Genomic DNA, 52,118 nt, shown 5'->3' with positions numbered 1-52,118 from the left:
TGAAAATTTAAGGTTCATTGAGCCTAAACTCAATTTTCTGGCTGCCAGAAAAATCTCCATCCTGATCAAACCCACCAACCAGCCCACTGGGAGCAAAGTACCAGGAAGGAACCGCACCGATGAAGATATCCTCAGCAATGGGAATCCGGGCTGTTACTGGTGTTATCGTATTGGAAAGCGGAATAACCACACGCATCTCAACCTGAATGTCTAAATAAAGGCGGTGAATAGTCTGGTTGATGCCGGCTGAAGTGAAACTGCTGACAGGAGCTGCAGATACCGCGCCTACCGGAACAACTTTTAGGGGAATCCCGGGACCATATCCGGAAAGAAAATCCGGGCCTAAGATCTGACCAAGAGGAATAGTGATCTGCTCAGAGCTCAGAACTCTTAAATGCTCAAGCATCTTTTTGGCTGCAGTAGCTGAAACACGGTTAATTTCTGCTGTATTATATTTCACAGCCTGAATACGACCGCTATCATCCATAATTATTTCTGCCAGATCCGCGACAGCAGCTTCCTCAATCATGGTTTCCTCAACTGCACTGTAGATTGCCTCGGTCGCTAGGTTTACTGCTTTTGTTTCTGCCCATGCCCTAAGCACAGGTGTAACTCGTTTTTCGATGATCATTGCAGCAATAACAGCTGAAAGTGTAATCAGCAGCAGTACTAAAAGAAGATAACGGGACCAAGGCCATTTGGTCGGCTGAGCAAATTTGGTCATAATTCTGACCTCCAAAACGAAAGATAAAGATATAATATACCTGCCTCTCCTTGTATTTATATATTACTTATGGTAAATTATATCTGTTCATTGTGAAAATTAAGTGTGATATAATTTTAACAGAGATGGAGGTGAGATCGTTGCCCAAAAAATCGAAAAAATCCTCATCGTCCCCTAATAAACGGTCGCGAGTGAAACTGTGGGTTTGTGTTATAATTTTTTCTATCTTATTTGGTGGATCTCTAGGTTTTCTTACCGCGTATCTAGGCAGCGCACCACCATTGGATCAGGTAAATTTGACTCAGCAGTATTCCACTCATATTTATGACATTAATGGTCAGCTGATAACAGACTTATATCGGGAAAACCGCGTTCCGGTAGCCATCGAATCGCTTCCGGAGCACTTATACCAAGCGGTTGTGGCCATTGAAGATGACAAATTTTTTGACCACCATGGGATCAACTTTATTGCCTTCGGCAGAGCAATCTTGGTAAATCTGCGCGAAGGTCGTTTTGCGCAGGGCGGCGGTACAATCACAATGCAGGTTGCCCGCAATCTGTTTCTAACTCAGGAGAAATTGGTTTCCCGCAAACTGCAGGAGTTTCTCTGGGCAGTGCAGATAGAACGCAAATATTCAAAACAGGAAATCTTAGAGACCTATTTAAACATGGTTCATCTCGGCCATGGGGCCAACGGGGTTGAAGCAGGAGCACAGGTGTATTTCGGCAAATCAGCCCGAGATTTGGATTTGGCTGAATCTGCGCTGCTGGCAGGTATTATTCGCTGGCCGACAAGGTACTCGCCCCACAACAACCCAGATATTGCTAAGGACCGAAGAAACTTTGTTTTAAAGCGGATGCTGGAACTGGAGTTTATCACGGAAGAACAGTTTGAAGCAGCCAGAAATCAACCTATAGTGGTTGCCGAGCGCAAACCACGCAATGTTAATGCCCCCTATTTCGTGGACTATATTCTGGACGACTTGATTGAGCGCTACGGAGAAGAAAGGGTTTTTGGCGGTGGACTGCGGATCTACACTACCCTAGATCTTAATATGCAGAAAGCAGCTGAAAACGCACTTAACAACGGCCTTCCGACCGGATATGTTGACAGCGGTGGATTAACTCAACCGCAGGGCGCATTGGTTGCACTTGATCCGCGCACAGGTCATATCCGGGCAATGGTTGGCGGTCGTGGCGAAGATAAGTTTAACCGAGCAGTGCAGGCATACCGCTCACCTGGTTCTGCAATCAAGATCTTCCCGTACACGGCAGCAATTGATAAAGGTGTTACTGCCGCAGATATCTATGTGGACGAACCGATTGAATATGTTTTAGCTAACGGTGAAACATGGAGCCCGCGCAACTATTATCCTGTATTTGATGGTGAAATGACTGTGCGGGAGGCGTTGGAGCGGTCCATTAATACAATCGCAGTGCAGATTGTGAATCAGCTGGGATTCAATACAGTAATCGAATATGGTAAAAAGATGGGAATAACATCCTTTGTTGAAGCTGGACGGGCAAACGACTTAGGCTTATCACCGCTGGCATTAGGTGGTTTGACCAAAGGTGTTTCACCACTGGAAATGGCTTCCGCCTATGGTGTGCTTGCCAACAACGGCATCCGCGTTGAACCGATTGCGATTTTGAAAGTAACCGATTACCACGGCAATATTCTGGAGGAAAATGCATCCCGCCAAGAGGTAGTACTCAGCGAAGAAACCTCTTATATCATGAATGATCTGCTCCGCGGTGTAATCGAACGAGGAACTGCCCGCAGCGCGAACATTAACCGGCCGGCAGCTGGGAAAACCGGTACCCACCAGGATAACCGCGATGCTTGGTTTGTAGGCTATACACCAGATCTGGTAGCCGCAGTCTGGTTCGGAGAAGATATTCCAAAAGCGATGGTTTATAAAGGAGTACAATATGGCTCCTGGAACGCTACGCCTATCTGGCGGGACTTTATGGTTGAGGCGCTGAGGAATACGCCTATATCTGATTTCAAGCGGCCAAATGCTATTGTTGAAGTTGCTATTGATATCAAGACAGGCCTGCTGGTTCCGGAAAACTGCTCACTTCCTAAAGATGAGATTCGAACCGAAATATTCATCAAAGGTACAGAGCCGACCGAATACACACCTCGGTGTTCCGGTTCACTGTGGGATCTTCTCCCTTTCTTCAATTGACAGCAGTAAAGCCAGGAGAGTATCTCCTGGCTTCTTTTAATGGTTTAGTTCAACTACAGTCACACCTGATCCGCCTTGATTGGGATCGGCTAAACGAAAACTCTTAACATGAGGATGACTGCGCAGCTGATCCTGCACAGCGTCGCGGAGAGCTCCTGTACCCTTACCGTGAATAATCCGCACTTGATTCAGAGATGACAGAAAAGCGTCATCCAAATACTTATCTACCGCTGGAAGCGCTTCATCAATTGTAAAGCCCCGCAGATCAATCTCTGGTTTTATTGCACTGCTCTTACCCAATCCCCTGCTGCGAATGCGGTGAGTGACTTTGGATTGCGGCTGGTGGTTTGCCCGTTCTAGATCAGTTAGACTTACCGACACCTTCATAATGCCAACCTGTACCTGAGCTTCATTATCAGAAAGTTCAACAACATGCCCAGTCTGATTCAAGCTGCGCACTCTTACCTGTTCTCCAACTTTTAGGTGCTTAACAGGTTCAGCCGCCGGTTTTTGAGGTCTGGTGGTTTTCAGTTTCTTCTGCTGTTCCATTAGTTCCTGCCGCTTGGCTGCAACAATCTTTTCTAAATCAATATTCTGCTGACGTCTTAGTTCACCTACAAGCAGATCTAATTCTTCCCTGGTTTTTTTCACCAGTTCAGCAGCTTCCTCTTGAGCTTGAATAAGCAGCTCTCCTCTGCGCTCGGACAAGTCTCTATAGAGAAGATCATATTTCTGCTTTAAGGCATTATACTCTGCGCGCAAGGATTCCGCTTCTTCTCTGGCTTTTCGTGACTCTTGACGATCCGCCTCAATTTCACCGATGATCTCATCGATCCGAATTCGTTCCTCATTAAGTAAACTGCGGGCTGCAGCTACTATTTCATCTGATAGTCCTAGCCCCCTTGCAATGGCAAAAGCGTTGCTCTGCCCCGGAATACCGATAGCTAAACGGTAGGTGGGCTTAAGTGTAACCGGATCGAATTCAACCGAAGCGTTTTCCACCTCCGGATTGGCATAGGCAAAATTTTTAAGTTCTGAGTAGTGAGTTGTGGCGATAGTGGTTACCCGCTTCAACCTCAGGTGTTCCAAAAGTGCTGTTGCCAGCGCAGCGCCCTCGGTCGGATCTGTTCCAGCGCCAAGCTCATCAAGGAGAACCAGACTGTTCGAAGTAGACTGTTCTAAAATCTTAACGATATTACTCATATGTGACGAGAATGTGCTGAGGCTCTGCTCAATGCTCTGCTCATCTCCAATATCGGCAAATATGTTGTCAAAAACAGCCATGTGCGAACCGGCTTCAGCGGGAATGTGCAGTCCAGCTTGAGTCATTACTGCAAATAGACCAACTGTTTTGAGAGTAACAGTTTTTCCGCCTGTATTCGGGCCGGTGATTACCAAAATAAAGGCTTTGTCGCCAAGCCAAAGATCAATCGGTACCACAGTGCCGGTGAGCAGCGGATGCCGGCCCTGCTTGATATTAACATATCCATTTTGATTGAGTTTAGGGGCTGTGCCCTGAATCTTGCGGCTGTATTTACCTTTGGCGAAAATCAAATCCAGCTCAGCCAAGGTCTCAAGTGTTAATTTCAGCTCTTCGACGTGGGGCACAACTTCACTACTGAACTCCCTCAAAATCCTCTCAATTTCGCGATGCTCTTCTTGATGGGCAATGCGCAGTTCATTATTGATCTCAACAACCGCTGCTGGCTCCACAAACACAGTTGCGCCGCTCGCTGACTGGTCATGGACAATACCCGGGAAGAATGAGCGATACTCCTGCTTCACCGGCACCACGAAGCGGCCGCTGCGGATAGTAACAATGCTGTCCTGCAGCAGCTTTTGATTGCTGGACGAATGAATTATGTTATCCAGTTTATCCCGGACTCGATTCTCCAGATTCTTGATCTTCCGGCGTATGGAGGCTAACTGGGGAGAAGCATTGTCTTTTATACTGCCCTCATCGTCAAAACAGCGAAAGATCTCCGAGCGCAGCTCCGGGAGTGTGCTCAACTGCTCTCTGAAAGCAGCAAAATGATCTGAGTCAGACAGGTACCGCTTTATATTCGCGGCGCACTCTAACACCGCAGCCAGCCGAATCAGTTCTTCTCCTTCTAAAATACCGCCAACCTGTGCCCGCCGCAGAATGGGAGCAATATCCGCTGCTCCGCCAAAGGGAGGGACACCGTGTTTCCACAGCAGTGCTAGTGCCTGAGTAGTCTGTTCCAGATTCCGTTCAACTTCATCAAAATTTGCGCTTGGCTCCAAAGCTAAAATCAACTGCTTGCCTAAGGAAAAACTGGCAAACTCTGCAACCTGCTGCTTTATTTTGTCCCATTCTAAGATTCGTAAGCTTCTTTCGTCCATAAAATCACCTACTTAACTCCACGATGAAAATGCCCTTTTGTATAGGTTCCGGCACTGCTGTATGGTAATAATTCATTTTCACTTGACGACCCGCCGTTAAGCTTTGCAAAATAGGAGCTGACAACAGCGCTGATCCAGTGGGGATCTCTACCTTTTGCTTCAATTCGAAATAGCTTAATACCAACCTCAACCAGCTGTTCTAGCTGGTCAATTAAACATAAATCGATAGGATTAAATAAATGCATGCGGCAGCGGCGGTCTACTTCAACCGGCAGGATGTAACCCTTGCGGTCCCTAAGACCGTATTTCCGCTTCATGCAGGGGAATGCCTCCCTGCCTCCATCCTTTATGCAATCCATACAGGCCCCAATCGGACAGTATTTGCTGACCATTAAAGGCAGCTGTCCATGAACCACCACACCCAATGGATGCTTGGTTTTGACGCTAATAGCTTTGATCTGACTATAATTCAGCTCAGTAGACAGATAAAATGCACTCAAGTCCTTACTGCCCAAATAGGATGCAGTAATACTGTTGAATATATTCAGGGACCAATCTCCGTGTACTTTGAGAGATTCATGCTGTTGTCGGCGGTTCAGCATCATCTTAAGGGCACCAATATTGCCAACAAGCACCCCGTCATACTGGTGCTGATCCAGCAAATTGCTAAAATGTTCCAGTTCATCATCATCAGTTACCCTCTCAACCGCAGCGAAGCATTGAGCTCCCAGCCTGCGAGCTGCTGCGGTCACCTGAGAAAGATCACGAAGAAAATCCTTATGATGGGTGTAGATTGTGCCGTAATAGTAAATCAAGTCAGCGCCCGCATCAAGTGCGGCCTGCGCAGCCTCAAAATCAGTGACGGATACCGCCAAAATTGGTTCAATACTACCAGACTTGAGCTGCGGTGGCTCAGCAGTAAACGCCAGCTGCTTTTCAGCAACAAATTGTTCTTTAGTCACCGTGCGCATCGGATAAGTACTAAGTCTAGCCTGCTCCCATTTCTCAACTAATAATCTCCGTGTGCGGTTAACCTCACTGAGGGGAAGAATCACATTCTCTCCCAGCTCAATCTCCAGACTGTCGATCTTAATCGGATCATTGCCAAATCGAAGCAGTTGTTTCTTAAGCGTTTCTTTTGTCAAAGGACGCTTTTCTGCAGCTTCTCCCACAAGCTCACTTTCTTGATAGGCTGTAGTTCCATGGTTATCGATTAGGGTAAGCTTGAGAGGCTCGTCAACTGCAAGACTGGCGAACAAAGCTGCCGGAATCTTGCGGAATGCTTTCGGAGACCGATAGCTATCCTGAGCACTTCTGATTATATCATCATTTTGCTCATGAGGCAGTGGATTCCAGCGAATCAGATTCCGTCCCTGCTTATCAAATAAATGATGAGTAGTAAACTCTCGGTTGAACACTGAAGTCAATGCCTTGTGGTCAAATCTTCTCCGGTCAATCGCGTCTCTATAGGTCCTGGTTACAACCGCTGTGTACTCTGGTCCCTTCATTCTTCCTTCAATTTTTAGGCTTTTAACCCCTATCTTCTCCAACAGGTCGAGATGCTCAATCAGTCTTAGATCCTTTGGCGATATTAAATAATCCCCAGGTTGCTCCACCACTTCTGCTTGAGAGACTCTGTCCACCAACTGATACGACAAACGGCACGGTTGAGCACATTGCCCCCTGTTGCCACTGCGGCCTCCCAACAAGCTGCTGAACAAGCACTGCCCGGAATAAGCAACACAGAGAGCTCCATGCACAAACACTTCCAGGTCAAGACCCGACTCAGCAAGCTCCGCTATCTCGTCCAAACTCAACTCCCGCGCCAAGATTGCTCGTTTAATCCCCAGCTTTTCGGCAAATTTTATCCCGAAGCGGTTGTGCAGAAACATCTGGGTGCTGGCGTGCAGTTCAAAATCAGGCAGAATGCTGTGAATCAAGTGAGCTAAACCCAAATCCTGAACAATTACAGCATCTACACCTAAATTGTACAGCGAAAAAATGTAATCTACTACAGGCTCCAATTCGTGTTCATGGATCAGAGTATTGACTGTAACGTAGACTTTCACACCACGGACATGGCAGTATTTTACCGCCCAGCATAATTCTTCTTCATTAAAATTGGCAGCAAACCTACGTGCATTAAACAGTTTGCCGCCAAGATAAACAGCATCGGCACCATTTTCTACCGCTGCAATCAAACTTTCTTTTGTTCCAGCTGGAGCAAGTAACTCCATTCAGGTTCCTCCTTAAATAATTCCTGCTTGTCGATAATAATCTACTATGCCATAAAAAATGCCTTCAGCTGCGGCTGTCCGATACCAGGATTGCGCCAGCAGCTGCGCTTCCCTCTGGTTGCTGAGAAAACCAACCTCTACCAGAACTGCAGGCACATTAGTATTGCGGAGCACATAAAAATTGCCGCGTTTAACCCCTACATCGCGGCTGCCTAGGTTTCCAACAAGATACTTTTGCACCGAGTCAGCCAGCAGCCAGTCATGGGAATGATAATAATACGAAGTTGTACCGCTGATATTGCTGTTGCCGTTCCAGTCATTATGAATGCTGACAAAAATCTCCGCATTGCTGTTGTTAGCCACTGCGGTTCGGGCGGCTAACTGGCCATTTGTAGAATTGGCGTAACGAGTTCCCTGAGCTGGGTTAACGTTTGTTTGTCTCGTCATAATCACTGTAGCACCAGCGTCTTCCAGCATCCCTTTTAAATCCCAAGCAATAGCCAGCACATTTTCTGCTTCCGTAGAATAGCCCAAACCAACAGTACCGGGGTCAGCGCCGCCATGCCCTGGATCGACAACGATCACCCTTCCCTGCAGAATTTTATCTGAACTCTGGTAAGGGGGAATGTGATCAGGAAGATTTACAGCTGAGGGCTGGCCCGAAAGCCCCGAAACAAAAAAGAAGACCAGCATAAGTACTGTAGTCCAGATATTAGTATAGAGAGTAATAATGTGTTTACCTGTGTTTTTGGCTGCCAATTCTAGCTCCCCCTTAACATACTTGCTCCGTTAAGGGATTCATTATTAACTGTCAACATCCTGCAAGTAAGATCAGGTGCTGTTACCTGAAGCCACCAAACATGGGAAATCCCGCCGCAGTTGGCGGGATTATCATGAAAACGATAAATCATCAAAATTAGGCTGGGGAAACAACCAGCCAGGCTTTGCCCAAGTTTCTGGCCAAGCCTGCTCCAAACTCAATCTTAAATGCGGCCACAGTGTATCGATCTGCTGCACCACGCTGGATTCAGCCAGCATATCTTCAACCGATTCCACATTGAGGGAGTGGAGCATCAACACCAGCGCTATAACAATCGCTAACACTTTAATTGTACCAAAAGTTGCTCCGAGGATTCCGTCAAGCACGGCAAATGGAGTGAATTTGACGACTTTCCCCCACAAATAACCTATGAACTTCGCCACCAGACTGATTCCGATCACCAAAATCAAGAATGCGATTAACAGAGCCGCTCCCTGCCCCAATGGAAACCTCGCCATCAAGTGTAGTGACAATTCCTCATGGCGGTAGAATCCGATGGCAACAGCGAGCAATACTCCAAATAGGCTGAATATCTCACGAATAATCCCGCGGCGAAATCCCCGCCAGATGGCAATGGCGAAGGCTATAATTATAAAAAGGTCAATCCATTTGCCTGCCATCATAACCCCTCTTTCTGTACTAATTAGCTTCCTCCATAATCTTGAGAAGCTCTTGATACTCGGCTTTCACCGTTAACAGCTCATCGGCAAGATTTATCGCAGCTAAAATCGCCATGCGGTGCCGAGTGAGATTTGGACTGGTTTTCTGCACTTCCCGAATTTTTTCATCAACTACTTTTCCCAACTCCCGAATATACTGCTCCGAAGCATGACCTCTGACGGCATATTCCTCGCCGCCGATGCGCACCTTAACGACATTGCTCTTTGACTCTGTCACAAATCTCACCCTTTCCGCCTGTTCCATTGCTAATTCATATCTTCGCTTTATGCAAACATTTTCCTGCTACCGCATTACGGCTGCAAACTTCTCCTGAATTGCGTTATACATCTGCTTAAGCTGCTGGTTAACCTCATCATCAGTCAAAGTGCGTTCCCCCTGGAAAACAAAGGAAAAGGCGATACTCTTCTTGCCTGCTTCTACCTGCTTTCCTTGATAAACGTCAAAAATATTGACTGCCTTTAATAAACTACCCCCAGCGCTCTGTAATTCCTCTACAATTGCACCTACGGGAATCTCTTCATCCACCAAAACAGCTAAGTCACGTTCAACCGCTGGGTACCTAGGCAGCAACTCAAATCTAGGCACAGGCTTGCGGTGTTTGATCAGCTTATTTAAATGAATCTCAGCCAAATAAATCCGGTCTGGGATGCGGTAATTCTTCTGCACTTCGGGATGGACTTCGCCAAAATAAGCAATCAATTCACCATCGACAGTTATCTGACACTGACGTCCCGGATGGAAGATAGGCAGCGCTGAGCGCTCCCAGTCAAAATCCGCAGCAAAGTTATCTAATATCAGTTCTACCAGACCCTTCAAATCATAGAAATCATAATAATCCGGCTTAAGCTGCCAGTGCTCAGCATCCCGTTTCCCATACAGCAGGAGTCCCAGCCTCCGTTCTTCTGACGGCAGCTTAGTTAACGGCAGCTCATCTGCAAGATACACTGCACTGATTTCAAACATGCTGAGATCCTGCTGCTGGCGGCTGATATTGTAAGCCGCGCACTCAAGCAAGCTAGGCATCAGCGATGTGCGCATTACTGCGTGTTCCTCGGTGAGGGGATTTGCCAGCTCAATCAGGCGAGCAAGTTCTGGTACCTGATCAAGCTGCGACTGAGCTAAACTTGCTGCGTTAACGAAAGAAAAAGTCTGAATTTCATTTAAACCGGCACCTGCCAGCTGTGTTTTCAACTGATCGACTACTCTCAGCTCTTCACTTTCTCCGCCAGAATCGCTCATGCCTTTCGGCAGAGTAATCGGGATATTCTCATAACCCCAGAACCGCGCGATCTCTTCAATCAAATCGCATTCCAGTTCCAAGTCCCGGCGGAAGCTGGGAACTGTAACTTTCCAGGGTGAGGTTTCATGATCTACCGCGAACTCAAGTCGAGTTAAAATATCGATCATTGACTGCTCATCTATTTCTGTTCCCAACAGGCGGTTTACCTGCTGTGGGCGAAGTTCAATGACTTTATTGCTGGTATCAGCGTTGTTTACATCAATAATTCCTGATGCCACTTCCCCACCAGCCAGCTCAGCCAGGAGTTGGGCAGCGCGGTTTAAGGCAAAGATTGTAGCGGTAGGATCAATGCCTTTTTCAAAACGGGCTGCAGCCTCAGAATTGATTGCCAAACTGCGGGATGTGCGTCGGATGTTGGCAGCTGCAAAATTGGCTGACTCCAAAAGAATTGTCTTCGTCTCCTCGGTGACTTCAGAATTCTCTCCGCCCATAACACCGCCGACACATACAGGTGAGTCTGCATCGCAGATCATCAGCATCTCATCGGTCAGTTCCCGTTCTACTCCGTCCAAGGTTACAAATACAGTTTCACTGCATTTTGGAGTGCGAACAACAATCCGGTTCTCGCTTAGGCGATCATAGTCAAAAGCATGGAGAGGCTGGCCGGTTTCCAGCATCACAAAGTTAGTAATGTCAACAACGTTATTTATCGGCCGCATTCCTGCTGCAATTAAACGCTGCTGCATCCAGAGAGGAGATGGTTTGAGTGTAACATTCTTGATTACCCGCACTGTATAACGGGGGCACTTCTCAGGATCCTCTACCGTTACTGAAGTTAGCTCCTCGATCCTGAGATCGGATTCGTTAAGTTTAATCTCTGGGTAGCGAAGTTCTTGCCCGGCCAGGGCTGCAACTTCTCTAGCTATTCCCAGCATACTCATGCAATCCGGACGATTGGCATAAATCGATACATCTAAGATTTGATCATCCAGACCCAGGGCTTCGGTTAGATCCAGACCAACTTCCACATCTTCAGGCAGTTCTAATAAACCTGAGTGATCATCACCAAGGCCCAGTTCCTTTTCTGAGCAGGCCATGCCGTAGGACATGACGCCTCTGAGTTCAGCCACCTTTATTTCCATTCCATTCGGGAGCACCGCGCCTTCTAAGGCAACGGGAACTTTAATCCCAACCCGCGCATTGGGTGCACCACAGACAATATTTAAAACCTGATCCCCAACATTGATTGCACAAACTTTTAAGTCTGCGTTGGGATGAGGCTCTACTTTTTCAATTAGGCCGACACGGACATTAGGCAGCTCGGGCGCTAAACGCTCAATCGATTCGACTTCGATTCCCGCCATTGTCAGTCGATCGGCCAATTCCTGCGGACTCCATGGCACTACAGTATATTCCTGCAGCCAACGGTAAGATACCTTCACCTTTTATTCCTCCCTTGCAATCTGCATTACTTAAATTGATCTAAAAACCGCTGATCATTATTGAAGAAAAGTCTAATGTCATTAATTCCATATTTTAACATGGCTATGCGTTCAATACCCATTCCGAAAGCAAAGCCTGTATATTTATCTGGATCATAACCAACTTGTTCAAGCACACGCGGATCGACCATGCCAGAACCTAGGATTTCCAACCAGCCAGTATCTGAGCAGACCCGACATCCTTCCCCATGACACATAATGCAGGAAACATCAACTTCTGCGCTCGGTTCAGTGAAGGGGAAATAGCTGGGACGAAATCTAGTCTTAGTATCAGGACCAAACATGGTCTTGGCAAAAGTTTGCAGAGTGCCTTTTAGATCAGCAAAGGTAATGCCTTCATCAATCAAAAGTCCTTCGACCTGATGAAACATGGGTGAATGAGTAACATCCGCATCTGAGCGGTAAACTTTACCCGGAGCAATTATTCTTACCGGAGGATCCTGCTTCTCCATAACCCGAATCTGAACAGGCGAGGTTTGACTGCGGAGCAGAAAATCCCCGGTGATGTAGAAGGTATCCTGCATATCCCTTGCTGGGTGATCCTTAGGTATGTTGAGTGCCTCAAAATTGTAGTAATCAGTTTCTATTTCCGGACCTTCTACCACTTTGTAGCCCATTGAAATAAAAATGTCTTTAATTTCATTTAGGACAAGCGTTAAGGGATGGAGGCTGCCAGCTTTCGGTTTTCGACCCGGCAGGGTAACATCCAATGCTTCTGATGCTAATCGAGCCTGCTGGATTTGTGCTTCCAGCTCAGCCTGTTTCTGGTCCAAGACGGAGCCCAGTTCATTCTTAAGCTGATTGACCATTTGACCCATTTTGGGACGTTCTTCAGCTGGAAGCTGCCCCATCGTGCGCAGCAGCTGGGTAACTTCACCTTTCTTACCGAGATATTTGACCCGAAGCTGCTGAAGAGCTTCAAGAGTATCAGCTTGATTAAACTCTTCGACTGCTTTGGCTTTCAGGGATTGAATTTGTGTATCCATACTGCACCTCCAAAGATAATAATGATATAAAAAAAACTTTTTACATCCGAGTTAGGGACGTAAAAAGTTACCGCGGTACCACCCTAGTTGGTTATGGTAAATGGTAAAACCACAACCCACCTTGAATCCGATAACGGCGGATGACCGGCATAGCCTACTAATTTCAACCAGCGGCTCCAGAGTGAATTTCAATCAAGTTATCACCCGACAGGCTCTCAGTCCACGACCCATCGTTCCTGTGGCTTCCCTTGATTTACTTGTCTCCTTCACTGCCTTTGTCTATAAGTTATTTTCATATTAATCAATGAAAAGTATGAATTCGCAAAGCTGACAGCTGCTTATACAGCAGATAAGCTGTTATGGAACCGGTAGCTAAAAAAATTTTCCACACGACCTCGGGTGTTAAGTTCATTAACTACCACCTCTTCTCCAAATGATAATAACATTATAACATACGCAGAAGAGGCTTACAACTAAATAAACTGCCGCTGTCTGACGGATTCATAAATCAATACAGCAGCTGCCACAGAAGCATTCAGTGATTCTACATCATTTGCTAAAGGGATGAATATCCTCTCGGTGCAGTGTTTTAGCAGCTCCAGCTGAATCCCGCTGCCTTCATTTCCGATCACAATAGCGCAGGGCTGAGCTAAATCTGTGTCATAATATGGATCAGCGTTTTCTAGGTCCGCTGCAATTAGCTTTAACCCGAACCGGGAACTTAATTCAGCGCATTCTCGAGCAGTCATGCTCGCAAGAGGCAGTTTTTGCACCGCTCCCATTGATGAACGAACAACCTTGGGATTAAATGGATCAACCGTTCCTTTAATCATCCAAATCCCATCTACTCCCGCAGCTAAAGCGGTGCGCATGATGGTACCGAGATTGCCCGGATCCTGAATTTGGTCTACAACAAGCACTAGACCTTGCTTAAGTTTGTGTTCCCAGTTAACAACCAATTCAGGCTGGTGCACTATGGCGAGAATGCCTTGGGTATTGTCCGTGTCAGCGATATCGCCGAAAGCTTCTTCGCTGCATAAATACACATTGACACCGCTTTCCTGCAGTTGTTCCAGGAGTTCTTGTCCCCGCGGACTTGAAACTAACCTATCGGTGTAGTAGACTTCTTGAATCATGTCGGTGCTACTTAAATCCTCAACCAAACGCAGTCCCTCAGCGATATAGAGTCTGGACTGGTCGCGGTAGCGGCGGCGGTGCAGCTTTTTCACAAACTTGATTCGTTCATTTTGTCTGCTTGAAATCTTCACCCAAACAGTCTCCTTAATAAGTAAATATCCGGATAAACAGTTTACCCGGATAATACATTCCTTATGTTAATTAAGCTTCAACGCCCTTTTTGGCAACAGCAACCAACTCGCTGAATGCTTCGGCATCGTTAACAGCCAGATCCGCCAGTACTTTGCGGTTAATCTCAACACCGCTGGCTTTTAATCCGGAAATAAAGCGGCTGTAAGACATCCCATTTTGTCTTGCGGCGGCATTAATCCGGGCAATCCAAAGCTTGCGGAAATCACGCTTTTTCCGCCGACGATCGCGGTAAGCGTATGATAATGATTTCAGAACTTGTTCGTTTGCAGGGCGAAAGAGTTTGCTCTTACCACCATAATATCCTCTCGCCAGTTTTAAGATCTTTTTACGACGATGACGTGTTGCAGGTCCGCGTTTAACTCTTGGCATGATATAAACCCCCTATCTTCTATTAACCATATGGTAGCATGCGTTTTACGCGTTTTGCATCAGATTCGCTGACCAAACTGCTATGCCGCAGATTGCGCTTTCTTTTTGCAGATTTTTTCTCTAGAATATGACTCTTATATGCTCGATTTCTCTTCACCTTACCTGAACCGGTTAACTTAAAACGCTTAGCAGCCCCTCTGTGGGACTTCATTTTAGGCATTATAAATCCCCCTTAACTAGGACATTAAACTACTGCGAGTTCTCGTCCGCATTTTTTTTGTCAGTTTTGGCGTTGTCAGTTTTTGGAGCTAAAACCATAATCATATTTCGTCCTTCTAATTTAGGGACACGCTCAACAACACCTATTTCTTTTAAACTGTCAGCCATTTCTTGAAGTTTTTCTTTAGCCAGTGCGGTATGGACAATCTCCCTGCCTCGAAAGCGAATTGTAACTTTGACCTTGTCACCCGCCTTGAGAAATTTCTCCGCACTGCGAGTCTTAACATTGAAATCGTGCTCATCAATTTTTGGGCTCATGCGAACTTCTTTTACATTAATAACCCGCTGCTTTTTCCTGGCAGCTTTATCTCGTTTGCTCTGTTCATACTTATGCTTGCCGTAATCCATAATCCGGCAAACAACGGGTTTGGCATTCGGTGCAACCTCAACCAAATCTAAACCGCGCTCTTGTGCAATCCGGATTCCTTCGCGTACTGGCAGGATACCTAACTGATTGCCCTGTTCATCTACAACCCTTACTTCCCGAGCACGGATCCCCTCATTAATTCTCAATTCACTGCTAATGAACATCACCCCTTAAAAATATTAAAAGCGGACAGCATCAGCCACCCGCTTATTCACACAAAAAACTGCACTGGATACCCCCGTGCAAATTTAATCTGTTTAACCTTGTGAACTCGACGTTACAAGGTGAGAAGCGGTGACTTCTACTTACATCGGAATCAGTATACCACATAGAATACAGCACGTCAAGCAAATTTACGTGCAGTTACACAGATCACTGCAAAGAGAGCAGCCATCGCAGATATACACTCTGCTGCCAAAGATATTCACAATAGTCTTTTCTACCCGATCTCCACGGCAGACGTGGAGAATGATCTTAGCTGGAGCAATCGTAATCAAAGCACTGATTAAAAAATCTTCAAAATCAAGTTCGCTCGAACTAACCTCGAGGATTACATCTTCCAAATGATCAGTTTCGATCACATTGCCGTTGTGATCCAATATCTGAAAACCGTTGGGCTGATCCACGATTACATTAATCAGCTCAGTCTTCGGCTCCTGCAGTTCAACGAAATAGTGGAGCAGCTTTACGAATTCCTGGTACTCCTGCTCCTCTAAAAACTCGTCGACTGCTTTGTCCACCAGTTCCTGCAGAAACAGCCAAAACTCTTTGACCCGAAACCGAATAAAACCTTCCAAATTGATTTGATTGTTGCTGATCAAATAATCTGCTAAAGCGGAATAAACCTGTTGGTAAAGCTGTCCTGAGTTGATTCCCATTTTTTTGTAGGCATTCTGCAGAATCGTCCGCTGCTCATCCTCATCAAAATAAGCATAGTTCAGCCGCAGCAGACGCTTGAGCCACAGCCGTGACAGCTGTCCAAAAATAATCGCTGCCAGCGTATTCGTGATTTTCAGATCTGAACGAAACTCCGGGCCTCTCGGCAAATCTATGAAAGTATAACGTCCTTCGCTGCGCCAGGACGCCGACATAAATTCAGCATCGATTGTAGATCTAACTGATTCCATCAATGAGTTCGAAGCACTAATTGTCAGAACTGACACCGCTTCCTCACCTCTTCCTGTTCTAGTATATGGCTTGCCATAGTTCGATATTCTCTGCTGTTATTTATCTGAAAAAAACTTAAGCAGATGATCGATAGACTGCAGATCCGACAAAACCGGTTCGAAAAGATCACCCTGCTGCTCGATCCGAAGCGGAACCGTCTCCACCGTGAAATTTTCCGGTTTAATCTCATCTAGTTCTTCCCAACGTACTGGGGTCGAGACCGGCGCCTGCGGCAGCGGTCTGGGGCTGTAGACTCCGACAATTGTTTTACCTGCCAGATTCTGGAGATGATCGATATATACACCATGGCGATTTTTAATCAGCCGCTCATTGGTAACAGTTTCCGGATAAAATTGAACTAAAATCTTACCAATAAATTCAACCAGCCGGCTGGTCTGCTTAAAAGTATATCTAGGTTTAAGAGGAATATAGATATGAATGCCCGTCGCCCCAGATGTCTTGGGATACCCTCGCAGTCCCAGTTCATCCAGGACTAGCTTAACTTTCTTAGCTGTATCCCTCGCTTCAGTAAACCCCGCAGGAGCTGTCGGGTCTAGATCAATAACAGCAAAACTGGGCGCCGGATAAAAATCTAGATGATAGAGGGCAGGATGAATCTCCAGCATGCCTTGATTTCCCAACCAGACCAGAGTAGCTAAATCGTTACAGATAATATATTCGGTAGTTTTATTATCGGTGACTAGAGGAACCCGCGTTATCCACTCAGGAGCGTAATCAGGACAGTTCTTCTGATAAAAACCATCACCTTCAATGCCGTTAGGATAACGTGTTATCGTCAGGGGACGACCGCTCCAGTGCTTAAGTGCAGTTGGCGCCACCGCAAGATAATACTTGATTAAATCTGCCTTGGTAATGACAGGAGCTGGCCATAGTATTTTATCAAGATTAGTCAGAGCAACCTGCCTGTCAGAAATGCTTACATCTTGGAGGGTTCTCATGGCACAGCACACTCCTCAACCGCTTTATCAACCCTCAAGCCGAGGAAGCTGGGCTGCCGCAGTCTGCCATCTGCTGTGTACTCTAAATAACCAACCCTAGCGATCAAGACAGGCTTTACCCATAATGCACCAGGAACTTGTGGGTCTTGAGCTAACCCACTTTGCTCAGCCGAAATCCGGGCTAAGCCCGCTCTCAGAATCTTCTTGTCCTGATCAGAAAAGCCGGTTCCAACATTACCTACATAGACCAACTGTTCCTGGTCATATTGGGCCAACAATAATGATTTAAACCCGGTATGATCTGGAATATAACCAATAATCACAGCATCAGTCTCCAGACGCACTTTAATTTTCCGCCACGCTCTGCTTCTTTTTCCCGGCAGATAAACACTGTATTTATCCTTGGCAACCATTCCCTCCAAGTTTTGCTCCTTAACAGCAGCGAAGAATCTAACCCCGTGCTGTTCTACCCCCCGTGACATCAGCACAGTACTGAATGAACGCCCCTCGATCAAAGCGCTGAGATGCTCGCGCCTGCGGACAAGTGGCTCTTGGATCAGATCCTCACCATTTAGGTGAAGGATATCAAAGACAACATAGGTACCGATATCTCCCGGTTTTTTTCGCTGCAGCTGCGAAAAGTTTGGTTTATGATCATCACCCAGCATGATCAGTTCTCCATCTAATATGCAGGACGAGCCAACTTTTTTAAGGTCCTGCGCTATTTCAGGAAAATAAGGTGTCAGATCCCGGTGGCTGCGGCTGTACAGTGTTATCTCTGTCCCGCAGTAGGCAAGGCAGCGGTATCCATCCCACTTGATCTCAAACAAATAATCTGAAGAATCAAAAGCGCTGGGGTAATCTACAGCTAACATAGGCTTGATTAACTCAGCCGAAAACATGCTCTTTTTCTTCCTTCGCTTGGTTTTCAGCCACCCTAAGTGATGCCTCCAGCGCAGCCATGAGGTCGAAGATTTCCTCCTTGGCTTGGGGCTCTGCTGCGATTATGCCTTCATCTCCCGCAATTTTTGCATCAATCAAATCAACGAGGGCCTTGCGGTATTCATTCTCATATTTGGCAGGTTCAAAAGATACTGACTGGCTTTCAATCAGACTGACAGCCATGTCCAGCTCCCGCTCGCTGGGCTCAACTACTTCACGGATAATAAGCTCCTCAGAAGACCTGATCTCTGCTGGGTAAAACATCGTTTCTAAGGCCATGACATCCTGATAAAGGCGTATTGCCGCCAGCACCTGTTTGGTGCGAATCACCACTCTTGCCAGAGCAATCTTGCCTGTCTGCATCATTGCCTGCCGCAGCAGTTGATACGCTTTGATTCCAGGTTTTACTGCTTCCAAAAAGTACGTCTTATCAAAATAAATCGGATCAATTTCTGCTAAATCTACGAAGTTAAGGATATCAATCGTCTTAGTAGCTTCAATGGCCACTCCGGCAAAATCAGCTTCCGTCAGCACCACATACTGCCCTTTGGCAAATTCAAAACCCCGCACAATCTCATCCTGACCCACTTCCACCTGACAGGTTGGGCACATTTTCTGGTAGCGAATCGGTGTGTGGCATTTGCTGTGCAGGTAATTAAACTTCAAGTCTTGGCGCTCTGTGGCAGCGTACATTTTTACGGGAATATTTACCAAACCAAAACTAATAGCGCCGCTCCAAAGGCTGCGCATAGCAGATCCCTCCCTTGTGAGCTTAGTCTCTGCCCACGCAGGACGCTTTAACCGTAGGGATCCGTACCTATTTTGGCAAATAAAAAAAGGATAGCTGTTTCTATCCTTAATTTGAACAATATGGAGGCGGCACCCAGATTCGAACTGGGGAATGGAGCTTTTGCAGAGCTCTGCCTTACCACTTGGCTATGCCGCCATACTTAAATCGCATCAGCATTTATTATTTTACCACTCATCCAAAACCATGTCAAGAGCCTACCAGGAAAATATCTGTAAAAAAACCAGCTGCTGGATTTAACAACCTTTAGTGGAGGTTCTGCCCCATCCGGGACAGAACCTCTCTTATATTTTACTGGTTAAATAAGTCGTCGAGAAAAGCTTGAGCTTCAGGGGCAACCTCATCCAGTGCGGCAGCTGCACCCTTCTCCCCTCTAACCACTTCGCCGATTGGTCCCTCTAAGACATCCCAAAAACCACTGTATTGGAAAGCATCGCCTTCCCCGTCCCAGGCTTCAATGGCTGCCATGTATACTTCTAGATGATCTCTCGAGGCCATGTAGTTGTTGATGTAGAAATCCAGATACTCTTCAGTATCTTCTTCTCTAAACAAGAAATCGACTAAAGCGATTAACCCCTCCGGATCGGCGGAATTTATCGGCAGGAAATTGCTGGAAAAGTCAAATGCCGGATAGAAGTAGCGATCTGCATCTGGTCCGATTGGATGCGGAACGATGCCAAAATTGATATCTCCGGCTTGAATGCGGTGCCGCAGTCCTGCTAAGTGGCTGCCGCCGAACACGCCGGGATTACCCAATACACCCAGCTCGTTCTGCCAGCGCTGGACTAAATTCAGTCCGTTGATAATCTCTTGGCGGTTGAGGGCAAATACCCATTTACCGTTTTCATCCTGCTGAGCAAACTCCACACCATTGTAACCCGGAATGAATCTGACCGCAGCTACAGCGTTGGCAACATCCCACGCGCCATATTGGTCAATCACTCCATCACCATCGGTGTCTTTAGTCAGAGCAATGAGATACTCCTCATATGTCTTGTAATCCCAGCGCCCTTCCAACCACAGTTGATACGGATCCTCCAAGCCAGCCTCCTCTATGACCTCCCGATCATAGTTGAGGATGTTCATGGTAGCATTAAAAATTCCATGCATTACCCCAAATCCGTAATATTCTCCCTCATAAGCCAATTTCTTAATAGATACTTGATCTGCTCTTGGCAGCGATTCGTAATATTCATCAGGTAAAATTGAGCCTACCGGATAAAGCATTCCGGCTGAAACAAGCGGAAAGTATCCGGACCGATGATTAAACCTAAATATGTCATAAGTACTGTCGCCAGCCATAATTCTAGCCATAACCTGGTCAAACCATCCGAAAGTGGCTGTTTCTATCTTCACATTAAACAGCTCTTCCGCTTCACGAACTCTTTCATCGAGTGGTTTTCCACCGTTGTGGATAACCCAGTCTACATCGCGAATCATAATTGTAACAGTTTCACCGCCAAAATCAACTTCCTCTGGACTAAGCACACCCGGCCGAGGAGTGTAAGCGCTGACAGCGCTGCTGATCATGAGTACTGCGCAAATCACCATAACCAAACTCAGTTTCGTCCTCATTAAACTACTCCTTTCGTTTTTTTTATTATATCGCAATGCACCGATCATTTTACAATATTTTCTGGAAACCGTCAAGTTTTTACATGGGAATAACTTCCAGGAAAATGTAAATGAATAAAACCATCTATGCCGGGGCAAGATATAGATGCGGTGATAAGCAGTGTTGCATCAGCTTATATTCGAATCAATGCCTGCTTGCTTAAGATCTCTGTACTTAGACCGCAGGAAGGTTCAGCTTATCGCCGAGCATTGATTCGATTTAAGCGCGGAAACGAAACAGTAAATGTGCACCAGCTGCACCAGCGTATCCAGTCAAATGATGAAACAAGTAAAGACCAAGAATTTCTGTGGTTTAGTCAGCTGATCTTAAGCTTAAAGGAGGAGCCAAGTCCGGCTCCTCTTTTTCCATGCATTTACTCTGGCCTGCCCATAATGTAGACACTGTCTTCACCGTCAATTTCCTTTAAGCATACTGATATCAGTTCTTGCTTAGAAGTTGGTACATTCTTACCAACAAAATCTGCGCGGATTGGCAGTTCCCTGTGTCCTCTGTCGACAAGGACTGCCAGCTGAATCGCTTTTGGACGGCCTAGATCGATGATACCATCCAGAGCTGCGCGCACTGTCCGCCCAGTATAGATTACATCGTCCACTAAAATAATCGTTTTGTTTACAACCGAAAAAGAAATCTCCGTCTTGTTAATAGTTGGCTGATCTGCTACAGCAGATAAATCATCACGATACAGGGAAATATCCAAAATACCCACTGGTACCTGTGCTCCTTCGATCTCCTCAATCTTGTCAGCAATCCGTTTTGCCAGCGGTACTCCGCGGGTGCGGATTCCGACCACTGCCAGATCAGCTATTCCCTTGTTTTTTTCAATAATCTCATGGGAGATGCGGGTCAGTGCCCGCCTAATCCCGTCAGTTTCCATAATCTGTGCTTTCTTGATCAATCCCATTAACTCCTACCTCCCCAAAACCTGCCCTACCAAACCACTGTTAACTTAATCTAGCTTTTATCAGAATCTGCTCAAAATCCCTAGGCAGTTTTGTCTTATACTCAACCCACTCGCCTCTAGGATGCTTAAAACCCAAATAATAGGCGTGAAGCAGCTGACGCTGCGCTCCCAGGTTGCCCTGCTTTCTCCCATATTCTGGATCGCCTACAATCGGATGATTGATTGCCGCCAGATGAACGCGGATTTGATGAGTTCTTCCCGTGACAAGCCGGCATTCGACCAATGAATATTTAGAATTAACCTGTTCCAAGACTTCAAATTCAGTAACAGCAGGACGGCCTTGTTCACTCACCGCCATCTTTTTGCGGTCTACCGGATGGCGCCCAATCGGCGCTTCAATTCTGCCTTTATCGTCCTTGATGATGCCGTGAACCAGAGCTAAATAGTGGCGCTTAACGGTGCGCGCTTTCAGCTGGGCTGCCAAGTTCTGATGCACAAAATCATTTTTGGCGATCACCATCAGTCCGCTCGTATCTTTGTCGAGACGGTGGACAATCCCAGGACGGAGCTTGCCCCCAATCCCGGACAAATCGGTAATATGATATAAGAGTGCATTGACAAGGGTATGGCGCGTATTGCCCGCTCCCGGATGAACGACCAACCCGGGCGGTTTATTAACCACTGCCAAATCTTGATCCTGGTAGATTACTTCCAACTCCAAATTTTCCGGCTCAAGCTCCAGCGGTTCCGGCTCGGGAATTGATACCGAAATCCGATCTCCAGGTTTTAAACGATACCCGGCTTTAACAGCCGTTCCATTGACTGCTATTAAACCATCAGCGAGCAAACGCTTAACTTGCGAGCGGGTTTGTCCAATCCGATCCGCGAGAAAAACATCTAAGCGGCTGCCTGCATCTTCCTCGCTGCCGATCAACTCCAGATTTTCAGCTATTCGCTTTCCGCTCATTAATCAAAACCTCCAGAAACAATAACGCAACCCCTGCCACAATGCTCATATCAGCAATATTAAAGATGGGAAAAATAGTTATATCGATAAAGTCTATAACTGCTCCAATGCGGATTCGATCGATTAGATTACCAATTGTTCCCGCAATTGCCAAGGCTATACCCCATTGGAACAGCTTGTTCTGCTTTTTGATCTCTTTACGATAGTACCAAGTTAAAAATAAAACGACTAGTCCTAAACCAATAAAAAGCCAACGGTAGTTGGCAAACAAACCGAAGGCGGCACCCACGTTTTCAACGTAGGTTAAGTAAACATACGGCAGCAGTCTAATCCGCTCACCGATAACGAAGTTCGTGCTGATGAGCAGCTTGCTCAGCTGATCAAGCACAATAATTGCTGCGATCGCGATCTTGTATAACAACTGGATCCCTCTTTCAATTATTGCTAATAGTGAACTTCGTTTCTTGCCATGATTTTCCTGCCAACTACCCTACTTTCTTATTGGTCCCGATATAGATCTTCAAGATCATCAGCAGTGCTGAAGCCTTCATCATCGTCTAAATAGGTGTCCTCATAATCAATCGCATTCAGAACATCCTGGGGGCTGTTGGCCGTTCCAAACCGGGCAACCGCCTGCCATGTATCTTCCCCGTCAAACCCGACAAAGTCACCGGCATCACGGAAAGAACGCCTGAATGATAGTTTCCGCGCACCCTCATCTGCACCAGCCTTGGCCTCCTCTTCTCGCTTACAATTCACACAGAACTGAGCGTAGGGCAGCACATTTAAGCGTGCATCACTGATTTTCTGCTGACATCTTTCGCAAATCCCATAGCTGCCTTCATCGATCTTCTGCAGCGCTTGGTCAACAAGCTGAAGCTGGTATTCCAAGTTTTTAAACAGCCCAATATCTTTTTCGCGCTCAAACATCTGCGAACCATAGTCAGCCGGATGCTGGTCATAGGCAGACAGTTCCCCACTAACCTCATTCATATTTTCATGGATGCCCTGATCTTCAAAGGATTTGATTGTACTGAGCAGCTGCTGGCGTTCGGTCTTTAACAGTTTACGATAATGCTTTAGTTTATTCCGACGCATTGATCCCCCTCCTAATATGCTCGCCTGGACAATTCTTCCTGTACAATTCTGGCAATCTCAGCAATAAATTCTCCAACAATAGGCAAGTTCAAGGCCGCAAGCCTGCCCAGTAAATACAGGAAAAGGGCACCAACAATTGTAAACCCAACCGCCAAACCAAAACCTCTAGCGATACCGCTGATGAAATTCAAATACACAAGCCGGCGCGGCTTGCGGTACAGCTCAATATACTCGGCAACACTAGCTTTATCCATCGCCGATGCTAGCTTTTCCAATTTACCGATCAGGGTTTTGATTAAGCCCGGGTCTACTTCTTTCATCCCTTTTCCTCCTCAGGAATATCGTATGAAAAAAACTCCCCTGCTATTCTGCAGAGGAGTTTGCGATCACTGTATAACATCTGTTGCAGACATGGTGCTGTTCGTGCTCACCGACACTGGAGTCATGGCGCCAGCAGCGGTCACATTTTTCAGCATCTGCTAGATTAACATCAACCTGTATTCCAGCCTCGTCAGATTTAACCAATTCAACTTTCGAAACGATAAACAGCATTGCCAGCGACTCTGAAATCTGCTGCAGCTGCTCAACCATACTGCTAGCAGCTGTAACAGTAAGCACTGCTTCATTCGAGCTGCCTAACTTCTTCTCTGCCCGGGCATCTTCCAAAGCCTTGGTTACATGGCGTCTCACTTCCAGCAGTTTACTCCACCGATTGCGAAGAGTCTCGTCGCGATACTGATCAGGCAGTTCCTCCCAGCGAGCCAAATGCACGCTTTCTGGTGCAGACTGTGGTTTGGGCAGATGCTGCCAAATTTCGTCAGCAGTAAAGACAGTAATCGGTGCTAACAGTTTCACCAGCTCTAAAAGAATAGTGTACATTGCTGTTTGAGCAGATCGCCGCTTCTTTCCGTTCGGCTGATCGCAGTAAAGCCGATCTTTTAAAACATCCAGATAGAATCCACCAAGATCAACTGCACAGAAGTGATGAATGTTGTGGTACACCACATGAAACTCATAATCCCGATAAGCCTTTTTAACCTTACCACTGAGAACAACCAATTGATCCAGTGCCCACCGGTCGATTTCTTCCAATTCCTGATAAGGCACTTGATCTGTCTCAGGTGAAAAGTCATTGAGATTTCCTAAGATGAACCGGGCAGTATTACGAATTCTCCGGTAAGCATCGGAAAGCTGCCGCAGGATCTCTGGGGAAACTCGAATATCGCCGCGGTAATCAGCTGAGGCAACCCACATCCGCAGAATATCTGCCCCGTACTGTTTGATGACTTCAGCCGGACCAACAACGTTGCCTAGGGATTTGGACATTTTCTTGCCCTCACCATCGACAACAAATCCGTGGGTAAGGACGCTCTTGTAAGGAGCTTCATTAAATACCGCAACCGATGTTGACAGCGAAGACTGGAACCAGCCGCGATGCTGGTCACTGCCTTCAAGATACAGATCAGCAGGCCATCTCAGATCATCCCGCTGCTGCAGCACAGCTGCATGGGACGAACCGGAGTCAAACCAGACATCCATGATATCTGTTTCCTTAGTAAATTCATCGCTGCCGCAGTGCGGGCACTTAAAGCCTGCTGGCAGCAGTTCCGCTGCTTCCCTAGTCCACCACGCATCGCTGCCTTCGCTGCGGAAAATATCAGCAACATGATCGGTGATTTCTTCACTGATCAGTGCTTCATCGCACTTGTCACAGTAAAACAGCGGAATCGGCACACCCCAGGTCCTCTGTCTTGAGATACACCAATCTCCCCGCTCGGCTACCATGTTGGTAATCCGATCAACACCCCACTCAGGAATCCATTCTACCTGTTTTATTGCATCAAGCATGGCTTCTCTAAATCCACTGATTGAGGCAAACCACTGCTCTGTAGCCCTAAAGATAACCGGATCTTTACAGCGCCAGCAGTGCGGATAAGAGTGAGAAACAAAGTCAAGCTTAAGCAGCGCGCCCACTGCCTCTAGATCTTCAACGATCTTTTTATTGCCATCGGTAATCTTTATACCGGCATACTGCTCTGCTTCCTCGGTAAAGACTCCATGCTCATCAACAGGTGTAAGAATCGGCAGTTTGTAATTCAAGCCAACCAAATAGTCCTCATGACCATGACCGGGTGCAGTGTGAACGCAGCCAGTTCCAGCTTCTAAGGTTGCGTGATCTCCCAGAATAACTATGGAATCCCGATCCATTAATGGGTGCTGGCAGGCAATCCCTTCCAATTCTGATCCAACAAATTCCTGAACGATTTCATACTGTTCCAGTTCAACTGCCTTAACAAAGTCCTCCAGCAATCCTTTGGCTACAATCAGATTACCCTTTTCAGTGCTGACATTGACATACGTCAAGTTTGGGTTTAAGCAGATTGCTAAGTTAGCCGGTATTGTCCAGGGTGTTGTTGTCCAGATTACAAAATAAGTATCTTCTTCCGAAACAATCCCTTTTCCGTCAGTTACAGCAAAGCGAACGTAAATACTGGGTGAACGGTTGTCACTGTATTCAATTTCTGCTTCAGCTAGCGCTGTTTCACAGTCCATGCACCAGTAAACCGGCTTCAAAGCTTTATAGATAAAACCTTTGCTGGCCATCTTTCCGAATATCTCGATCTGCTTGGCTTCAAACTCCGGGCTGAGGGTCAGGTAAGGATTTTCCCAGTCACCCCAAACTCCCAGGCGCTTAAACTCTTCCCGCTGAACATCCACATATTTGAGGGCATATTCCCGGCACTTCTGCCGCAGTTCGAGCTGTGTCACCTTATCGCGGTCTACTCCCAAATCCTTGATCGCCCGCAGTTCAATCGGCAGGCCATGTGTATCCCAACCAGGAACGTAGGGAGCAAGATAACCATCCATCGAATAGGTGCGGATTACAAAATCTTTGAGAATTTTATTCAATGCTGTCCCTATGTGAATATTTCCGTTCGCATATGGCGGTCCATCATGCAGAACAAAGAGGGGCAGTTCCTTCTCTTTCCCATCTGCCTGCAGCTTTTGGTAAAACTGGTTTTCCTCCCAATGCTTGAGCATTTCCGGCTCGCGCTTTGGTAGATTTGCTCGCATTGGAAAATCAGTTTTAGGCAGCTGTAATGTTTTTTGGTAATCATTTTTCTCCATTGTTTTCTGCCTCCTTATCAGTCTAAAATAAAAAAACTCCCATCCCAATCAGGGACGAGAGTAACCCGCGGTACCACCCTAGTTAAGGCTGCAGAAAAATTCAACAGCCTTCCCTCAACAGTTATAACGGAACTACCGATCAGCCTACTGCTATTTCAGCTGATAACTCCGAGGTGATCTTCAAAGAAGCGTTGGTGTCGGGCTCGCACCTAATCCCGACTCTCTGGAACCTGAAACTTCTCCTACTCTCCTCTTCATCGTCAATACATATCGCACTTTAATATCATCAATTATACTGAATAAAATGACCGGAGTCAAGGCAGCGGCTTTTGCCGCTGCCCCCCCGAGTTATTCACCAATCTGAAAGAGACTGACAACATCAGATAACTTGCCAGCAATCGTCTTTAACTGCTCACTTGTATTGGAAATTTCTTCTAGAGTAGCACTCTGCTCTTCGGTAGCACTAGCAATATTTTGAGATCCGGAGCTGATTTCGGTAGTTGCTGCAGTGATCTCTTGAATCTGGTCGATTAGTTCTAAAATCAGCTGCTCCATTTCCTGGATATTGCTTTGAGCTACATTTAACTGCTGGGTACCGTCCTGGAGCTGTTTAGCACCCGATGCAGTTCGCACAACAGCTAGATTAGTATCCTGCTGGATGCCGGTAATCAATTCAGCAATTTCTACAGTTGCACGCCCTGTCTGCTCAGCGAGCTTGCGGACTTCATCTGCTACCACAGCAAAGCCCCGTCCGTGCTCGCCAGCCCGAGCCGCTTCTATGGCTGCGTTGAGAGCCAAAAGATTTGTTTGGTCTGCAACCTCATTGATCATGTCTAAGATTCTGCTGATTTCTGACGAGCGCACTCCCAGCTGCTCCACGGTTTTGGTCAGCTCCACAACCACTGCTTCAGTCTCAGAAATCTGGCTGACTGCCTTCTCTAAGAAATCAATACTGGAAGAAGCTTTTGTAGAAACCTCATTAGCAAAACTCGACATCTGATTGGCTCTTCCGCTGATTTCTTCAGTGGTGCTGGCAAACTGATTGGTAGTGCTGGCAACCTCTTCAATAGAAGCGCTAACCTCATTGGACGAGGCTGCTAGCTCTTCACTGTATATTTCCACGTCTTTAGTTGTATTAATAATTGCACCGATTACCCTGGTTAATTCAGTCTTCATTTTGCTTAGAGACAGGCCGAGTTTGCCGAGCTCATCATTACCCAGTGTCAGGTCCTTAACAGTTAGATTACCGCTGGCAATCTCATCGCTAAAGCGGACCATACCTTCTAAAGGTTTCGCGATCGCAGAGGAAATGAGAGTTGCCAAAACTATTCCCAAGATGGCAGACACGATCAGTAATACGAAATTGGTATACTGAGTCGTAGCTACGTACGCGAGTGTGTCATTATGCGCTTGGTCGCGCTCCGCTTCAAACAACTCCTTCAGCTCCTGGCCGCTAGCGATAATCTCATCTAACAATACATTCAGCTTCTGATAATCGCTCATGCTGATAGGATCACCGAAATCCACAGCCATGGTCATGTGATTCACGATGGTATCATATTGATCCGTTAATGCTTTAATCTGATCTAAGTAAGCTGCTTGATCTTCTAATCCCTCTACATCGTAGATGGTTTCTCCCAGAGCAGCAATTATTTCGTGGGCTGCTTTGGAGTAATCTGTCGACTGCAGCACATATGTAGATTCTTCTGTTATCACAAAATCTCGCACAGAGATGCCTTTTTTGTGTATCACAGCTGATAACTCCATGATTTGATCCACTTGGTCAATCATCTGCGCTTGCTGATCAAGCAAATCATTTACGCTGTATAACGAGAAAACTGTATAGGCCGAGCTGATTAAGAATACCACAATCAAAGCAAAAAATCCTAATCTGAGTTTGTTGCGAACACTGACATTTTTAATCGACATCCGCTTCATGGTGAATTTTCGCCTGTTTTTCATTGAACTGCCTCCATTTTTCTGCGTATATTCAACATACGTTTCGAATTTTGCCATTAATAGGCAGGAATGTCAAGAGACTTTTCTTGTTATTCTATGCGGTTCAGCTCCCGTGAGCGCTCTGCACCAGCCTTAATTGCCTTCATAGCAGCAAAACGGAACCCCTGCTCTTCCAGCACTTCCAAACCCCTGATCGTGGTGCCAGCTGGCGAAGTAACCATATCCTTGAGGGCACCGGGATGCCATCCTGTCTCCAGAACCATTTGAGCAGCGCCCTTAACAGTAAGGGCTGCTAATTTCAGGGCTAACTCCCGGGGCAGACCCGCTGCAACTGCTCCATCAGCCATCGCCTCTATCAGCACATAGATATAGGCTGGACCGCTGCCGCTTAACCCAGTGACTGCATCCATTAGGCCTTCATCGACCTCTACAACTTCTCCAAGAGTAGAAAAAATCTTGGTGACAAGCTGCAGCTCCTGCTCATCGATTTCCGGTCCCGCAGTCACTGCCGAGACTCCGGCGTTAATCAGGACAGGAGTGTTAGGCATTACTCGGACTATCCTGCTAGTTTCGCCTAAGGCTAGGCGAAGCTTAGTTGTAGACAGACCGGCCATGATTGAAACAACAAGCTTATCTTTAACAATCTGAGCTAGGCTCCCGGCTATCTCAGTAAAAACCTGAGGTTTTACAGCCAAAATGATTAGATCGGACTGGATCACAGCTTCTGCAAGATCTTTGCAAGTCCTGATACCAAAGTATTCTAGGTTGTTTTCTGCTTCCACGAGCAGCGGATCGCAGGCTGTAATCTGTTCCGGCATGAAGAGCCCGGCATCAACAATCCCTTTCAGAAGAGCAGAACCCATTTTCCCTAAACCAATCAGACAGATTCTCACAGCATACCGCTCCTCATCTGCGAATGTGACCCTGTCCAAGAATCACATATTTATTTGTAGTCAACTCATTTAAACCCATTGGACCCCGCGCGTGGAGTTTTTGAGTGCTGATCCCCATTTCTGCTCCTAACCCAAACTGGTTGCCATCGGTAAACCGGGTGGAAGCGTTAACATAAACCGCTGCAGCATCAACCTCTCTCAAAAACCGCTGACTTAAGCTGTAATCATTAGTAATGATGGCTTCTGAGTGCTTAGTACCGTAAAAATTGATATGCTCCACAGCCTCTGTAAAGGTTGAGACAATTTTGATCGCTAATATGTAATCTAGGTACTCTTCATGCCAATCATCCTCCTGGGCGGGCTTAGCTTCGGGCAGCAGCGCTCTAGTTTTTGAGCACCCACGCATTTCTACATTATGCTGCCGCAAGGCGTCTCCGAGCCTCGGAAGCAACGCCTCAGCCGCTGCTTCATGTACCAACAGGGTTTCCACTGCGTTGCAAACTCCGGGACGGCTGATCTTTGCATTTACAACAATATCCAGCGCCATCTGCAGATCAGCCGAGCGATCAACATAGATATGGCAGTTACCGGTGCCAGTCTGGATAACCGGAACTTTGGCCTCGTTGATCACTCTCCGGATCAAACCTGCTCCACCGCGGGGAATAAGCACATCTAAGTATTCATTGAGGCCCAAAAGAACTGAAACCGCTTCTCTGTCTGTAGTTTGAACCAGCTGCACTGCAGCGGCAGGTAGTCCGCAGGCAGCAGCAGCCTCAGCTGCAATTTTGGCTAAAACTCGATTGGAATTAATAGCTTCCGAGCCGCCCCGCAGAATAACTGCGTTCCCCGACTTTAGACACAAACCCGCGGCATCAATAGTGACATTTGGCCTTGCTTCGTAAATAATGCCAATTACACCTAAAGGTACGCGCATTTTTCCGACCTGCAGGCCATTGGGTCTCGTCCACATCTCGGTTATATCGCCAATCGGGTCTTTCAGCTGAATTATCTCACGCAGTCCATCTGCCATGGCCTTGATTCTGGTTTCATCGAGTTTCAGCCGATCCAAGAGAGCACTGCTTAAACCTGCTGCCTTACCAGATTCTAGATCCTTGGTGTTCTCAAGGATAATCCGGTCACTGGAGTTCTCCAGCGCTTCAGCGATTGCTTCTAAAGCTCGGTTTTTCACATCGGTTGAAGCAGTCGCTAGGATTTGCGCTGCCTTCTTAGACTCTTCTGCCAGAGCAATCAGCTCACTTTGGATACTCACTGCTTTTCCTCCTTTGCAGAATTTACAATTTCACAGCTTACTGCCAGATTATCGCGGTGAATCACATCCGCACCGCAGCTGAAACCCAGAATTGAATCGATCTCCCTTGAATGGCGGCCTTTAATCTGATCAATCTCTGCGGACGAATAATTTACTAATCCCTTACCCACCAAAGCTCCCTTTTCGTTTACAACCTTTACCAAATCTCCGTGCTGAAAACTACCCTCGACAGCAACTATGCCTCCCGGCAGAAGACTTTTTCCCCTAACCAGCAGGGCTTCTTCAGCTCCTTCATCCACAACTAAGGTGCCGCTGGCATTTTGACCATACATCAGCCAGTGCTTGCGTTTACTTAGGGCATAAACGCCTGGCAAAAAAGTTGTTCCAATAGAATAATCGTTGCCATGCTCCAGCATAGCTACAATTTTGGGAATGACATACTCGTGGTGAGCGGGACCGATAACGGTTATAATCCCCGAATTGACCGCGATCTTAGCTGCACTAATCTTCGTCTGCATTCCGCCCGTTCCCAGTCGACTGCCCCGTCCTTTGGCCAAAGCCTCTATCTGCGGACTGATTCTCTCCACTTTATCAATCTTCTTAGCAGCGCTGTTTTGGCGCGGGTCTCCGTCATAGAGACCATCAATGTCCGATAGAATAATTAGTAGTTCCGCATCTGCCATTCCCGCTACCAAAGCAGAGAGAGTATCATTGTCACCAAACTTAATTTCTTCAGTCGCAACCGTATCGTTCTCGTTAATAATCGGAATAACGCCCCTTCTTAACAGGCAGGTCATTGTATTGTAGGCATTTAGATAGCGCTGCCTATTTTCCAGATCACCTGCTGTCAGCAGAATCTGAGCCCCTATTTCCCCGTACTCCCGCAGAAATCGGTTGTAAACAGCCATCAACTGCGCTTGTCCCACCGCAGCAGCTGCCTGCTGTTCCGGAATAAGCTGCGGCCTGTCTTTCATTCCCAAGGCTCCCATTCCTGCACCGACCGCACCTGAAGTGACAAAAATCACCTCCCTGCCCTGGTTTTTTAGATCTACCAGTTGACGAATAAAATGGTCGATTCGCTGAAGGTTGAGTTTTCCGCTATCATGAGTTAGAGAACTGCTTCCAATTTTGACCACGATGCGCTTATATTTCACCATTCATCTTCCTTCGCGTTAAGCTTGACTGATTTAGAAAAAACCCCGCTCTGGTTAGAGCGAGGTTATTTTGTTATTCTTCACTGAGAAGCTCGACCTCCGCTGCTAGGTCCTCATAAACTCGTGTTGCAGCCGATTCATCCTGCTGTTTGATTTCAGTAATCTTTACATCTTCCAACATAGCCCAAATCGTTTCCATAAGCTGCCGCATTTTCTGCTTAAACGCTGCTTCCACCTCAGACAATCTGCGAACTTTCTGCTGCAGCTGTTCAAGTTGCTCAGTATTTTCCTGCAGTATCTGTTTTGCTTTAAACTTTGCCTCGTCGATGATCACTTTTGCCTTAAGATTGGCTTCATCGATGATTGACTGCGCCTGCTGATTGGCAACTTCTTTCGCCTCCGACACAGTTTCACGGGTGAGCGTTATCAGACCGTAAATGTCTGATTCTTTGTTTTGGAACTGCCGCAGTTCTTCCTCCAGCTTCTTAATCTCTTCCTTCAAATCTTTGTTCTGCTGAACTACATTTTCATATTCGCTCACAATCCTGGATAAAAACTCATCAACCTCTTCCTCATTGTAGCCCCTGAATGAACGCTTAAACTCCGCATTGTGAATGTCAATAGGTCTCAGCATCGGTCTCCTATCCCTCCACTCATTTCTTAACCTTACATCATCCGCTTTAAAACAAGTCCAATTCTGCCCTTTTTGGTAGTGCCGGTAATCTGCTCCACCACAACTCGTCCCCGCCCGCGAATCGAAAGGACATCACCCTGATTAATCTCGTGAGCTGGGTTCGTTACTGTTTTCCAGTTCACTTTAACCCGCTCATTCTTGACTTCTCTTGCCATCTTCGTTCGCGATGTGCCAAATCCTGAGGCAGCTATCGCATCCAAGCGCATAGAAGCCACGGTTGTTTTGATTTCCTTAACCCGCTCCGGCGCAACGTTAATCTGCTCCGGATCTATTTCGGTAACAGTAAGGCTGACCTGATGCACTTGATTCCAGTGGGTAAGCAGATAATCCGCGATTTCACTGGCGACAACAACCTGACATCCATCATCAAGACAGATAATATCGCCAATCTTTTCGCGTTTAATTCCCAAGCCCATCAGCGAACCCAAGTAATCGCGGTGAGACACGTTCACAAAGTTAAAATTGCCTCGCGCCTGAATCACTCTGACCGGCGATTCGATAGTCTCAGTCAAGAAAAATTGGGGATAAATAACCAGCCGAGCCCGTTCCGCCTGTCGGTAGCCTCCGAATGCAAGCGCATTTACTTCGACTAACGCGGACAGCACGCTTCTGGCTACTTTCTGTTCATAAGGGTCATAAAAGTCAGTTACCTGCGGACGATTGGTTTTCCATGCCAATTCAGCCGCGTCTATTGCTTTAATTCCAATCTGCTTCTCATGCTCTCCCTGCAGATGCGACGTGAGTCTCTCTCTATCCACCAATAATCCTCCCTATTAAAACAAGAACGCAATTATGATCCTAAACACAATTTCTCTAACAATCTGCAGCAGTATGAATGCAATTAAAGGTGAAAAATCCAGCGGACCGGGAGGCATCAGATTTCGAATCGGACGCAGCACCGGTTCAGTTGCGCGGTAAAGAAACTGAACCACGGGATGAGTGGGATCAAGATTAGGGATCCAGGTTAAAATGACCCGCACCAGTAAAATTAACTCATATGCTCGAAATAAACTGTTAACTAAACCCAAGAGCGCCATAGCTGCTATAACTCCTCGTTCAGATCGCCCAGATCAAACAGATCGGGCTCAATTTCACCTTCAATAGTTACTGACTGTGGTGCAAAGAAAAAGATCATATCCCCCAGTTTGCGCATATTGCCGTCAATGGCGTAGGTGGCACCACTCATAAAATCCACAATTCTTCTGGCTTCGTGAACATCCATATGAGTCAAACGCACAATCAGGGGGTTTTTGTTTTTCAAGTGGTCTACATAGGTGCGTACCTCTTCGAACTCCACCGGCTCAATCACTATAATCCTAATTGGTTTTGCACCTCCACCTCCGTCCAGACTGATCAAATTACCCCTGCGGACGGGTCTGCTGGTTTCACGCTGTTTAGAAACAACTTCCACTTGCTTTTGTTCCTCTTCTTCGGGTTCTCCACGAACCCCCAGCAAGGTCAATACTTTATCAAAAACGGAAGCCATAGCTAATCCCCCTCTGTAAATAAAGCTGAACCGATTCGGACCATAGTAGCTCCTTCCTCAATCGCTACTTCAAAATCATTGCTCATCCCCATCGACAATATACCTGCATCCGCTTTTACTTCTGTTATCAGCCTTTGATGCAGCTGTGCCAGCTCGCGAAAATATGGGCGAGCAGCTTCGGGTTCAACAAAAGGTGCCATTCCCATCAAACCACGCAGATTTAAGTGATGACACTCCCTAGTGACCATTTCTGCAAAACCGATTACTTCCTGCGGCTTAAGACCGTGCTTGGAAGGTTCATTGGAAATATTCACCTGAATCAAAACATCTATCTGCTTGTCCCACTGCTCAGCGTGCTTATCAAGCTCATGGGCAAGTTTTAGGCGGTCCAGAGAATGAATCAAACCGAAATTCCTGCAGAGCTTTACCTTATTTGTCTGCAGAGTTCCGATTAAATGCCATTCGGATTGGGAAAAAGCTTCACTGCGCTGTTTTCCCTGCTGAGCTCTGTTTTCCCCAAATATGTTTACACCAAGTTCAATCAGCTGTTGAACCACATTGTCATCAACCGTTTTGGTCACAGCAACTAATTGAACCGACTGCGGATCGCGGTTAACGCGAGCGCATGCTTGAGCAATCCTACTGCGAATAATCTCCAAATTGTGCGCCAAATCCATTTTCAATCTCTCCTAAACCTCTCTCGTACAAACTTCGCTATTTTTCTCCGCTTTCCTGCTTTTTATAAGCTGAGTACTAACACCAAAAGACCGACAAACCATGTGTAATAGGAGAACATAACGAGTCGGCCTCTTCTGACAAAATTTAACAGCAGTTTGATCGCCAAAAAGCCGGTCACAGCGGCAAACACCGTTCCAATTATCATATTCAAAAGCGAATCCTGCGCTAGCGGATAAGTAAGCAGGTCTTTAACAGCCAAAACCTGGGAACCGAGCACTGCGGGTATACTCAGCAAAAACGAAAACCTGGCCGCATCTTCGCGCTCTAGTTTCCGCAGCAGTCCAGCGGCTATGGTAGTTCCGGACCGAGATATGCCGGGCAGAACAGCCAAACCCTGGCCTAGACCGATAAAAATGGCGTCTAAAATCCCCATTTTTTCCATGACAAGGGTACCTTTCTTCACCCGATCAGAAATGTAGAGAATCGTGCCGGTTACAAGCAGCATAGCTCCGGTAAACACCGGTGAGCTGAACAGCCCGGTAATCCAATCCTTAAACAGCAGTCCAATGATTACGATGGGAATTGTAGCGACAACGATACTGAGCACTAAGCGGCAGCCCTCATCCTCTTTCGCCAGCCTGACAATCTCTCTAGGATGCGTAAGAAGGCGAAATCCAGACTTAACTAACATTACTACATCAGGCCAGAATGCAAGGAAGATGGCAATTAGGGTGCCGAAATGAAGCATGACTTCGAAAACCATGCCCGGCTCTTGAATTTTGAACATTGCGCTGAACAAAACTAAGTGTCCGGAAGAACTAACGGGCAGAAATTCTGTTAGTCCTTGAACAATACCCAAAACAATTGCTTCGAATAGATTCACGGTATCCAACTCCCATTTAATGATTTAATAAATCTTCTCCCCAGAACTGCTTATTCCTGCCATTTTGCTGACAAGTTTAGTTAATGGATCAATCAGAAGCAGCGCAAAAACTGCGGTAATTACGTTAAAGAGCGTATGCGCATTGGCAATCTGCTGCGCTAAGTTCGAACTGGTTCCAGCAACAAAACTAGCAAAGTAGTGGATGAAAGGAAGCATGATCAATACTCCAAGGCAGTTAAATACCAGATCGGCATAAGCCGTGGCTTTTGACTCTTTGGTCATGCCGATGCTGGACAACAATGTGGTTAATACCGTTCCAATATTGCTGCCGAACGCAATTGCGATTGCTCCTACCAATGAAATCGCCTGAATTTGGCCTAAAACAATAACAACACTGGTCACCGCGCTGCTCGACTGCACGACAGCAGTGATAAGCAACCCTGCTAATACAGCCGGAACTACATGGCTGCTGACTTCTATCAGAGCCCTGCGAACCAGTTCATACTCTAACAGCGGCAGTAAACTCAGTTTTAACATAGTCAGCCCCATAAATAGGCTGCCTACCGCGATAATTCCAACACCTAAATGATAGGTTTTACGATTCCAAGGCAGCAAAAAAAGCCCACAGAGCATAAGCGGCGCAGCCAGTTGGGACATATCCAACGCCACAATCTGGGCAGTGACGGTAGTCCCAATATTAGCACCTAAAACTACTCCGAAGGCTTGTTTTAAACTCAATACTCCTGCGTTAACCAAAGCTACCGAAATCGCGGCCACAGCGCTGCTGCTCTGCACGGCTGCTGTAACAACTGCACCGGTTACAAGGCTGATGAGCGGATTGTACGTTAATAGTGCCAGCAGTCTCCGCAGTCGCCGCCCCAACACAGCTTGGACGCTGCTGCTCATTAAGCGCAGGCTGAGCAGAAATATTGATATGCTTAAACTGAAGTTGAACAAAATCTTGATAGTACCCATGGCATAATATATGCCGCAGGATATTCGATTATAACATTGAGTCGGTCAAGACCACAAAACTTCCGGGCTGATACTCAGGCTTAAGATAATGCTCGGGATCAGTGCTGAGAACCCGCACTACTCTGCCGAGGGACGTCCCAGTCGATTCCACCTGCATCATGCATCCGTTAACGATTACATCACGCATTTCAGGCACCGGCACATCGGCTTCCGCCCAAATTTCCTCCACCGGAACGATTGAGTACAGCATCTAGTACCCTCCTCTGACATTATATCCCTGATAGCTGTATGGCTGCTGGTACTGGGGCTGAAAACGCAGGCGCCGTGATTTTGCTAGCATCGGATTATTGATATACTGGCGCAGTACTGCCACTGCTTCACCCAAACCACCGAGTTCATCAATTAATCCGCATCGGACCGCTTCTTCGCCAATCAGCACCGTTCCCACATCTCGCACCAGTTCTCCGGTGCGAAACATCATTTCCCGCAGCTGCTGTTCAGGTACACCGGAATTATCGACTATAAATCGAATAATCCGATCCTGCATTTTATCCAGATAGTCATAGGTTTGAGGCACCCCAATAACCATCCCGGTCAAACGGATCGGGTGGATCGTCATGGTAGCGGTTTCAGCGATAAAAGAATGGTCAGCCGCCACAGCAATGGGTGTGCCGATGGAGTGACCTCCACCCAAAACCAAAGATACTGTCGGTTTTGACATCGTTTTAATCATTTCCGCAATAGCCAAACCTGCTTCTATATCGCCACCAACGGTGTTGAGGATAATCAGCAGTCCCCTAATCTTCGGATTCTGCTCAATAGCCACAAGCTGTGGAATCACATGCTCATACTTAGTAGTTTTATTGCGGGGCGGCAGCACCATGTGACCTTCCACCTGACCAATTATCGGCAGCACATGGAATGCAGCTGAACCATCAGGTAAATTCATTTGTCCGAAATTACGAATTGCCTGCATAGAATTCTGCCCCGAATAGGGCTGATTTTGGCCTGGTTCCGCAGGTTGATTCGGAGGCGGAACCATCTCCTGACTTAGGTATTTATTTTGAGGTAAATCCATAGATTCCCTTCCTTTCCTCATACTAAGGATAGTATGAGGAATTAATACCTAAAATAAACATCAGCTATACTTCCATAATAATCGGCAGAATCATCGGACGCCGCTTTGTTTTCTCATAAAGATAACGGGACAGCGCCTCACGCACGCCCTGTTTGAGCAGGCCCCATTCGGTAACGCCCTTGCCTTCATACTCCGCCAATACTGCCCGGACCCTCTCGCGGGCTTCTTCAATTAGTTCTTCTGATTCACGCACATATACAAATCCCCTAGTGACAATATCGGGGCCTGCCAGAATCTCTCCATTGCGGCCGCTGATCGTCACTACCACAATTAGGATACCGTCGCTGGCTAGTTGACGGCGATCCCGCAGGACGATGTTGCCTACATCGCCCACACCTAATCCATCAACGAATACCTGTCCCGATGCTACCCGGTCCGCCATTCTCAGTCCTGAATCACTGAACTCGAGAACAGACCCAAGTTCTGCTATACAGATGTTCTCTTTTGGCACCCCAACAGTCTCTGCCAGCTCAGCGTGTTTCATCAGCATGCGGTGCTCACCGTGAATGGGAACAAAATACTTCGGCTTGGTCAGGTTCAGCAGCAGCTTTAGCTCTTCCTGCTGCGCGTGACCAGAGGTATGAATGCCAAAATGCGGTTCATAGACCACAGTGGCGCCTTCCTTAAATAAGTGGTTGATGATCTTGCCGACACTTTTTTCATTACCCGGAATCGGATTGGCGGAGATAATAACCGTATCTCCCGGGGCAATTGCTAGTTTTCGGTGTTCTGCCATCGCGATGCGGGTTAGGGCTGACATTGGTTCACCCTGAGAACCTGTCGTAATTATGACAACTTTATCAGCCGGAAGTTTATCCACCTGCTCCACATCGATCAACATGCCTTCGGGAATTTTAAGATAACCCAATTCTTGAGCGATTCCAACCACATTAACCATACTGCGGCCGATCACGCAGATCTTACGGCCTTGGGCTTCTGAGGCATCAACGATCTGCTGCAGTCGATGGACATTTGATGCAAAGGTTGCTACAAATATCCGCCCTTCAGCTCGAGCAAAGATGCGGGCAAAAGTCTCTCCTACGGTCCGTTCGGATTCTGTATACCCAGGACGCTCCGCATTGGTAGAATCGGACAGCAGACACAGCACGCCTTCATTCCCCAACTGGGCTAACTTGTATAAATCTGTTACTCGACCGTCAATCGGCGTCTGATCAAACTTAAAATCACTGCAGTGGATCACTGTGCCGAGCTCTGTGTGAATTGCCAGTGCAACCACATCTGGAATACTGTGATTGACATGGATAAACTCCATGTCGAATTTTCCAATTTTAATCCGCTGACCTGCCTTAACCTCGTGCAGCTGAGTTGAGCGCTCCAGGTTGTGCTCGATCAATTTCAGCTTCAGCAGTCCCAAGGTAAGCTTGGTACCGTATACCGGAATATTTACCTGTTTCAATAAGAAAGGCACTCCACCAATGTGATCTTCATGACCATGGGTAAGTATAACTGCCTTAATTCTGTGTGCATTATCCATTAAATAAGTGGTGTCAGGAATAACTAAGTCGACACCTGGCATATCGTCTTCGGGAAACATGACCCCGGCGTCGACAACAATCAGTTCGTTGTTGTACTCGAACACCGTCATGTTCTTACCGATCTCTCCCATACCTCCAAGGAAGACGATCTTAAATTTGCTGTTTCTTTTCGCCATAAAAATTTTTACCTCCATCTAGTTTCTCGGGTTCGATAAGATCTTATTTTTGTTAGTCTACCTCCGCTCATCTCAAATGTAGACCAATTAATTATCGCTTCCGAACACAGCCGTTAGGTCTATTATAGACAAGTTGGCTTCTTTTTACAACTAATATCAAGATTATAAAAAAGAGCACCGTTACTGGTGCTCAAGCAGTCCGTAGTGCCGCAGCGTCTCTTTTATCGTTTCCGCCTGGTCTTCTGTAAGATCCACTAACGGCAGTCTCACTGGTCCAGTTTCAATCCCTAGATACTCCAAACTCCGCTTTACAGGCACTGGATTGGTAGTGATAAACATTGTTCTGAAAATCTGCAGTAGTTCCAAATGAATGCTGGATGCCTCTTGAACTCTGCCGGCAAAGAATGCATCAATCATCGATTTTATCCGTCTGCCCACAAGATGAGCCGCTACGCTAACTACACCACAGCCTCCGATCGATAGAATTGGAAGTGTTAATGCATCATCTCCGGAATAGATTAAAAAGTCTTCCGGTGTTATTGTTCTTAGGTAGCTAACCTGTTCCAAATCACCGCTGGCTTCCTTTATAGATACAATGTTTGGAATTTCCGCTAATCGAGCTACTGTTTCAGGGAGTAAATTGACATTGGTGCGGCCGGGTACATTGTACAGCATGATCGGCAGACTGGAATTTTCCGCAATCGCTTTAAAATGCTGGTACAAACCTTCCTGTGAAGGTTTATTGTAATAAGGTGTTACCAGCATAATTCCGTCTACACCGGCTTTCTCAGCAGCTTTTGTCAAAGCTATGCTGGCTGCGGTATCGTTTGAGCCAGTACCGGCGATTACTTCGGTGCTACCGCCTAGCTCATTCACTATATCAGTAAAAAGCTGGACTTTTTCATCGAATGTCAGCGTCGCTGATTCTCCTGTAGTCCCGCAGACTACCAGACCATCAGAACCATTGGTCACCAGAGTTTCTGCCAGCCTTACAGCTTGTTTATAATTAACGGATCCGTCCTCTTTCATTGGCGTAATCATTGCGGTAAGAACTTGACCTACCCTCACGTTAACTAGCCCTCCTTAGATAACTCAAATTCATCGTATAAAGCACGCACAGCAGGGAGTAAATCTTTTTCTTTGATCAAACACGATATATTAGCATGGGAGTCAGTTGTTTGATAAATCGGTACTGCAGCTTTTTCCAAGCTCCGAACAACTCGTGCCATTACCCCAGGAACACCATGCATGCCTGCTCCGACAACCGAAACTTTCGCATATCCTTGCTCCACAATAATATTCAATCCCAGATCTGCTAAAACCTTCTTTACTAGCTCCGCCTTCTCGTCATCCACAATAAAAGCGATCAACTCAGGAGATAAGTAAATTAGATCTACGCTGATCTGATTCTGAGCAAGTAAATTGAAGATTTCAAGCGTCACCGCCGATTTATTAAAATCTTCAATACCACTGATCCTAACATGAGCCCGTTTTGGAAGATGTGCGATTCCAGTTACAACTCGATCCACAATCTGTCTGCCATCAGGACGCGTCCCTGTGCTTTGCGTAATTGTTGTACCAAAGCCGTCTTGATCAGCAGCCAAAATTTTAAGTTCAATCCCTGCTTCCATAGCAATTTCAACTGCTCTTGGATGCACAACTTTTGCTCCCAGATGGGCAAGTTCGATCACTTCACTGTAAGTTAACGATGAGATCGTAGGTGCCTCAGGAACAAGGCGCGGATCTGCAGTCTTTACTCCATCAACATCTGTATAAATCTCTACAGTTTCGCAGTCCAAAGCTGCTCCTAAAGCCACCGCGGTTATATCACTGCCGCCTCGGCCTAAAGTCGTAATACTGCCGGAACTGCTCCATCCCTGAAATCCCGCCACAACCGAGATTATCCCTTGAGACGCTGTCTTTTTCAGTGGTTCCGGATCTACGGATAGAATTCGGGCACTGCCAAAACTCTGATCCGTTAAAATTCCTGCCTGCCATCCGGTAAATGCCAGAGCTTGATATCCCATCTGGCGGATCGTTTCCGCTAATATGACCGCCGAGATAATTTCGCCGCAGCTTAAAAGCAGATCCAGGTTTTGGGGACTAGGATCAGGATTAGCAAGCTTAACTAGATCGATCAAACTATCAGTTGCAAAAACATCACCAGAGCGCCCCATAGCCGAAACAACGACCACCGGGTGCACTCCGGATTGTGCCTTCTCAATTACCTTGTGTGCTGCTTGGCTCCGCACTGCGGCTGACCGAAGCGAACTTCCGCCAAATTTCTGCACACAGAACTCCATATGATTCACCTCAGATCACGGATCAGATTCTCTGCAATCTGAATTGCGTTTAAAGCAGCTCCTTTGCGGATTTGATCACCAACAACCCACAGATTCAAACCATTCTCCAAGGAAGTGTCTTCCCTGATTCTGCCCACCCAGATCAGATCTTGACCCGATGTATCGATGGGCATCGGATATTCTTGCGCTGCGAGATCATCAACGAGTTTTAATCCCGACGCCTTTTTGATCAGCTCTCTGCACTCTGAAGCTGTTAACTTAGCCTTTGTTTCAACATTGATTGATTCACAGTGAGAGCGCATTGTCGGTACACGCACTGTGGTTGCAGTAATCCTCAGATCCTGATTTCCCAAAATCTTTTGGGTTTCTCGAATCATCTTCCATTCCTCTTTAGTATAGCCCTGTTCGTCAGGAATATCGATCTGGGGAATCACATTAAATAAAATCGGATAATGTTTAGCTAAGCCCTGCACTGGTAATACCTGCGCTTCGATTTCACTGCCACTGGCAAACGCGTGGGCTTGATTTGTAAGCTCATCAATCGCTGCCTGACCAGCACCTGAAACTGCTTGATAAGTGCTGACAACAACCCGTTCAATCCCCACTGCATCGTAAATGGGTTTCAGTACCGCTGCAAAGATAATTGTCGAGCAGTTAGGGTTGGCAATGATCCCCTGATGATTCTTCGCTGCGTCCACATTAACTTCTGGTACAATCAGCGGCACATCGGGATCCATCCGAAATGCACTGGAATTATCGATAACAATACATCCTGCTGCTCTGGCAGCGGAAACCCACTGCTTGCTTACACCACCACCCGCGGCGAAAAATGCAATATCTACACCTTCAAATTGTTCTTCTGAAACTGCTTCAATCACATATTCCTGATCATTAAAAGCAACTTTCCTGCCAGCAGAGCGTGGTGATGCCAGCAGCTTAAGGGATTTAATTGGAAACTTTCTCTCTGCTAAAATCTGAAGCAGCTCCTGGCCTACAGCCCCTGTAGCACCTAAAATTGCTATATTTACTGCCCTCACCGTAATTTCCTCCCTACTTGACTTGTCTCAGAGCTCGTTCAATCAAAATCGGCTGCAGCTGCTGATGTAAAACTGCGTTTTCAACTGCTGGCACCAGCAGGCTCATATCTGCAACCAGTGAATTAGGTTTTTTCTCCGGGTTATCTTGACCAAAAGGAACAAAATAGATATTTTTTGTATTCAATAAAACACCAATATTCTTTGCATTCATCCCAAGTCCATCATTAGTAGAAATCGCTAACAGCAGTGGCTTGAGATTGCGCAGATGCGCCTTGGCGGCCATCAAAACCGGACTGTCAGTGATGGCATTGGCCAGTTTAGCCGTTGTATTTCCGGTGCATGGCGCTATCACCATCACATCAAACAGGTTCTTCGGACCGATCGGTTCCGCATCTACTATATCAATTATAGCAGTTTTGCCTGTCAACTGCTCAAATCTCTTAATTATATCCTTACCTCTGCCAAAACGTGTATCCGTATAGGCTACAGCATGGGAAGCAATCGGATAGATATCTGCTCCCAGTGATACTAGGTTTTCAATCTGAGGCCAAATCTCTTCATAGGTGCAGTGACTGCCAGTCATGGCAAATCCAATCCGCAGACCCTTAAACTGCATTCCCTCCGCCTCCTTCCAGCATTTCTTGAAGCAAACGAGGAATGCAATCAGAGAGAATCTTCCCAGCAGTAATTGGAGCTACTTTACCCGGAAGCGACAGGGCAAGAATGGCCTTAATGCCGAACTCTTCCGCTGCTGAAAAATCTACCCCTCCCGGCGCTGCAGCTAAATCGATGATCAGCGTTTTCGAATCCAGCTTTTTCAGATAATCCGCGGTCAAAATTAGAGCTGGTACAGTATTGAAAATCACATCAAAATCTGTATATCGGTGCAGATCTGCGAGCGGAATTGGCGTCAGTCCCATTGTCACAGCGCGGGCTAACTGCGCTTTATTGCGATCAGCTGCAGCCACATCTGCTCCTAAAGCGGCAAGGCTGGCTGCTAAAGTCTTGCCGCAGCGGCCGAATCCTGTGACCAAACAGCGGGAGCCATGGATTGTTATCGGCATTTCTTCCATTGCCAACTGCAGCGCACCCTCTGCAGTTGGAATTGAATTAAGAATCGCGATCTCATCTATTTCAGCGGTTTCAATTAACTTAAGACCTTGCTGATGTGCCAATTCAGCGATTACAGGTTTGGCAACTCCGATTAGTACCAGAGTATCCTTCGTCAGTTTAGGTAGAATTACGGTTAAGTCAATCGGTTCCCGCTGATCTAGGCGGGTAAAGATATGACCTTCCGAATCAGTGTTAGCCATGGGAGCAATCACTACCTTTACTCCGGACACCGCAGTTTCCGCATCACTCAAGAATTTCGCTGAGTTCAGATTAGGATGCGGAGGGAAACCCACCAACCGCAGGTCTGCTCCCAAATCAAGCAGTGTCTTGGCCAGCTCCAATTCTCGCCGATCGCCGCCTAGTATGGCAATAGGTATTCCAGCTAAGTCCACATTCATGGAATATCCTCCTCCCCGATGCACTCATGGATAGTATATGAGCAGGATTGGAGGCCTGTGAATGTACGACTATATCTTTATAAGATGTGTTCTAACCCGTAAATAATGCCTTCGAGCTGGTCGATTTTACGAACAGCCAACAGAACACCGGGCATAAAGCTCTCGCGGTGGGTGGAATCATGTTTAATCGTCAATAGCTGGCCCGCAGAGCTGAAAATAACTTCCTGATGAGCAACATAACCGGGCAGACGAACGCTGTGAATGTGGACCGCGCTGCTCGCAGCACCTCTGGCTCCGGGCAGTTTTTCAAATTCATCCGGATTGTTCTCTGCTTCTCCGGTTAATACCTGATTAATCATTTCAGCGGTCTTAATAGCTGTGCCGCTGGGAGCATCCTTTTTCTGATTGTGATGATACTCAATGATCTCCACATTCGGAAAATAACGAGCAGCTTCCTGAGCAAATTTCATCATCAATACTGCTCCAATGGCAAAGTTCGGCGCGATCAAAGCAGCCCAATCCGGTTTGGCCGCTTCATGTTCGAGTCGTTCTACATCCTCGGCTGTTAACCCCGTGGTACCAACTACCGCCCGCACTCCATGTTCTAAGCAAATCTTGATGTTCTCCAGCACAACACCCGGATGAGTAAAATCTACAACCACATCCGGATTAGTTGCTTTTATGGCAGGAGCGAGTTCTTGGTAATATCTAATTCCGTCGGCATCCTTTTCCGCTTTAGGATCAACGCCGCAGACAACTTCTAGATCCGAAGCCTGTCCGATCGCTTTAATTACTTCTGTACCCATTTTACCGAGAGCACCGCTTACTAAAACTCGTTTCATAATACTCCTCCACCTAGATTTCAAATACTGCTTGTTTCTGGATTATATCTGGCAATTCCTGCCAGCATGAAAAAGAGACTGTATTTTTACAGTCCCTTTTCTAAACCTAGTTGTTTTCGCCGCCATGTGTTTCTACATCTTGAGCACCATTGCTCCTTAAAATTTCACTTGCCTCATTTACTTTTTCGGAGCTGGTTTCAATAACGGCTAGGATGCCGCCGGCTTTCAATTTCTTTTCGTACTCCTGACCTCGCTCTTCAGGAATTCCTAAATCAATTAAACCACCGGCAACACCACCGGTGACTGCTCCAGATAGGGCACCGGCAAGCGGACCTGCCGCTACGATTGGACCGATACCAGGAATTGCCAGCGCTCCTACACCAGCTAAGATTCCGGCTAAGCCTCCTAAGGCTCCACCCCAGGCAGTACCGTCAGCAATATTTTGATCAGCACCGAAATCTCCGCCTACTTCCATGTCGCGTGTCTTACCAGTGCTTTCGTCTTTCGCGATAATTGAGATTTCGTTCTCAGTAAATCCCTTTTCGCGCAGTACTTTAACCGCTTTTTCTGCAGCTTCAACATTGTTGAATACCCCTATTACTGTTGACAACTAGCATATCCCCCTTTCCTGAAATGGGTACATCGATATTCTACCCAGGAATGGGGACAAATTATTCTAAATCGAGTCTGCGCACTATATCATCATAATCTTGGGCTGTAGTCAGATCAACTATGATTAAATCGCGCCCGATTTTCTTTATTCCCTCCCATGGAATAACAATCATGCGCTTGTTAAATAGACTCCTGCCATAAGGGATAATTATGGAATCGACTTTTCCTGTTTCCGTGTTAATAATTAGATCGGTATCATTAACAACCCCTAAGCGGATGCCCTCATCAAAACAGACAATTTCTTTGCCCGCTAAATCCGAATACCGCATGACAACCAACTCCCGCTTTATAAGCGTTATATCGATATTCTATGCGGTGGATGCGAAAAGATGAAGCTATACCGGACCAAGCACCACTAAATTCCAGCGATTCACATCAAGCACCGTTTGAGCGAGAGAATGCAGGTCTAAGCTCGAGAGCTGATCGATTAAAGCCAGAGTTTCATCAACCGGAACAATCCGTCTGTGGTTAAACTCATCTTTGGCAAGTTTTACCATGCGGTTCATGGTACTTTCTAATGCTAAAACCAGACTGCCCTTTGCCTGACCTTTAATCCGCTTCAGTTCAGCTTCAGAGATGGGTTCCAGCGCTAATAGCTCTACCTCCTGGCGAATTACTTCGATTACCTGCCTGTAGGCGCTTGGTGAACAAGCGGCGTAAATCAGAAATTCTCCGGCATCTCGATATAGTGCATAATCTGAATAAACATTGTAGACCATGCCGCGGTTTTCCCTCAGTTCCTGAAATAAACGGGAGCTCATACCTCCACCAACCAAGGTATCCAGCAGACGAAGAGTTTCCAGATTTGGATCTGAACGATTCAATCCCGATCCACCACAGCAGATATGGACCTGCTCAAGGTCCTTCGCCACCGTATAAATTTGGCTGTGGGTTGGAGTGGGCTTCGCCAAACAGATATCCGCCTTACGCAGATTCTGATTTAGCGCATCAAATTCCCGAGCAAATTGATCAACCAAAGCCTGATGCTCTATGTTTCCAGCCGCAGCAATCACTACCTGATCGGGGGTGTAGTGCTGGCGGTAATAAGCAATCAAGTCTTCTTGCGTTACCTGAGAGATGCTGCTCTCAGTTCCTAAAATCGACCTGCCCAGGGGATGCTCAGGCCAAAGCAGCTCATAAAAGAGCTCGTGGACTTGATCTTCCGGCAGATCCTGACTTGCTTTAATCTCTTCAAGAATAACCTGCCTCTCCCGTTCAATTTCTTCCGCGGCAAAAAGCGGGTTCAGCAGCATTTCTTTCAGAATATCAGCGGCTAAAGGAAAGTCCTGGTCTAAAACACTCGCATAATAGCAGGTATATTCACGGCTAGTGAAGGCATTTAGGTACCCTCCAACACCGTCAATTAATTCCGCTATCGTGCGAGCGCTGTATTTGGCACTGCCTTTAAAGACAATGTGCTCAATAAAGTGGCTGTAGCCCTGCTGATCTCCCAATTCATTCCTGCTTCCGACTTCAAACCAAACACCCAGTGTAACTGATCTAACATCAGGAATGTATTCTGATACGATACGAATGCCGGATGGCAGTATTGTTTTCTCGTACATTGCTTTCTCCCTTACCCATGAAATGTTCTAAATAACACCAGTGCATACACTATTTGTCTTTGTGTTAGGATCGCAGAACATGGTAATATGGTATTGATTATTATTGCTATTAATTTCGGCAGAGAGGAGGAAAATTCATGAATCAAAATATCCTAATCCCCGTCTTAACTCTCTTATTTTATATTACCAGCATTCTGGGAGGCGGCGCTCCAGATTCCCCCGCTCTAACACCAGGAAATATTACCGCTTCCGCGGTGATCGGACAGCAGGGGGAAATAGTCGGTGACATTGTAACCATTCGCACCGGACCAGGTACGCAGCATTCTGCCCTAACTTCGCTTAAGCAGGGTGAAACCGCAGTCATATTAGACCTGCAGGATGGCTGGTATGAAGTCAAACTTACTGATGGACGAATTGGTTGGGTTGCTGACTATTTAATTAATATTGTACCAAGTAAACCGCAGGTAAAACCTCACGGCAAAACAGTTCTTGGCTACTATCTTCTAGGTTCGTCCTCATACAACAGCTTGATCCAAAACAGCAACTATCTCACGGCGATTGCTCCTTGGAGCTGGGGTTTAGACAGCTACGGAAAACTAAATGCCGACTTTGATGCGAAAACTCTAGCCCAGGTGCTGATGTTTTCCGGAAATCGAGAAGTAGAAACCTATGCTTTAGTGCACAACCTGTTTAATGGCAGTTTCGATCCCAAAGTAGTCAGCGCGCTGTTGAACAACCAAGCAGCCAGAATCCGCGCAGTTAATGAAATAAAAACAGCTTTAGTTAACTGGGGCATGACCGGTATCAATCTAGACCTAGAAAATGTTCCAGCTGCTGATCGCCAAGCTCTGACTGAATTTGTAGCTGAGCTGAGCGAAGCTCTTCATGCCGAAGGTCTGAAAGTTACCATGGCTGTTCCAGCAAAAACGGCAGATAATCCGAACAACAACTTCTCCGGAGCCTATGATTACGCTGCATTAGGAAAGCATGTTGATCAGCTCGTAATAATGGCATATGACCAGCATTATCGGGCCGGACCTCCGGGACCGATCGCTTCGATAAAATGGGTTGAAGATGTGATTAAATTTGCTGTCAGCCAAGTTCCGGCAGAAAAAATCATCCTGGGTATTCCTAATTATGGTTATGACTGGCCGCAGTCCGGGATGGCAGACGCTCTCACCTATGACCAAACCATGCAGCTGGCTGCCGCTAACAGCGCAAGCATCCGCTGGCAGGGTGAAGACAAGGTACCGTATTTCACCTACGGAAACAACCGCCAAGTCTGGTTTGAGAATCGCTACAGCATTAAGTACAAACTAGAACTGGTGAATCAATATCAGTTAAATGGTATAGCACTGTGGCGTTTAGGTCAAGAGGATTCCGGCATCTGGAATGTTATCAATGATACACTGAAATAAAAGAGTTCCTGGCGGGGAACTCTTTTTTATTGGTTGAGAATCTGAGAAACCGGAACGATTGAATAGCCGCGCTGCTGCAGCTGCTCAATAATCAGCGGCAGGGCTTGAGCGGTTGGTTCTGTAGGATGCATCAGGACAAAGGCACCGTTTTGAATGCGGCTTACCACCCGATCAATTATAACAGTAGGTGCGGGGCGCTCCCAGTCAATCGTGTCAAGGGTCCAAAGAATGGTTTTATACCCCAGTTCTGCTGCAACTGCCACAGTCTGCTTGTTAAAATCACCGGCAGGAGGAGCAAACAGCATCGGCTTTTGCCCTGTCGCATCCATGATTTTTTCTTCTCCGGTCAGAATCAGATCCCGCACCTGATCCTGATTCATTTGACTCGGCATTCCGTGCCATCCACCGTGATTGCCGATCTCATGACCAGCTGCCGATATCTCAGCAGCCAGATCTGGGAACTTCTCAGCCCAAGTCCCAGTTAAGAACCAGCTGGTAGTCACATTATATCGTTTGAATGTTTCCAGCATGGTCGGTATATACTCATTCCCCCAGTCAACGTTCACCATCAGGCTGACCCAAGGTCTATCGGCGGGTCCCCGATAGTAAGGTGCAAAGTTGGCCTGTGTTATCGAAGGTATTACTGGGACTGTAACAAACTCTACCGGTGTGTGCGCAGCTGCCTGCATGATTAAACTCATGGTCGCATTAATATCAATGATCTGGCCGACCTGCTCCGGATTAATCACATCCCGATTCCAGTCGTAGCTGGCATTTCTCGCTTCGACCATCTCATTTTCACTGATTTTGACCAACGCATCATATAATTCCGCTTCCAGCATTCCACCCACATCATAACCGGCGATCATCACTCCTGGCTTAACTCCATGAATCCGCCGCCGCACCAGATTGTAAACACTAGAACCAGTTGCGGCTAAGGCAATAACCAGCAGACAAACAGCGCCAATAATCAGCGTTCGTTTAGTTATCACCAGTGAAAACCAAGTCTTTCCCGCCATTTAGCTACTCTCCCTTCCGCAGGTGCTGGATGCCGTTGTTATCTATATAGTAGTTTTCCCGATAGATCAGCTCAGAAATGGGGACAATTTCGTATCCCTGAGACTTCAGATCAGGAATAATCCTGCGGATTGCGTCAGGTGTACCCACAGCAGCATTGTGAAAGAGAACGATAGCGCCAGGTTTGATCTGACTCATCACCCGCTGGTAGATCTGGTCAGAGGTTGTATTCTTCCAATCCAGGGAGTCTACTGACCATTGAATGGTATAGTAGCCTAAAGAGTCAGCGGCTTTGATCACGGTATTCGAGTACTCTCCGAAAGGTGGACGGAAAAGGAAAGAGTTCTGCCCGGTTAAGTCGTAAATCATAGCATGGTTGCGCTCTAATTCAGTTACAACTTGATCAAAGCTGAGATTGTTCATATGGGGATGGGAATAGCTGTGGTTGCCGATTTCATGCCCTTCTTCGGCAATGCGCACCACGTACTCAGGGTATTTGTCAACCCAATAGCCAGCTAAGAAAAAGGTTGTTTTAATATTATGTTCCCGCAGAATATCCAAGATTTGATCAGTTAGATCGGTTCCCCAAGTTGCGTCAAAAGAAATTGCTACCTTCTTAGCCTCAGTATTTACAGCATAGATTGGAACCAGCCTGTTGGCTGCTACATTGATTACATGAGTGATCGCTGGCATAACGGTTTCATGATACACACTGAAAACCAAAAGCAGCGCCACCGCGGCCACCAATACATGAGCGAAGTTGAGCTTAAAAACCACTACTCGCATCTCGAATCCCCTCCTCATGTATTCTTATTCAAAAAAAAAGAGGCAAATAACAAGTATCTGCCTCAAATTGCAAAGTTATGATTGCCTATTCGCTTGATAACCGGTCTGGTCTTCCAAAAATCAGGCGCTGCTGTGGTTTTCGGATTATAAAAGAACAGCGCTCCCCCAGTGGGATCCTCACCTGCCAGAGCCCTTTCTGCAGCTTCTATGGCAGAATCCTGAGGAACCTTCGGCATGGTTCCCATGGAAATTGGGCTGAACTGACCCTTCTGGTAAATCACCTCGGTGATTGTATTCGGGAACTTATCGCTTTTTACCCGGTTTATTACCACCGCTCCCACAGCGATCTGTCCTTCAAGCGACTCACCTCTGGCCTCCGCATGGATCAGCCGAGCCAACAAATCCCGCTCCTCCGGGGTGAAATCCACCACATATACTCGGCTGGGTATGCGGAGCCTCATCCCGGCACGCATCCGCTTGGGATCGTTAATATTATTGAATTCAGCGAGATAGCGCCAATCTAAATTATACTCCTGGGCAATTTCAGAAAGTGTATCTCCCGGCTGAACAATGTATACCTGCTCGGCAACCTGTGCCGGTGCTGAAAAGGTCATCAGAAAGATGATCAGAGCAATTATTAAAACCATAACTTAACCTCCTGCTCAATAGCTTGCAATTTATCATAATGAACGGAACAAGCAGGCAGTGACTGAATGAAAAACTTTCCATAACTGCGTTCCATGATGCGCTTATCACAGATTAAGATTAATCCTCGATCAGTCTTGGTGCGGATCAGCCGCCCGCATCCCTGACGAAATTTTAAAACTGCCTGTGGTAAAAAGTAATTTAAAAACGGATTAATGCCGTTCAAGCGCATCTGCTCGCTGCGGGCTGCGGCAATCGGTTCGGTGGGGACTTTAAAGGGCAGCTTGGTAATAATCACAGTTGATAGGGCATCCCCCGCCACATCCACACCTTCCCAAAAACTATCTGTTCCCAGCAGAACTGTTTTTGCTTCATCGCGGAAACGATCGAGCATTTCTGTCCGCGGCATTTCGCCCTGCACTAAAAAGTTATACTTCTGATCCAAGCCGTGCTCCCGCACAAGCTGCGCTGTTTTCCGCAGCATCGCATAAGAAGTAAATAAAATGAACGCGCGGCCTTGGGTAACTGCCAACAGTGGATCAAGATGCTCTACCAATACTGCTGCAAAATCAGGATGCTCAGCGGAAGGCATATCCCTGGCAACCGCAAGATAAACCTGGTTCTGATAATCAAAAGGGGAAGCGTAAATCGCTGTATTTAAGTCCCAGTTTTCACTGTGCCCAATTCCGATACTATCGCAAAAATACTTAAAATCATTATTAACAGTCAGGGTTGCGCTGGTAAAAATCGCTGACTTAACTTGAAAGAGCAGATGCTCCCGGAGCTGTTCTCCAACTTGGATGGGAGCTGCCTGCAGAACACA

General features: G+C 46.7%; 53 protein-coding genes, 1 tRNA gene and 3 other annotated features (1 of these 57 only partly in view). Of the genes, 2 read left to right on the top strand and 52 right to left on the bottom strand.

What is annotated here, in order from left to right:
• Nucleotides 1-7: 7 nt before the first annotated feature.
• A complete protein-coding gene (yunB, locus tag GX019_07170; protein HHT36943.1) occupies nucleotides 8-724 on the bottom strand; it encodes a sporulation protein YunB in 717 nt (238 codons plus the stop codon).
• A 281-nt stretch (nucleotides 725-1,005) separates the two neighbouring features.
• Between yunB and GX019_07165 the strand changes: the two genes are divergently transcribed.
• Nucleotides 1,006-2,916, top strand: a complete 1,911-nt coding sequence (locus tag GX019_07165) for a penicillin-binding protein 1A (protein ID HHT36942.1) — start codon at nucleotides 1,006-1,008, stop codon at nucleotides 2,914-2,916.
• A gap of 36 nt (nucleotides 2,917-2,952) precedes the next feature.
• Here the strand turns inward: GX019_07165 and GX019_07160 are convergent, their stop codons facing one another.
• The 47 genes from GX019_07160 to GX019_06930 form a co-directional block, all read right to left on the bottom strand.
• The gene (locus GX019_07160; protein ID HHT36941.1) at nucleotides 2,953-5,280 is read right to left on the bottom strand and encodes an endonuclease MutS2; all 2,328 of its coding nucleotides are present in this window, start codon (nucleotides 5,278-5,280) and stop codon (nucleotides 2,953-2,955) included.
• Between the two features lie 8 nt (nucleotides 5,281-5,288).
• On the bottom strand, nucleotides 5,289-7,517 hold the full coding sequence (locus GX019_07155; protein HHT36940.1) for a U32 family peptidase: 2,229 nt from the start codon (nucleotides 7,515-7,517) through the stop codon (nucleotides 5,289-5,291).
• A 12-nt stretch (nucleotides 7,518-7,529) separates the two neighbouring features.
• Entirely contained in the window at nucleotides 7,530-8,276 is a 747-nt protein-coding gene (locus GX019_07150) for an N-acetylmuramoyl-L-alanine amidase (protein HHT36939.1), read from the bottom strand.
• 132 nt (nucleotides 8,277-8,408) lie between these two features.
• Nucleotides 8,409-8,957: a CvpA family protein gene (locus tag GX019_07145; protein HHT36938.1), complete on the bottom strand. Its 549-nt coding sequence runs from the start codon at nucleotides 8,955-8,957 to the stop codon at nucleotides 8,409-8,411.
• A 19-nt stretch (nucleotides 8,958-8,976) separates the two neighbouring features.
• Complete coding sequence (locus tag GX019_07140) at nucleotides 8,977-9,234, bottom strand: cell division protein ZapA (GenBank protein HHT36937.1); 258 nt, start codon at nucleotides 9,232-9,234, stop codon at nucleotides 8,977-8,979.
• Between the two features lie 66 nt (nucleotides 9,235-9,300).
• Nucleotides 9,301-11,700: a phenylalanine--tRNA ligase subunit beta gene (locus GX019_07135; GenBank protein ID HHT36936.1), complete on the bottom strand. Its 2,400-nt coding sequence runs from the start codon at nucleotides 11,698-11,700 to the stop codon at nucleotides 9,301-9,303.
• A gap of 26 nt (nucleotides 11,701-11,726) precedes the next feature.
• Nucleotides 11,727-12,746 (bottom strand): phenylalanine--tRNA ligase subunit alpha, encoded by a 1,020-nt coding sequence (pheS, locus tag GX019_07130; protein HHT36935.1) that lies wholly within the window; start codon nucleotides 12,744-12,746, stop codon nucleotides 11,727-11,729.
• Between the two features lie 50 nt (nucleotides 12,747-12,796).
• Nucleotides 12,797-13,025, bottom strand: a binding site (T-box leader).
• 22 nt (nucleotides 13,026-13,047) lie between these two features.
• Nucleotides 13,048-13,158, bottom strand: a complete 111-nt coding sequence (locus GX019_07125) for a YqzL family protein (protein ID HHT36934.1) — start codon at nucleotides 13,156-13,158, stop codon at nucleotides 13,048-13,050.
• 61 nt (nucleotides 13,159-13,219) lie between these two features.
• Nucleotides 13,220-14,014: an RNA methyltransferase gene (locus GX019_07120; protein HHT36933.1), complete on the bottom strand. Its 795-nt coding sequence runs from the start codon at nucleotides 14,012-14,014 to the stop codon at nucleotides 13,220-13,222.
• Nucleotides 14,015-14,084: 70 nt separating this feature from the next.
• A complete protein-coding gene (gene rplT, locus GX019_07115; protein ID HHT36932.1) occupies nucleotides 14,085-14,444 on the bottom strand; it encodes a 50S ribosomal protein L20 in 360 nt (119 codons plus the stop codon).
• 22 nt (nucleotides 14,445-14,466) lie between these two features.
• Nucleotides 14,467-14,664, bottom strand: coding sequence for a 50S ribosomal protein L35 (rpmI, locus tag GX019_07110; protein ID HHT36931.1), 198 nt, complete (start codon nucleotides 14,662-14,664; stop codon nucleotides 14,467-14,469).
• Between the two features lie 29 nt (nucleotides 14,665-14,693).
• Nucleotides 14,694-15,254, bottom strand: a complete 561-nt coding sequence (locus tag GX019_07105; protein ID HHT36930.1) for a translation initiation factor IF-3 — start codon at nucleotides 15,252-15,254, stop codon at nucleotides 14,694-14,696.
• A 7-nt stretch (nucleotides 15,255-15,261) separates the two neighbouring features.
• Nucleotides 15,262-15,403 (bottom strand) — a sequence feature (ribosomal protein L20 leader region).
• A 40-nt stretch (nucleotides 15,404-15,443) separates the two neighbouring features.
• On the bottom strand, nucleotides 15,444-16,217 hold the full coding sequence (locus GX019_07100; protein HHT36929.1) for a putative sporulation protein YtxC: 774 nt from the start codon (nucleotides 16,215-16,217) through the stop codon (nucleotides 15,444-15,446).
• Nucleotides 16,218-16,313: 96 nt separating this feature from the next.
• Nucleotides 16,314-17,216 carry a DNA polymerase domain-containing protein gene (locus tag GX019_07095; GenBank protein HHT36928.1) on the bottom strand — a complete coding sequence of 301 codons (903 nt, stop codon included), beginning with the start codon at nucleotides 17,214-17,216 and terminating at the stop codon, nucleotides 16,314-16,316.
• Nucleotides 17,213-18,118: an ATP-dependent DNA ligase gene (locus GX019_07090; GenBank protein ID HHT36927.1), complete on the bottom strand. Its 906-nt coding sequence runs from the start codon at nucleotides 18,116-18,118 to the stop codon at nucleotides 17,213-17,215. Before GX019_07090 ends, GX019_07095 begins: the two co-directional genes overlap by 4 nt.
• Entirely contained in the window at nucleotides 18,105-18,908 is an 804-nt protein-coding gene (locus tag GX019_07085) for a Ku protein (protein ID HHT36926.1), read from the bottom strand. Before GX019_07085 ends, GX019_07090 begins: the two co-directional genes overlap by 14 nt.
• Before the next feature lie 121 nt (nucleotides 18,909-19,029).
• A tRNA-Cys gene (locus GX019_07080) sits at nucleotides 19,030-19,104 on the bottom strand.
• Nucleotides 19,105-19,257: 153 nt separating this feature from the next.
• Entirely contained in the window at nucleotides 19,258-20,541 is a 1,284-nt protein-coding gene (locus GX019_07075; protein ID HHT36925.1) for a hypothetical protein, read from the bottom strand.
• A 413-nt stretch (nucleotides 20,542-20,954) separates the two neighbouring features.
• Nucleotides 20,955-21,497 (bottom strand): bifunctional pyr operon transcriptional regulator/uracil phosphoribosyltransferase PyrR, encoded by a 543-nt coding sequence (gene pyrR, locus GX019_07070; GenBank protein ID HHT36924.1) that lies wholly within the window; start codon nucleotides 21,495-21,497, stop codon nucleotides 20,955-20,957.
• 46 nt (nucleotides 21,498-21,543) lie between these two features.
• Nucleotides 21,544-22,470, bottom strand: a complete 927-nt coding sequence (locus GX019_07065; GenBank protein ID HHT36923.1) for an RluA family pseudouridine synthase — start codon at nucleotides 22,468-22,470, stop codon at nucleotides 21,544-21,546.
• Nucleotides 22,448-22,891 (bottom strand): signal peptidase II, encoded by a 444-nt coding sequence (lspA, locus tag GX019_07060; GenBank protein ID HHT36922.1) that lies wholly within the window; start codon nucleotides 22,889-22,891, stop codon nucleotides 22,448-22,450. Before lspA ends, GX019_07065 begins: the two co-directional genes overlap by 23 nt.
• Nucleotides 22,892-22,968: 77 nt before the next feature.
• The gene (locus GX019_07055) at nucleotides 22,969-23,568 is read right to left on the bottom strand and encodes a conjugal transfer protein TraR (protein HHT36921.1); all 600 of its coding nucleotides are present in this window, start codon (nucleotides 23,566-23,568) and stop codon (nucleotides 22,969-22,971) included.
• A gap of 11 nt (nucleotides 23,569-23,579) precedes the next feature.
• Nucleotides 23,580-23,888, bottom strand: a complete 309-nt coding sequence (locus GX019_07050; GenBank protein ID HHT36920.1) for a hypothetical protein — start codon at nucleotides 23,886-23,888, stop codon at nucleotides 23,580-23,582.
• 43 nt (nucleotides 23,889-23,931) lie between these two features.
• Nucleotides 23,932-26,697 carry an isoleucine--tRNA ligase gene (gene ileS / locus GX019_07045; GenBank protein HHT36919.1) on the bottom strand — a complete coding sequence of 922 codons (2,766 nt, stop codon included), beginning with the start codon at nucleotides 26,695-26,697 and terminating at the stop codon, nucleotides 23,932-23,934.
• A 47-nt stretch (nucleotides 26,698-26,744) separates the two neighbouring features.
• Nucleotides 26,745-26,964: a binding site (T-box leader), on the bottom strand.
• An 81-nt stretch (nucleotides 26,965-27,045) separates the two neighbouring features.
• On the bottom strand, nucleotides 27,046-28,659 hold the full coding sequence (locus GX019_07040) for a methyl-accepting chemotaxis protein (GenBank protein ID HHT36918.1): 1,614 nt from the start codon (nucleotides 28,657-28,659) through the stop codon (nucleotides 27,046-27,048).
• Nucleotides 28,660-28,745: 86 nt separating this feature from the next.
• A complete protein-coding gene (gene proC / locus GX019_07035) occupies nucleotides 28,746-29,549 on the bottom strand; it encodes a pyrroline-5-carboxylate reductase (protein ID HHT36917.1) in 804 nt (267 codons plus the stop codon).
• Nucleotides 29,550-29,562: 13 nt separating this feature from the next.
• A complete protein-coding gene (locus GX019_07030; protein HHT36916.1) occupies nucleotides 29,563-30,819 on the bottom strand; it encodes a glutamate-5-semialdehyde dehydrogenase in 1,257 nt (418 codons plus the stop codon).
• A complete protein-coding gene (gene proB, locus GX019_07025; protein HHT36915.1) occupies nucleotides 30,816-31,976 on the bottom strand; it encodes a glutamate 5-kinase in 1,161 nt (386 codons plus the stop codon). The genes GX019_07030 and proB overlap by 4 nt, the downstream gene beginning before the upstream one ends.
• Before the next feature lie 70 nt (nucleotides 31,977-32,046).
• A complete protein-coding gene (locus tag GX019_07020) occupies nucleotides 32,047-32,607 on the bottom strand; it encodes a DivIVA domain-containing protein (protein HHT36914.1) in 561 nt (186 codons plus the stop codon).
• A gap of 32 nt (nucleotides 32,608-32,639) precedes the next feature.
• Entirely contained in the window at nucleotides 32,640-33,425 is a 786-nt protein-coding gene (locus tag GX019_07015; GenBank protein ID HHT36913.1) for a photosystem II S4 domain protein, read from the bottom strand.
• Between the two features lie 15 nt (nucleotides 33,426-33,440).
• Nucleotides 33,441-33,704, bottom strand: coding sequence for a YggT family protein (locus GX019_07010; protein ID HHT36912.1), 264 nt, complete (start codon nucleotides 33,702-33,704; stop codon nucleotides 33,441-33,443).
• A gap of 5 nt (nucleotides 33,705-33,709) precedes the next feature.
• Nucleotides 33,710-34,153, bottom strand: coding sequence for a cell division protein SepF (locus GX019_07005; GenBank protein HHT36911.1), 444 nt, complete (start codon nucleotides 34,151-34,153; stop codon nucleotides 33,710-33,712).
• Nucleotides 34,154-34,155: 2 nt separating this feature from the next.
• Nucleotides 34,156-34,830: a YggS family pyridoxal phosphate-dependent enzyme gene (locus tag GX019_07000; GenBank protein ID HHT36910.1), complete on the bottom strand. Its 675-nt coding sequence runs from the start codon at nucleotides 34,828-34,830 to the stop codon at nucleotides 34,156-34,158.
• 62 nt (nucleotides 34,831-34,892) lie between these two features.
• Nucleotides 34,893-35,714: an undecaprenyl-diphosphatase UppP gene (gene uppP, locus GX019_06995; GenBank protein ID HHT36909.1), complete on the bottom strand. Its 822-nt coding sequence runs from the start codon at nucleotides 35,712-35,714 to the stop codon at nucleotides 34,893-34,895.
• A 24-nt stretch (nucleotides 35,715-35,738) separates the two neighbouring features.
• Nucleotides 35,739-36,689, bottom strand: a complete 951-nt coding sequence (locus GX019_06990) for a Na/Pi cotransporter family protein (protein ID HHT36908.1) — start codon at nucleotides 36,687-36,689, stop codon at nucleotides 35,739-35,741.
• A gap of 28 nt (nucleotides 36,690-36,717) precedes the next feature.
• Complete coding sequence (locus GX019_06985) at nucleotides 36,718-36,939, bottom strand: hypothetical protein (protein ID HHT36907.1); 222 nt, start codon at nucleotides 36,937-36,939, stop codon at nucleotides 36,718-36,720.
• Complete coding sequence (locus GX019_06980) at nucleotides 36,940-37,767, bottom strand: translocation-enhancing protein TepA (protein HHT36906.1); 828 nt, start codon at nucleotides 37,765-37,767, stop codon at nucleotides 36,940-36,942.
• 64 nt (nucleotides 37,768-37,831) lie between these two features.
• Nucleotides 37,832-39,499, bottom strand: coding sequence for a ribonuclease J (locus GX019_06975; GenBank protein HHT36905.1), 1,668 nt, complete (start codon nucleotides 39,497-39,499; stop codon nucleotides 37,832-37,834).
• A 180-nt stretch (nucleotides 39,500-39,679) separates the two neighbouring features.
• Nucleotides 39,680-40,567 carry a 4-hydroxy-tetrahydrodipicolinate synthase gene (gene dapA / locus GX019_06970; protein ID HHT36904.1) on the bottom strand — a complete coding sequence of 296 codons (888 nt, stop codon included), beginning with the start codon at nucleotides 40,565-40,567 and terminating at the stop codon, nucleotides 39,680-39,682.
• Between the two features lie 5 nt (nucleotides 40,568-40,572).
• Nucleotides 40,573-41,802 carry an aspartate kinase gene (gene dapG / locus GX019_06965; protein HHT36903.1) on the bottom strand — a complete coding sequence of 410 codons (1,230 nt, stop codon included), beginning with the start codon at nucleotides 41,800-41,802 and terminating at the stop codon, nucleotides 40,573-40,575.
• Between the two features lie 5 nt (nucleotides 41,803-41,807).
• Nucleotides 41,808-42,839 (bottom strand): aspartate-semialdehyde dehydrogenase, encoded by a 1,032-nt coding sequence (locus tag GX019_06960; GenBank protein ID HHT36902.1) that lies wholly within the window; start codon nucleotides 42,837-42,839, stop codon nucleotides 41,808-41,810.
• Between the two features lie 13 nt (nucleotides 42,840-42,852).
• On the bottom strand, nucleotides 42,853-43,455 hold the full coding sequence (locus GX019_06955) for a dipicolinate synthase subunit B (protein HHT36901.1): 603 nt from the start codon (nucleotides 43,453-43,455) through the stop codon (nucleotides 42,853-42,855).
• Nucleotides 43,445-44,350, bottom strand: coding sequence for a dipicolinate synthase subunit DpsA (dpsA, locus tag GX019_06950; protein ID HHT36900.1), 906 nt, complete (start codon nucleotides 44,348-44,350; stop codon nucleotides 43,445-43,447). Before dpsA ends, GX019_06955 begins: the two co-directional genes overlap by 11 nt.
• Before the next feature lie 77 nt (nucleotides 44,351-44,427).
• A complete protein-coding gene (locus GX019_06945; protein ID HHT36899.1) occupies nucleotides 44,428-45,192 on the bottom strand; it encodes a 4-hydroxy-tetrahydrodipicolinate reductase in 765 nt (254 codons plus the stop codon).
• Between the two features lie 106 nt (nucleotides 45,193-45,298).
• A complete protein-coding gene (locus tag GX019_06940) occupies nucleotides 45,299-45,802 on the bottom strand; it encodes a hypothetical protein (GenBank protein HHT36898.1) in 504 nt (167 codons plus the stop codon).
• A gap of 61 nt (nucleotides 45,803-45,863) precedes the next feature.
• Nucleotides 45,864-46,133, bottom strand: a complete 270-nt coding sequence (locus tag GX019_06935; protein ID HHT36897.1) for a YlmC/YmxH family sporulation protein — start codon at nucleotides 46,131-46,133, stop codon at nucleotides 45,864-45,866.
• Between the two features lie 66 nt (nucleotides 46,134-46,199).
• Nucleotides 46,200-47,429, bottom strand: a complete 1,230-nt coding sequence (locus GX019_06930; protein HHT36896.1) for an insulinase family protein — start codon at nucleotides 47,427-47,429, stop codon at nucleotides 46,200-46,202.
• 137 nt (nucleotides 47,430-47,566) lie between these two features.
• Between GX019_06930 and GX019_06925 the strand changes: the two genes are divergently transcribed.
• Nucleotides 47,567-48,847: an SH3 domain-containing protein gene (locus GX019_06925; GenBank protein ID HHT36895.1), complete on the top strand. Its 1,281-nt coding sequence runs from the start codon at nucleotides 47,567-47,569 to the stop codon at nucleotides 48,845-48,847.
• A gap of 26 nt (nucleotides 48,848-48,873) precedes the next feature.
• Here GX019_06925 and GX019_06920 read toward each other — a convergent pair whose 3' ends face one another.
• The 4 genes in view from GX019_06920 to GX019_06905 are tightly spaced (at most 44 nt apart) and all read right to left on the bottom strand, a layout consistent with a single transcriptional unit that may run on beyond the window.
• Complete coding sequence (locus tag GX019_06920) at nucleotides 48,874-49,866, bottom strand: polysaccharide deacetylase family protein (GenBank protein ID HHT36894.1); 993 nt, start codon at nucleotides 49,864-49,866, stop codon at nucleotides 48,874-48,876.
• Between the two features lie 4 nt (nucleotides 49,867-49,870).
• Nucleotides 49,871-50,668 (bottom strand): polysaccharide deacetylase family protein, encoded by a 798-nt coding sequence (locus GX019_06915; protein ID HHT36893.1) that lies wholly within the window; start codon nucleotides 50,666-50,668, stop codon nucleotides 49,871-49,873.
• A gap of 44 nt (nucleotides 50,669-50,712) precedes the next feature.
• Complete coding sequence (locus GX019_06910) at nucleotides 50,713-51,297, bottom strand: LysM peptidoglycan-binding domain-containing protein (GenBank protein ID HHT36892.1); 585 nt, start codon at nucleotides 51,295-51,297, stop codon at nucleotides 50,713-50,715.
• Nucleotides 51,288-52,118, bottom strand: the end of a protein-coding gene (locus GX019_06905; protein ID HHT36891.1) for a DEAD/DEAH box helicase family protein. 1,230 nt of this gene lie beyond the right edge of the window; only the last 831 of its 2,061 coding nucleotides appear in the window; its start codon lies off the right edge, out of view; it ends in the stop codon at nucleotides 51,288-51,290. The genes GX019_06910 and GX019_06905 overlap by 10 nt, the downstream gene beginning before the upstream one ends.

It is taken from the genome of Bacillota bacterium (assembly GCA_012837335.1).
Lineage (GTDB): Bacteria > Bacillota > Limnochordia > Darwinibacteriales > DTU012 > DTU012.
Note: the sequence above shows the minus strand (reverse complement) of the source record. Positions and strands in the feature narration are given on the sequence as shown.

Bases quoted from the DNA above. Each gene is read 5' to 3' on its own strand.
- yunB (HHT36943.1), bottom strand. From the start codon at position 724: ATGACCAAATTTGCTCAGCCGACCAAATGGCCTTGGTCCCGTTATCTT.
- GX019_07160 (HHT36941.1), bottom strand. From the start codon at position 5,280: ATGGACGAAAGAAGCTTACGAATCTTAGAATGGGACAAAATAAAGCAG.
- GX019_07155 (HHT36940.1), bottom strand. From the start codon at position 7,517: ATGGAGTTACTTGCTCCAGCTGGAACAAAAGAAAGTTTGATTGCAGCG.
- GX019_07145 (HHT36938.1), bottom strand. From the start codon at position 8,957: ATGGCAGGCAAATGGATTGACCTTTTTATAATTATAGCCTTCGCCATT.
- pheS (HHT36935.1), bottom strand. From the start codon at position 12,746: ATGGATACACAAATTCAATCCCTGAAAGCCAAAGCAGTCGAAGAGTTT.
- GX019_07125 (HHT36934.1), bottom strand. From the start codon at position 13,158: ATGAACTTAACACCCGAGGTCGTGTGGAAAATTTTTTTAGCTACCGGT.
- rplT (HHT36932.1), bottom strand. From the start codon at position 14,444: ATGCCAAGAGTTAAACGCGGACCTGCAACACGTCATCGTCGTAAAAAG.
- rpmI (HHT36931.1), bottom strand. From the start codon at position 14,664: ATGCCTAAAATGAAGTCCCACAGAGGGGCTGCTAAGCGTTTTAAGTTA.
- GX019_07105 (HHT36930.1), bottom strand. From the start codon at position 15,254: ATGTTCATTAGCAGTGAATTGAGAATTAATGAGGGGATCCGTGCTCGG.
- GX019_07100 (HHT36929.1), bottom strand. From the start codon at position 16,217: ATGGAATCAGTTAGATCTACAATCGATGCTGAATTTATGTCGGCGTCC.
- GX019_07095 (HHT36928.1), bottom strand. From the start codon at position 17,216: ATGAGAACCCTCCAAGATGTAAGCATTTCTGACAGGCAGGTTGCTCTG.
- GX019_07090 (HHT36927.1), bottom strand. From the start codon at position 18,118: ATGTTTTCGGCTGAGTTAATCAAGCCTATGTTAGCTGTAGATTACCCC.
- GX019_07085 (HHT36926.1), bottom strand. From the start codon at position 18,908: ATGCGCAGCCTTTGGAGCGGCGCTATTAGTTTTGGTTTGGTAAATATT.
- GX019_07075 (HHT36925.1), bottom strand. From the start codon at position 20,541: ATGAGGACGAAACTGAGTTTGGTTATGGTGATTTGCGCAGTACTCATG.
- GX019_07065 (HHT36923.1), bottom strand. From the start codon at position 22,470: ATGAGCGGAAAGCGAATAGCTGAAAATCTGGAGTTGATCGGCAGCGAG.
- GX019_07055 (HHT36921.1), bottom strand. From the start codon at position 23,568: ATGCGTCGGAATAAACTAAAGCATTATCGTAAACTGTTAAAGACCGAA.
- GX019_07050 (HHT36920.1), bottom strand. From the start codon at position 23,888: ATGAAAGAAGTAGACCCGGGCTTAATCAAAACCCTGATCGGTAAATTG.
- ileS (HHT36919.1), bottom strand. From the start codon at position 26,697: ATGGAGAAAAATGATTACCAAAAAACATTACAGCTGCCTAAAACTGAT.
- GX019_07040 (HHT36918.1), bottom strand. From the start codon at position 28,659: ATGAAAAACAGGCGAAAATTCACCATGAAGCGGATGTCGATTAAAAAT.
- proB (HHT36915.1), bottom strand. From the start codon at position 31,976: ATGGTGAAATATAAGCGCATCGTGGTCAAAATTGGAAGCAGTTCTCTA.
- GX019_07020 (HHT36914.1), bottom strand. From the start codon at position 32,607: ATGCTGAGACCTATTGACATTCACAATGCGGAGTTTAAGCGTTCATTC.
- GX019_07010 (HHT36912.1), bottom strand. From the start codon at position 33,704: ATGGCGCTCTTGGGTTTAGTTAACAGTTTATTTCGAGCATATGAGTTA.
- GX019_07005 (HHT36911.1), bottom strand. From the start codon at position 34,153: ATGGCTTCCGTTTTTGATAAAGTATTGACCTTGCTGGGGGTTCGTGGA.
- GX019_07000 (HHT36910.1), bottom strand. From the start codon at position 34,830: ATGGATTTGGCGCACAATTTGGAGATTATTCGCAGTAGGATTGCTCAA.
- GX019_06990 (HHT36908.1), bottom strand. From the start codon at position 36,689: ATGGGTACTATCAAGATTTTGTTCAACTTCAGTTTAAGCATATCAATA.
- GX019_06985 (HHT36907.1), bottom strand. From the start codon at position 36,939: ATGCTGTACTCAATCGTTCCGGTGGAGGAAATTTGGGCGGAAGCCGAT.
- GX019_06980 (HHT36906.1), bottom strand. From the start codon at position 37,767: ATGGATTTACCTCAAAATAAATACCTAAGTCAGGAGATGGTTCCGCCT.
- GX019_06975 (HHT36905.1), bottom strand. From the start codon at position 39,499: ATGGCGAAAAGAAACAGCAAATTTAAGATCGTCTTCCTTGGAGGTATG.
- dapG (HHT36903.1), bottom strand. From the start codon at position 41,802: ATGGAGTTCTGTGTGCAGAAATTTGGCGGAAGTTCGCTTCGGTCAGCC.
- GX019_06955 (HHT36901.1), bottom strand. From the start codon at position 43,455: ATGCAGTTTAAGGGTCTGCGGATTGGATTTGCCATGACTGGCAGTCAC.
- dpsA (HHT36900.1), bottom strand. From the start codon at position 44,350: ATGAATGTGGACTTAGCTGGAATACCTATTGCCATACTAGGCGGCGAT.
- GX019_06945 (HHT36899.1), bottom strand. From the start codon at position 45,192: ATGAAACGAGTTTTAGTAAGCGGTGCTCTCGGTAAAATGGGTACAGAA.
- GX019_06935 (HHT36897.1), bottom strand. From the start codon at position 46,133: ATGCGGTATTCGGATTTAGCGGGCAAAGAAATTGTCTGTTTTGATGAG.
- GX019_06930 (HHT36896.1), bottom strand. From the start codon at position 47,429: ATGTACGAGAAAACAATACTGCCATCCGGCATTCGTATCGTATCAGAA.
- GX019_06925 (HHT36895.1), top strand. From the start codon at position 47,567: ATGAATCAAAATATCCTAATCCCCGTCTTAACTCTCTTATTTTATATT.
- GX019_06920 (HHT36894.1), bottom strand. From the start codon at position 49,866: ATGGCGGGAAAGACTTGGTTTTCACTGGTGATAACTAAACGAACGCTG.
- GX019_06915 (HHT36893.1), bottom strand. From the start codon at position 50,668: ATGAGGAGGGGATTCGAGATGCGAGTAGTGGTTTTTAAGCTCAACTTC.
- GX019_06910 (HHT36892.1), bottom strand. From the start codon at position 51,297: ATGGTTTTAATAATTGCTCTGATCATCTTTCTGATGACCTTTTCAGCA.